Here is a 55,263-nt window from a genome sequence, read left to right as displayed (position 1 = left end):
ACCCCATCACGTTAAGCGCTTGACGCAGCCCACAAAACCCTGCCATGATCACTCGCGGAATACTCAAGACCCCTGCCCGCAAGGCAGGCCCCAATGACGTGGAGCACTATCGTGGAACCAAATCCCCAAGCGAGCCAGCACCGGACGGGTTCAACAGAACCCCGGAAGATCATCCTGGACTGCGACCCCGGCCACGATGACGCCGTGGCCCTGCTGCTGGCACACGGCAACCCCAACATCGAACTGCTGGCCGTCACCACGGTGGTGGGCAACCAGACCCTCGAAAAAGTCACCCGCAACGCCCTGGCCGTCGGCACCATCGCCGGCATTACCGGCGTCCCCTTCGCCGCCGGCTGCCCCCGCCCGCTGGTCCGCAGCATCGAAACCGCACCGGACATCCACGGCGAGTCCGGCATGGACGGCCCCGCGCTCCCTGAGTCCACCATCGGGCTCGACCCGCGCCACGCCGTCGACCTCATCATCGACACCGTCATGGCGCACGAGCCCGGTACCGTCACCCTGGTCCCCACCGCCGGCCTGACCAACATCGCCCTGGCTGCCCGCAAGGAACCGCGCATCGTGGAACGCGTCAAGGAAGTGGTCCTCATGGGCGGCGGCTACCACGTGGGCAACTGGAGCGCCGTGGCCGAGTTCAACATCATCATCGACCCCGAGGCCGCCCACATCGTCTTCAACGAAAAGTGGCCCGTGGTGATGGTGGGCCTGGACCTCACCCACCAGGCGCTGGCCACCCCGGAGGTCGTGGAAAAGATCGCCGCCATCGGTACCGGGCCCGCCAAGTTCGTCACCGAACTGATGGACTTCTTCGCCCACACCTACAAGGACGCGCAGGGCTTCGACCACCCGCCGGTCCACGACCCCTGCGCCGTCGCGTACGTCATCGACCCCAGCATCGTCAGCACCCGCAAGGTTCCCGTGAACATTGAACTCCAGGGCACGCTGACCTTGGGCATGACCGTGGCGGACTTCCGCGCCCCGGCCCCCGCCGACTGCCACACCAGCGTGGCCGTGGACCTGGACCACGCACGGTTCTGGGACCTCGTCACCGACGCGCTGGTCCGCATCGGCGAGCCGGGCGCCAATGCCAAAGCGGACGACGGCGGCAGGCACCAAGGTGCAGACTGCACCCAAGGCAGCACGGCCGACGTCGTACGCCCGGAAAGTGCCCAGCTCACCGCCGGAGGCGTCAAGTAGATGGCCACCGCAACCATGACTGAAACAAAGACCGGCCGCGGCAACATCGCCGCCCTCATGACCGCCCTGCTGGCCGCCTGCGTTGCGTTCCAGCTCAACGCCTCCATGCTCAGCCCCGCCCTGGTGACCATGGGCCAGGAACTCAAGGCGGACCAGGCCCTGATCGGCCTCTCCCAGACCTGGTTCTTCACCGCCGCCGCGCTGTTCTCCCTGTTCCTGCCGCGCCTGAGCGACATCATCGGCCGCAAGAAGGTCCTGGTGGGCATGATGCTGCTCATGGCCGTGGGCTCCGTCATCGCAGCGCTGGCCCCGGACATCACGTGGCTCTTCGTGGGCCGCATCATCCAGGGCGTCAGCGGCCCCACCGTCCCGCTCTGCCTGATCATGCTGCGCTCCGCCGTCAGCAACCCCCGCAAGTACGGCACGCTCATGGGCCTCATCACCGCAGTCAACGGCGGCGTGGCCGGCGTGGACTCCTTCGTGGGCGGCTACTTCGCCGAGCACTTCGGCTTCCGCAGCATCTTCTGGCTGATGGTGGTCCTGGCCCTCGCGGCCACCGCCCTCATCATGTTCCTCGCCACCGAGAGCAAGCCCGGCGCCGGCACCCGGATGGACTGGCGCGGCGTGTTCTTCATCGTGGTGGCCGTGGGCGCCCTGCTCACCGCGCTCAACGAAGCAGCCAAGCTCGTGGCCGGCTTCGACTCCGGCACCCTGCTGCTGAGCCTTGCGCTTGTGCTAGTGTCCGCCGCCGCGTTCTTCGCGTTCTGGCGCACCGAACAGCGCGCCGCCCAGCCCATGGTGGAAACGGTGCACCTGCGCCAGCGCGCCACCTGGGCACCCCTGCTCACCACCACCCTGACCATGACGGGCATCTTCGCGGTGATCAACGGCATCGTGCCCGCCTACGTCCAGGCCGCGGACCCCGGTTTCGGCGTGGGCCCCACCGAGATGTCGCTGATCATCCTCACCCCGTACGCCCTGCTCGGCTGGCTGGTGGGCCCGCTCAGCGGACGCCTCGCCCCGGTGCTCGGGTACACCAGGGTGCTGCGGATCGGACTGCTGGGCAGCATCGCCGCGCTCGCCGTCATCGCCTTCCTGGGCCTGCATAGCCTGCCGATGATGATTGCCGGCACGGTCTTGCTGGGCATCATGTACGCCGGTACGGTCAACATCATGCTCAATGGACTCGGCGTTGTCCTTTCACCCGCCGGCAACCCCGGCTTCCTTCCCGGCATGAACGCCGGCGCCTTCAACCTGGGCGCGGGCCTGAGCTTCCTCATCCTGCCCGCCGTCCTGGTGGCGGCCTCCGCACTTGGCGATGCGACGGCGTCGTACCTGACCGTCGTGGTGGTCGGCCTGGCGCTGACCGTGGCAGCGTTCGCGGCGTCGCTGCTGATCCCCAAGCCGGTTGAGGCCGAGGTAGCCCCATGAGTGCCGCCGCTGCCGCTCCAGGCCGGATCGTCGTCGTCGGCTCCCTGAACGCCGACCTCACCATCTACTGCGAGCGGCTTCCGCAGCCCGGCGAAACGGTCCAGGGCAACGGGTTCGCCGTGAACCCCGGCGGCAAGAGCGCCAACCAGGCCGTGGCCGCGGCCCGGCTGGGCGGGCACGTCAGCCTGGTGGGCGCCGTGGGGGAGGATGCCAACGGCAACATGCTCGAGGCCTCGGTGGCCGGCGCAGGCGTGGACGTCAGCCATGTGCGCACATCAAGCGAACCCACCGGTGTCGCCGTGATCGCCGTGGACGCCCGCGGCGAGAACAACATCATCATCTCGGCCGGCGCCAACGGAACGCTGTCCCCGGCGGACGTGGCCGGCGCCGCGGAGGTCCTGGAGGGGGCCGCCGTGGTAAGCCTCTGCCTGGAAGTCGGCATGGAGACCGTGCTGGCCGCCGCACAGGCAGGGCACGACGCCGGCGCAACAGTTTTGCTGAACCTGTCGCCGTATGCAGAGATCCCGCCAGCCCTGGCTGGGTTGGCAGATGTCCTCCTGGTCAACGCGCACGAGGCCGCGCTGTTCCTGGCTTCTGAAGTTCCGGGGGCGGACGCTGCTGCTGAGGAGTGGGACGCGGTGCGGGAACGGTTTGCCGGCCACGGGATCCATCAGGCCCTGGTGACCCTGGGCTCGCAGGGGTCCGTGGTGCTGGATTCACTCGCAGCGCCCGGCGCCCGGGTGACCCGGATCCGGCCCACCACGGTGGCCGCCGTGGACACCACCGGGGCCGGGGACGCCTTCACCGGTGCCGTGGCGGTGCGGCTGGCCGCGGGCGATGCACTCGCCGATGCCGCCGCATTCGCCTCCGTTGCCGCGGCGCTGGCCACCACCCGCAAAGGGACGCAGGCGGCGTATCCGGAAGCGGCCGACGTCGAACGCCGCCTCAGTACCGCCTAACCCCCGTCGATTGCTCCGTACTTGTCGTTTTCGCGCCCCAAAACGGCGTTTACGGAGCAATCGATTCCGGAAGGGTGAGGCCGGTGTGCTCCGCGAGCCGGGACAGCAGGGCGTCCTGGAACCGCGGATCAATGGCGGCCGGGTGCGGGGCCTGCCGGCGCTGGTGGTACCAGTAGCCGCCGCTGCCCAGCGCTGCCGGATCGTCAGTGGTGGCCAGCCACTCCTGGGTGCGGTGGCCCAGTTCCAGGCTGTCCGGGGCAGACCGCCCGCCCATCCGGGTGGGCACCCAGCCGGGATCCACCGCGTTGCTGGCGACGCCCGGCACCAGCCTGGCCACGGCTGCCGACAGCGCAGTGACGTGCAGCTTGGTGGTGGAGTAGGATGCCGTCGTCGTGCGTCCTGCCCAGTCCAGGCCGTCCAGGCCGTCGTCGCCGCCGCGGTGCATCCCGCTGCTCAGGTAGATGAGCCGGCGGGGGCCGGGAATGAGGGCGGTGAGCACGTACGGGGCCACCACGTTCACCGGAAGCAGCGCCGCGCCGCTGAGGACGCCGGCATTGTGGATGACGGCGTCGATGCCGCCGATTCCGTTGACGTCCTCCGCGATTTTCCGGACGTCCGCCAGGATGGCCAGGTCCCCGACAACACTCTGCGCCCCGCGGTCCAGCAGGTGCTGGACTGCGGGGATCCGCTTCAGGGACCGCGCGTGCACGATCACCTCGTGGCCGTCCCGCAACAGCGTGTCCGCCGCCGCGAGGCCAAGTCCGTCGGTGGATCCGGTGATGAAGATGCGTGCCATGTCCGGCCCTTCTTTCGCTCGTCGTCGCCCTGCCGCTACCGCCTGGTGCTGCCGGATGCCACGCGGACCGCCTCTTCGGAGAAGACCTGGTCTACGGCGCCCGGAGCAAAGATCTTCCGCATGACCAGGGTAGCGAGCCCCGAACAGGCAGCCTGGTCCTCCGGATGCCCTGTTTCCACCACCAGGCCCTCGCCGATGCGGTCCACCACATCGGCGAGAACGCGCTCTCCCACCTGCTCTGCGAAAAAGTCCAGGGAACCCAGGTCACCGCCCAGGACCAGCCGGTCCGGGTTGAGCGTTGTGACGGTGGCGGCCAGGGCGCTGCCCAGCACCTCCGCTGCCGACTCAACGGCGCCGAGCACGGCCGGGTCGCCGGCCCAGGCGGCGGCGCGGATGTCAGCCATATTCCTGAAGCCCCGGCCGCTGAGCTTTTCGCTGAGTGCCCTGCCGGAACTGTAGGCGGCGAGGCAGCCGCGGCGGCCGCACCGGCAGAGCGGGCCGTCCGGGGTCATGCGGATGTGCCCGATGTCCCCCGCCGCACCGTGGGCGCCCCGCAGGATGGAGCCTTCCACCACAATGCCGCAGCCAATGCCGGTGCCCACTTTCACGTACACCACGGTTTCGGCATCGCTCCTGCGCTCGCCCAGGCCGGCCGCCCTGGCATCATTTTCGACGACGAGGGGCAGGTCCCAGGATGCGGTGACCGCTTGCACCACGGAGTCGTCTGCCCAGCCGGGGAGGGTGGTGGGGTGCCGGACGTGCCCGGTGTCAGCCTCCACGGGGGCCGGAAGGCTGACACCGATGCCGAGCAGGGTCTCGTTCTTTCCCTGGGCCAGCAGCTCCTGCCCTTCCCGGATCAACGGACCCAGCACGGACTCGGCGGGAGCGCTGACATCGAGGGTCTTCGTAAAGGAGCGCAGCTGCCGGCCGGTGGTGTCGGCGATGCTCACCGTTCCGTGGGTCTGGCCCAAGGTGATGGCGAGGACCACCCTGCCCCGGTCTTCGAACCGGATCTTCCGCGACGGGCGGCCCCCGGTGGACCCCAGCGGTTCGGCTTCGTAAATGTAGCCCCGCCGCGTCAGGGTATCCAGCCGTTCATACAGGGTGGCACGCGACATCCCGGTGGTGGAAAGGAGCTGCTGCCGCGACAGCCCATCCCCGGCGCGGATCAGCTCCAGCAGGTGTCCGTGCGACGTCGCCCCAACCAGTCCCGCAGGCACTCTTTCAACCGTCACTCCGGCCCCCTTTCCCGGTTTCCCAGCCTACTTCCCCGGACGGTTCTCCTGGGCCGGCCCCACCCACTCAAGCGCCGCAGCCGCTGTCCAGGCCTGGGCGAGGCTTCCCAGGGGCTCCCCGGTGAACGGCTCGTAGTACTCGCCGAACTGCAGGTCGGAAAGCTGTTCAAGGGACGCCGACCTGAGCGCGTCGACCAGGGCGGTCTCGCCGTCGCGGGCACAGGCCCAGCCAAGCAGCAGGTTGAGGAAAGGCCACACCGGTCCGCGCCAGTACGTCCGCGGCCGGAAGGCCTCACTGGCTGGAGAGGTGGAGGGCGGCAGGGCGAACCGAAGGCCCGGGAACCCCATCCACCGCGGTCCCAGCAGGAGCTCCCGCTGGGCTGCGAGAAGGGCGGGGTCGCCGCCGGCGACGAGGGGAGCGAAGCCCGAGACAGTTTCGGTGCCGATCCACTCCCGGGCCAGCACATCGTAATCGCGTGCCAGCCCTGTGGCCGGGTCCACGGTTGAGGCAACGCCCTCCCGGAAGCGGGTGGCCATGCTTCTGAGTTCTTCGGCGTCCTGGTCCCGGCCGATTTCCGCAGCAAGTCCTGCCAGTACCTCACTGGAGGCCGCCATGATGGCGGAAAAGAAGACGTCGCGGACACGGAAATCCACGGTGTCCTGCACGGCGGCGTCATCGAACCTGACCTCCGCCATTTGCTGCACCAGCCACAGGTACTTGGTGTATTCGGCGTCGTCCGGCCGTTCGCTGGCGTCCGCGACGTGCAGGACGTCGCGGCGGGTGAAGGGCGGCACGGTTCCCGGCACGATCCGCGAGTAGGGGCCGTCCCAGCGGGGGGAGTTGTCGAAGCCCGACTCCCAGCCGTGGTGGATTTCAACAAGTCCCACGCCGTCGGGGTCCCGGACGGTGGCCAGCCACCGGTGCCACGCCAGCCAGCCGTCAAAAGATTCGGCCAGGAACGCCTCGGCCACCTCCTGGTCCGCGCCGCCGTTTTCCCGTCCGCGGTCCACGATGTGGCGCAGGGCGATGGCGTGCACCGGCGGTTGGCAGATGCCGCTGCTTTTGATGCCTTCCGGCAGCGCCGCGGCGTCCGCCGTTCCCCACCGGTCGAAGCCCGGGAAGTAGCCGGTGTGGTTGTCACTGAAGACGATGTGCGGAATCATCCCCGTGGACCACTGCGCCTTGAGGAGGCTGCGCAGCTCCGTCACGGCACGCGGAACGCTGGTCCGGGCCAGGCCGATGGCAACGAACGCCGCGTCCCAGCTCCACATATGGGGGTACAGGTTGGGGGCGGCACTGGTCATGGTGCCCAGGTCATTGATCTTCAACACTTCAATGGCGGCTGAGCGCAGTTCTTCCATGGACAGGGAATGGGTCGGGTTCATGAGGCCTCCAGTGCCATTGACGTTTCGCGGTCATAGACGCGCATGGTGTTCGGGGCGAAGCCCAGCCAGATGGTCTGGTGGGGTGCCGTCTTGAAGGTGGGGGGTGCCTGCACCTTGAGGGTGTGTCCGTCGACCTCAACGGTGAGCAGGATGGTGGATCCCATCGGCTCCACCACCAGGACCGTAGCGGCCACATCGCCGGAAGACCGGGTGCTGCTAACCGTCACGTTTTCGGCGCGGACCCCAAGGAGGACGTCCTTGCCCGCGAAGGAACGCAGGATGGACGGGGCCATGAGCCGCTGTTCACCCAGGACCAGCGTGCCGCCGTCGTGGCTGACTGCTGCGTCCAGGAAGTTCATCGGCGGCGAACCGATGAAGCCGCCCACGAACCGGTCGGCGGGTGCGTCGTAGACGTCCAGCGGGTCACCCAGCTGCGCGATCCGGCCCTTCCGCATCACCGCAACCTGGTCTCCGAGGGAAAGTGCCTCGCTTTGGTCGTGCGTGACGTAAACCGTGGTGGTCCCGAGGTCCTGGACGATCTTCTTGAGCTCGGACCGGAAGGTCAGGCGCAGCAGGGCATCGAGGTTGGACAGCGGTTCATCCATCAGCAGGACGTCGGCGTCCATGACGATTGCACGCGCAACGGCGACCCGCTGCCGCTGGCCACCCGAGAGGTTCGCCGGCAGGCGGTCCAGGTAGGGGCCCAGTTGGAGGAGATCTGCTGCCCACTGGACCTTGCGTTCGATCTCGTCGGCAGGAACCTTCGCCATCCGCAGCCCAAATCCGATGTTGTACCGGACCTTCCGGTGCGGGAACACGGCATACGACTGGAACACCATGGACAGGTTGCGTTTGTTGGGCGGCAGGTAGGTGACGTCGCGGCCGCCGATGGAGATGGAGCCGGAGTCCGGCAGTTCAAGTCCGGCGATCATCCGGAGCAGGGTGGTCTTTCCGCAGCCGGAAGGGCCAAGGAGGACGGTGAATTCACCGTCCGGGATGGACAGGGACACGTCATCGGTCGCGCGTTCGGATCCGCCCGGATAGGTCTTGACGAGGTTGGAGATTTGGATGTCAGCCACGATCGGCTCCTTCAAAAGAATGGTGGTGAGCGGGGGAGGGGCCTAGCGGATGGTTGAGCCCCACATGTTGGTGAGGTACCGGCGCATCAGGGCGATGAAGATGATGGACGGGATGACCAGGGCAAAGCCCCCGGCGAACCTGTAGGCCAGCGGTGAGTCTGACAGCGAGCTGAGGACCTGCGCGGGCAGGGTGCGGTGGTCGAGGGTGAGGATTGACGCGCCCAGCACTTCATTCCAGGACATGACGAACGTGAAGATCGACGCCGCGGCGAGGCCCGGCAGTGCCATGGGCAGCACCACCCTGCCGAACGCCCCCAGCGGTGAGCAACCAAACAGGCGGGCAGCTTCCTCAACATCAACGGGGACGCTGAGGAACACGCTGGCCGAGATCAGGATGGTGGTGGGCAGCGCCAACGCCGTGTGGAGCAGGATGACGGCGTAGGTCGTGTCGTAGATGTCCACGGTGAGGAAGAGCCGGGCCAGGGGGACGGACAGCACCACGATGGGCAGGGCGCGGGTGAACAGCAGGAACAGCTGGTAGGGGTCCTTGCCGGGGAAAGTGAACCTGGCCAGCGCGTACCCTGCAGGGACTCCGATCAGTGCCGACAGCAGGAGTGTGCCGGCGCCAACAATCAGTGAGTTGCCCAGGGCTCCGAAGATTCCCGTGGAGCCGAGGAAAGCGTTGAGCGTGTCCACGGAAAGGTTTGTGGGAAGGAGCGACAACGGAAACTCGTTGAACGATTCCCGGGTGGAAAGCGCCGCAAGCGAGATCAGGTAGATGGGAATCAGCATGAAAAGCGAGACGGCGATGCATGCGGTCTGCAGCAGGATCCGGTTCCGCCTTCTCCGGGCGATGGGGGTGGTGTCCACAGTGGTGCTCATCGGAGCCCTCCCTGGTTCTTGTCGCGGAGGGCCCGCAGGTAGAAGATCGATGTCAGCATGGACACGACGAGGATGACGAGTGCCAGCGCCGCAGCGACGTTGGGGTTCTGCAGCCCGGTGTACCAGCGGTAGGTTTCACCCACCACCAGGGGAAAGTTCTGGCCCGTGAGCGCCTGCGCCACCGCGAAGGTCTGGAACGCAAGGATGGTCCGCAGGATCAGTGCCACCTGGAGGCTCGGCTTCAGCAGCGGCAATGTGACGTGCCGCAGGCGCTGCCAGAATGTGGCGCCGAAGACCTGCGCGGCCTCGTCGTAGTCCTTGGGGATGCCCTGCAGCCCCGCCACCACGATGATGAGCACCAGGGAGGTTGCGCGCCAAAGTTCGGCGATCAGGACGCAGATGAACATGCTGGTCTGGTTGTCGTACGCCAGCCAGGAGGTGCCCTGCAGTCCGAACCAGGAAAGGACCGAGTTCAGGTACCCGCGGTCGTTGAAGATTGCGAGCCAGACCAGGCCGGCCGCCAGGTCGCTGAGCGCCAGCGGTATGGCCCAGACAAAGAAGTGGACTTTGTGAAGCCGGGGGTTGCTCCGCAGCATCAGGGCCATGGCGATGGCGAGGGCGAACTGCAGCGGGATCATGACCACGATCAGCAACAGCGTGTTGCGTACCGCCGGCCAGAAGTATGGGTCCTGCACCATGCGGTTGACGAACTCAAAGGTGAAACCCTGGTCATTCCTGAAGGCCTGCAGGACGCCCTGGATGACGGGCCATCCCAGCAGCAGCGCCATGAATATCACCGAGGGGGCTATCAGCAGGACGGCCGGCGGTATCCTGCGCCGGCGTGGCGGCGCAACAGTTGCCGCGGGGGTGGGGGGTGCCTCTACGGCCATTACGCTACCTCGCACTTCGTGGAAACCGGATCGGGCGCCCAGCAGGGAACATTCAAGCCCTTCAGGATGGTGTTCAACTGCGTCGCCTGCGTATCGAGGACCTGCTGGATGGGCCGGGTTTCCAGGCAGATCTGCTGGAAACAGTTCTTGAAAATCTGCGACACTTCGCCCTCTTTGGCGCCGAGGCCCACCGGGGGAAGGGCCAGGAGGGCGCCGGCAGACCGCTGCTGCCGGCGGACTGCGGCAGCTTCGAGCGCAATAGCGCCGGTCAAGTCGGAGGGAAGCTCCGTTTGGACCACCGGGAAGAAGGCGTTGCTGCGCAGGGTCTCGATCTGGGACGCGGGTTCGGTCAGGGCGCGAATGGCCTTTTCGGCGAGGTCGCGGTCCTTGCCATTTTTTGGCAGGGCCATCCCGGCGATGATCAGCATGTAGCCGCGGCCCTTGGGCCCTCGTGGTGCGGGGACCATGAGCCAGTCGTCGGGCTTGTCAGCAGGGGCATGGACCAGGCGGGCCACGTGGTCCCAGGCGACCAGGACCTCGCCCCGCGCCAGGGGTTCCTGCATGTAGTCATAGTTGGTGGATGCCGGTGCCATCGCGGACCACAGCTCCTGCATGTAGTCCCAGCCGGCTGCGGCATCCTGGTTCCGGAACGTGGTGATCTGCCCGCCGGTGAAGCTGGGCAGCAGGAAACCCTGGTAGAAGCGGTGGTGCAGGCCTTTTGGTCCGGCGGGCATCCCGAAGACGGGCCGGCCAGCTCCTTGTTTAGCCGCCTTGGCCCATGCGAGGTAGCCCTCGTAGGTAAGGTCGTTGACGTCCACCCCCGGGGGCAGCCACTCCAGGGCCTTCTTGTTCACTGCCACCACGTAGGTTGCCTGCATCCAGGGGACATACCGCGAGGTGGAACCGCCCACCTTGGTCAGCTCGAGCATCTCCTTCGTGAAGCCGCGCCCTGACAGGTCCCTGAGGAGGCCATCGACATCCTCCAGGGAGTCGGCCAGCGGAGCGAGCTCACCGTGAAGTCCGCCCAGGAGCGAGGTCTTCACGTTGCCCGCGCTCGCCTGGGAGGTCACCGTGGAGGCGAAGACGCCGGGGTCCACGGAGTTGTAGGCGGTGGGGACTTTCGCGAATTTCTTGAGGACTGCCTCGTACCGCTGCTTTTCCTCCACGGGCGTGAACTGGGTGGAGAGGAAGCCCACGGTTCCCTGGCCGGCTGCTGCGCCGCTGGTATCAAAACCTGCACAGGATGCGAGGAAAGGGGCCGACATGGCCGTTCCCAGTCCGGCCAAAAGGAGGCTCCTGCGGGAAACGGGCCCTCGCTGGGGATGAAATTTCGGGTCGTTCATTGAATGCTCCGATCGAGTGTGCGCCACTGCACAAACTTTCGTTTAAGCATTAGACATAAGTCGGAGGGTGTCAACCCTTCGGTTCGAACGCCAATTGACAGAAAGGGTTCACCACGACAGCGGAAAGCGGCCCGGCGTACGCCGGGCCGCCTTCTGTGCGGACTCATCCAAGCCGGCCCCGTACCGGAGCCAAGTGGAGGTCAAAGGAGGGTTCGGCTCAGCCGCGCTTCCGGCCCAGGATCAGCGCCAGCAGGCCCCCGAAGACCAGAAAGAGCAAACCCACCACCAGCAGCCCGGTGTTGATGCCGGTGTCGGCCGGGGGCGTGGACCCGGAGGCGCTGGCCCCTGCCGGCGCGGCGTCCCCGGCGCCCCCGGCGGCTGCGGCCGTGTGGGCGGTGTGGGCGGTGCGGCCGGAGGGATGGACCACGGAAGAAACCGTGCCGCCCAGGAAGGGGGCCGCGGTGTGGGTGGCGGGAATCGTGACCGGCGTTGCCGGCGTGGTGCCGGCGGCATGGGCGGCTACGCCGTTCGAGGCCAGAAGGCCGCCTGCGATCACGGCGCTGAGCAGGCATCCACGGATAGTGCGGTGCATCATTTGGAAGTTCTCCTGAAAGTTGGATCGGGCCTACTGCTTAGCCCGGGACTGGCTTATTCCGCGTTGGGGCGCAGAGGGGCCTCAACTAGTCAGGAAAGGATCCGGGGTAGAAGGACACACCGTCCGGGGCAGTGGGCAGACTGCCCTGGACGGCGGCTGAGCCGGCCGCCGGGATCTGCAGGTTATGGGTGTTCAGCCAGGCGGGCATGGCGGTGCCATTGCCGGACAGGCTGCTTCCGCCGGTGGCACCGGGGACGCCGGGCAGCGGATCAGCCGGCCTGCGGGACGGCGGGCTGTGCGGATCCGTCGCCGTCAGCAGCGGCCTCCCGGCGGACGGCTCCATCCGCGGGTCGCACGGCAGGCTGTTGCTGTGAAACTTCCCATGGGACAGCGGGATCTCGAGGAGGGGCCGGGCGGAAGCCGGCGCTGTGCCGCCTGCCCCAACTTCCAGTTCGGCCGGCCGGGCAGGCGCAGCATCACCCGCCTGCGGAATGTCGGCACCCGCAGGGAGGGGTGCCATGGCCGTGGGCGGGGGTGCAGTGGGTGCCGCCAAAGGAACGGCGCCGATGACCGGCTCAAGGACCGGCGCAAGCGGCTCCAGGGCCGCGCTGGCCACGGGAACAACGGCTCCTACCGTTTCGCCGGCCACGCCGTCCACAGTGCCAACGGCCGGATCCACCACTGCTGCCACGGCCCCTGCCGGTACCACGGTGCTGACCACGGGAACAGCCTGCACCACGTCATCGGCCACGGCGGTGACCTCCTCCATGGCCGGGCGGAGGGGTGGAATTGCGTTAGGTGACGGGGTGTCCGGGGCGCTTGCCGGTCCGGATTCCACTGGTTCCAGGACGTCCCCGGCCCGGTGACTGAGGGTGGCGGCAGCCGATGCCAGCGCGGACGGGCCGGCTCCAGGAAGCGGGTCCCCGGGAGCGGAGGTATCAGCGGATGCCCCCGCGGCGGATAAAGCGATCCACGATGCGGCTGCCGCCACCGCGAGCAGAAGGGGGCGCAGGAACGTCCAGGCAGCCAGTCTTGACTTCACCTAGTACGCCTCCCCCCAGAGTTACCTGCAAACAATGCTGCCCACCATAAGCACAGCCGTGCAGCAGAGTCCAACCACCTGGGGAACGCCACGAACACCAGGCGGTCACATGTTTGCCCTGCTCAGGCCGCGTCGGTCGGGGCGGCCCGGTGGTCAATGTCCGCGGTCAGGGTGTCAATGCGGTCCATGGCTTCACTGAGTTTCTCGACGGCGGCCCACAGGTCCGGCTGCTGCTGGCGGACCTGTTCCAGGGTGGCCCCGGCGGAGCGGAGGGATCCGAGGTCGAAACTGACATTGGTGCGGGCGCCGGCCACCGCCGCACGGAGGGCGCCGAACGCGACCACGACATCTGCGACCAGTGCCCGGTTGCCGTTGGTGGCCAGCCAGGCGAGGTCGTCGATCGCCTGGATGGCCCGTTCGCCAAGGACAGCAGAGGATGCTGCGGCTTCCAGCGACGCGCGGCGGATTGCCTCGTCCCGTTCCGCGCCCGGTTCCAGCCGGAAGGCGGCGCCGAAGGCTTTGGAGGCGGACGCGTCGTCATCAGCCAGCTCCAGGGCTTCCCGGCGCAGCGCCCGGGCCCGCGCCCGTATCCCGGCCGGCTCCCCGCCGTCGTCCTCCCCATTGCCGCTGTAGCCGGCGACCATCGACGTCAGCGATGCCGCCACCGCCAGCATCAGGCCGGTCCCCGCGCCCCCGCCCGGCGAACCCGTGGACTCCGCCAGCGCGCGTGTCCACTCCTCAACAGTCGAATCCTGGGTGGTTACTTCAGCCTCTTCCATGCCAGGAACCGTGCCCACAAGGGCCACCGGCTAAACGGAAACAGCCGCAATGCCTGCGCTGGCCCAGTTATGGCGGCGGGACCCTGGAAAGTCCACGGTCCCGCCGTCGTTAACCACCCCAAAAGTGGGCCAGTGTGACACTCACCCGCCGGCGGGCGCCTGTAGTGTCGGCAAAGTGCAGCGGCATAGATACCAGTACGGCCAGGACCCCAGCCAGTGGGGCGAGCTTTTCCTGCCGGATCTTCCGGCCGCCAGCAAGCACCGGGGCGTGGTGGTGGTGATCCACGGCGGCTACTGGCGCTCCGCCTACGGCGCCGAACTGGGGGAGCCGCTGGCGATGGACCTGGCGGAGCACGGCATGGCCGCCTGGAACCTGGAGTACCGCCGGGCGGGCAACGGCGGGGGCTGGCCGGGCACCTTCCAGGACATCCTTGCGGGCATCGACAAGCTTGCCGCGCTCGCAGGGCCCCACTCGTTGGACCTGGGCAAAGTGGTGGCGCTGGGGCATTCGGCCGGCGGCCACTTGGCGGTGTGGGCGGCGGGCAGGGACCGGCTGGATGGGCTTGGGACGGCGGAGGCCCGCCAGGTAAATAACACGAACGACGGCGTCCGCCTCACCGGGGTGGTCAGCCAGTCCGGGGTGCTGAACCTGGCCGACGCCGAAAGGCTGGGCCTCAGCAACGGCGCCGTGGACAACCTGCTGGGCGGACCGTCGTCGGACTTCCCCGGACGCCACCGCGTGGCCGACCCGATGGCCGTGCTGCCGCTGGACGTTCCGGTCTACGCCGTCCACGCGACGGAAGACAACGACGTTCCTCTGCGCATGTCCACAACGTACGTGGACGCCAGCCGTTCCGCAGCCGTTCCGGCACGGCTGGTCACGGTGCCGGGGGACCACTTCGCGCTCATCGATCCGGCCGCGGAGGCCTATGTGACGTGCCGGGAACTGGTTGGAAAGCTGCTCGGCTGACACGAACTGCTGACGCCGGCCGGTTTCTGGCAGAGTATGACCATGCTCACAGTGATCGGCGAAGGCCTTGTTGACGTTGTCCAGCGCGCTTCCGGAATCGAGGCCCACGTGGGCGGAAGCCCCCTGAATGTCGCCGTGGGCCTGGCCCGGCTGGACCACCCGGTGCAGTTCATTGGCCGTTACGGCCGGGACGCGTACGGCGACTCGGTGGCTGCGCACCTGCGCGCCAGCTCCGTCATGCTGCCGATGCCCCCGGACGAGTTGCCCACCAGCGTGGCCACCGCACTGATTGACGACGACGGCGCCGCGACCTACACCTTCGACCTCGCCTGGGAGCTGCCGCACCTGGCAGACCGGCTTGGCTTCATGCTGCAGGGAACCACCCTGCTGCACACCGGCTCCATTGCCACCATGCTGGCGCCCGGGGCCACAGAAGTGCTGGCCGCCGTCGAATACGCCCACCCGTCCGCCACCATCAGTTTCGATCCCAACTGCCGGCCCAGCATCATCACGGACGTGGACTTTGCCCGGCGCCAGGCCGAAAAGTTCGTCACGTTGTCCGACGTGGTGAAAGCGTCCGACGAGGACCTTGCGTGGCTTTATCCGGGACAGGATGTGCTGGATTCGGCCCGCAAGTGGCTGGCGCTCGGCGGGGAGGAAGGCCCTGCGATGGTGGTGGTTACCCGCGGTGCGGACGGGCCGTGGGGTGTGTGCCGTGCCGGTGAAGCCGCTATTCCTGCGCCCAGGGTGGAAGTGGCGGATACCGTGGGGGCTGGGGATTCCTTCATGGCGGCGCTGCTGTCCGGCCTGGTGGACCGGGAGCTGGACGGCGCCCAGAACCGGCAGGACCTGCGCGACCTTCCCGTCGAGGGACTCTCCGAACTCCTGGCACACGCCGCCCGCGCCGCAGCCGTCACCGTGTCGCGCCCGGGTGCCAACCCGCCGACCCGGGAGGAGCTCCACGGGGCTGAGGCCACGGAGGGTTAGAAGGGCCTAGAGCTGCGGGACGCAGGGACCGCTGCCCAGCAGGGCCAGCCCGGCGAGGTCACCCGCAGCGAAGTTCCTGACGCCCATGTTTTCCGCATACATCAGTTGCGTCGGATCATTCACGTGGTCCAGGCCCAGCACGTGTGCCAGTTCGTGCATGATGATGGCGCGCACCTCCGCCGCGCCGTCCGGGCGGCTGGCGATGATGCCGGCAAGGTCAGGGGCATCAAGGCGCACCTGGCCGGCTTCGAGGACCAGCGGCTGCCCGGCGGCCTCCACGTAACCGCTCCCGCCAAGGCCCGCAACATTTCCGGCAAGGCCCGGCGTTTCCATGGGCGTTGACCAGGCGATGAGTACCGGTACCCACCGCTTTCCGTAGCGGTCCGGCTGGAAAGCAGACCGGTCATCCGACGGCGCTTCCGTGGTGGGTCCGTCATAGACAAACTGCAGCCCGGAGGCCTGGGAGACTGCTGCCACTGCCTCCCGGACCAGGACATTGCCACCCGGCAGCGCGTTATCCGGCCGGACAACGTAATGGACCGGGCGGCACGGATCGTACGCGACCAGCCGCTGGCCCTCTTTCGGCGACTCCTGCAGCACAAAGGCAGCGGAGCCCGTGCTTGCGGGTGGCGTGCCCAGGGGTGCGGAGGCTGCCTCATGCCCCGGCGGCGGCATTTTCGCCCCCGGCAGGTAGGGGGCTGCGGCGGGAAGAACCACGCGGTCGAAGAGCGTCGGCGTGAAGTACAGGCAGACCACCAGGGCGATCCCAAGGACTGTCCGCAACCGGACCGTCCGCGACGGAGCGGTCCGCTTCGACCGGAACCCTTCTCTTCCCGCCCTGCTGCGGAACTTCTTCCGGCGCCGTTGAGGGGCTTCAGCACTGCGCCAGGGCGAAGGAGCCTCCGCCCTTCCGTACGCTTCATCGATGGCCCATTGCGGGATACGTCCACTGGGGGAGCGCCGGACGTTTGGCGGCGCGAACCCGCCGGGCATGTCCTGATGAGACTTATCGTCATTCCCGAAGCCGTGCACCGGCACCCCCTGATTCCTGCCGCCCGCCGGCCAACCCTTCCAGCCTAGGGGCGGGCTGCCCGGCCTTGCCGCGGGAAAGGCGCAGGATTTGAGCAAGAAAGGCGGCCCCGGATGCAGGCCGCTCCGGGGCCGAAGTGGAGGCCCGAGGCCACATCGATTGCTCCGTAGATGCCGTTATGAGGGGTCAAAAGGGCGTTTACGGAGCAATCGATGAGGCTTTACTCCTTGCCGAGCCCTGCGGCCGGGGTCTTTCCGTTCGAGACGCTGTTGAGGGCGCGCAGGTCGAAGATGCCGTTGATGTCGGCCTGCTTGGTGGTGCCTGCGGTCACGCCGTCGGCCAGGAGCTTCTGGTAGGTTCCGGCCAGCGGGTCAACGGTGAAAACGATGTTCTTCAGGGAGCGGTCAATGACATCCGCCTTCAGTTCGGCGCCGGCTGCTTCCTTGAGGGCTGCATTGATGACGGTGGCCTTGTCGCCGGCAGAAGCGCTGTTGAGCCATTCGACCGACTTCGCGTGGCCCTTCAGGAGTGCCTTGACGGTGTCCGGGTGGTCTGCCGCGAACTTCTGGTTCACGATCAGGATGGTGGTGGGGAACTCGCCCGGCTTGCCGGACAGCGAACCGTCCCACAGGTCCTTTTCGTCCACCAGCACCTTCGCGCCGGCATTCAGCACCAGGCGTGACGCCCACGGCTCAGGCAACCACGCACCGTCGAGCTTTCCGTCCTGGAACAGCTTGAGGGTCTGGGCGTTCTCCGTGGGGTTGATGGCCACGTCACCGCTGCCGTCCACCCCGGTCTTGTACCCCTGGGAGGAGAGCCAGGCGCGCAGGGCCACGTCCTGGGTGCCGCCCAGCTGCGGGGAGGCGAGGGTCTTGCCTTTGAGGTCCGCGGCGGAGGTGATGTCCGGCTTGACCACCAGCTGCGCCCCGCCGGCTGCGGCGCCGGCGATGATGTTGATCGACTGGCCCTGGCTCTTCACGAAGGAGTTGATGGCCGGGTTCGGGCCGATGTAGGTGGCGTCGATGGCCCCTGCGTTCAGGGCTTCGATGGCTGCCGGGCCGGCGTTGAACACCTGGGTGCTGAGCCTGGTGCTGCCGAGTTCGTCCTTGATGAAGCCTTTGCTGACGCCCACGAGGGCCGGGGCATGCGTGACGTTTCCAAAGTAGCCGAGCTTCAGTTCGGCCGCGGGGTTGCCTGACGGGGCAGCCTCCTGCGAGGCTGCCGGTGTCCCGCTGTTCACGGCGGACGCGACGGCGGCGCCCCCACCGATGAGGGCCAGGACGGCTGCCGCGATTCCGATCTTCAGGCCGAGCGGGCGTGTGGGCTTGGCGGGCTGCCCGGCGACGATGCGGGTGGAGCCGTGCTGGTCTTCCGGACTCTTGTCCTGCTGGTTTGCCATGGGGAAATCCTTTGCTGGGGTGGGTGGTGAGACGAGATTACGGAGCGCCCAGCGGCCCCACAATCAACCCCGTAGCGGGCGTTCATGCAGCGACGCGAACGCTCAACGCGGCGTAGTGCGGCGTCAAAAATCGTCGTGCGGGGACGCTGTTCGGAGGTCCGGCGGAGGGGGCCTGTCCGCAGTCGGGACGCAACGGCGGCCTTCGATGCCATCAGCAGGTGCGGGCCGTGATTCGCGTGCCGCATTGTGGGTACGTGCACGGCATGGGGATTTTGTAAAACTAATCAAGGAGACTCTCATGTTGCTTTGGATTGCCATCATCATCGCCGTTCTCTGGCTTCTCGGATTGCTCGCGAACATTGGCGGCGGCCTGATCCACATTCTGTTGGTTGTCGCAGTGGTGGTCCTGATCTTCCACTTCGTCCGTGGCAGGTCCCGCGTCTAGCAACCCCGCGTCCCCGCCGCCGGCCCAGCGTCCGGCGGCGGGAACCGTCGGCCCCAGGCCGCCTTGCAGCCCCAGGCCGCCTGACCCCTCACGCCGCCTTGACCAAGGGCAGCTCGTCCCAGTGCGTTGTATAGCGGGGCGAGCGCATGTCACGTTTCATGGTCCAGTCCAGCCCGGACCTGATGCCCGCGTGCCCCAGCCCGATGGTGCCCCGCCCGAAGCGGCGGCTCACATCCTCAAGCAGCGGCCCGATGCCGCGTTCCTCATGCCGGTTCTCGAATGGCTCCAGGGGCGGCTGGTTTCCCGTGGGCCGCAGGTCGGTGAGCATCAGCCCCGCCTTGGCGTATTTGAGCCCGTCCCGGATACTGGGCAGCAGCGCATGCGCCGCCCTGGTGAGCAGCAGCGGATCCGCCGTAGGCATGGGCAGCGGGACGCATACAGACGGGTACGCCTGCTCGTGGTCCCGGAAGGGGGACGTGGCAGCAAACGCCGTCAGGACCTTTGCCTGCAGCCCGTGCTTTGAGAGCCTGGCGCTCGCCTGCTGCCCGTAGATGCTGAGCACCTCCCGAAGCCCGGCGGCGGTGGTCACAGGGGTGGCGAAAGAGCGGGAAAAGATCAGCTGGTCGCGGCCGATGCGCTCTTCTTCCATCGGGATGCAGGGGGTGCCCCGCAGTTCCAGGACCGTGCGCATCAGCACCACCGAGAACTTATTCCTGATCATTACCGGATCCGCCCTGACAAGGTCCTGGACAGTGAAGATGCCCAGCACATTGAGGCGCTTTGTGAGCCGCCCGGCAATGCCCCAGATCTCATTGACAGGAAGCCGGGACATCAAACCCTCCCGCACGTCAGCCGGAACGCATTCCCACAGGCAGACTCCGCCAAAGGCGGGATTGTTCTTGGCCCATTTATTGCAGAGTTTCGCCAGGGTTTTAGTGGGGGCGATGCCAACGCACACGGGAACCCCCACGTGCCGCCGGACTGCCTCTTTCATCCTCCGGCCAAGGGACAGCAGCTCGTCCGGGGTGCCCTTGACGCCCAGGAATGCCTCGTCGATGCTGTAGACCTCCAGCCAGGCCGAGTACCTGCCCAGCAGTTCCATTACGCGGGAGCTGATGTCGCCGTACAGCTCATAGTTGCTGGATTTTGCCACCAGGCCCCACTCCTTGGCCCGCGGCGCGAGTTTGAACCACGGTTCGCCGGTGGCGATGCCCAGTGCCTTCGCTTCCGGGGAACGGGTCACGGCGCAGCCGTCATTGTTGGAGAGCACCACCAGCGGCCGCCCTTCCAGGGAGGGGTCGAAGGCGCGCTCGGCGGAGGCGTAGAAGCAGTTGACGTCCACGTGCGCGATCTGCGGCATCTGCCGCATGTGGACGGGCTTAGCCATGCTGGTCCCCAAGCGCGGGCAGCTCAGACATGGTGCAGGCACCTGGTGGCAACGCCCCAGATGGTCAGCTCGGACAGTGCGGGCACGTGGATGTCCGGGTACTTGGGGTTCTCCGCCTGCAGCACCACGCCAGTGCGGGTGATGCGCAAGCGCTTGACCGTCAGTTCCCCGTCCAGGACGGCGATCACCACGGCCCCGTCCCTGGGCTCGAGGGCACGGTTGACGATCAGTTCGTCCCCGTCGCTGATGCCGGCACCCTCCATGGAATCCCCCGTCACCCGGACCACGAAGGTGCTGGTGATGTCCTTGATCAGGTGCGCGTTCAGGTCGATCCGGCCGTCGAAGTAGTCCTGTGCCGGCGACGGAAAGCCCGCCGCCACCGCGACCGGGGAAATCAGCACCGAGAACAACGAGGCGCCCGCGTCTATCACGCGGGGACCGACAATAACGCCCACAACACACCTTTATTCGAAAATATGTTCGATAGTTTCAGTGTAGCCCCGGGGGCTGACAACGGGCAGTCCCGCTCGGGGGGACTAGACTCAGGCCACTGTCTGCTCTGGGGGAAACGATGCGGTTGGTACGGCTTTGGTGGATTGCGGCGGCGATGACGCCGGGACTGGCGGGGTGCGCGTACAGCGAGGTACCCGAGGGGCAGGCTCCAGTGCCGCCGCCCCCGGCCACCGCTGCCGCCCAGCCCGGCGCCGATCCGCGTGCTTCCGGGGTGGAAGACATGCGCCAGTGGTCCCAAGAGCAACTGCAGCCCAGGTTGCCCGGCGAGTTCGCCGGTTCCACCAGCTCGAACACCACGGTCAGCTTCGGATTCACTGGCGCGGAACCGGGTGGCTATGAGGTGCATTTCACCTGCGAGGGTCCGGTGACGGCAGAGGTTTCGCTTGCCAGCCAGGCCGGCGCCGAAGTCCTTCCCCCGCTGCAGGTCCCCTGTGACGGGAACATCTTCAAAACGCAGGTGGCGCTCGCCGTCCGGGGAGTGGACTTCGTCATGACTCCGGAAGGCGGAGCAGAGGGCCGTTACGCCTTCCGGCTGGTGCCGGCCTCCGCGAAGCCTCCCACCACGGTGCTGCCGGGAACGGATGGGCTGAAGGCCGTGGTCCGCTCCAGCCAGACGCCCGCAACGGGACCCGAGGTGGAGCTCAAGGGCCACATGGACAGGGACGGGGCCGGATGCGTCATCCTGCAGGCTGCCGACGGGAACGATTACACCCTGATCTTCCCCGAAGGAACCAGTTTCGACGCTGAAACGCTGGTAATGCCCGGCGGCCAGCGTCTTGCCGCCGGCGCCCCGGTAGTCCTCAAGGGCACCCGCGCCCCGGCCGATGAAAGCCTAAGCATGTGCGTGAACTACGCCCGGCTCCTGTCCGTGGAATCGGCGCACGGGAGCCAACCGCCCACGTAGACTTGCAGGATGCGGTTGGTAGCAAGCGATATTGACGGAACGATCCTCGGACACGACGGAAAAATCAGTGACCGCACCATCCGTGCCTTCCACGCCTGCCGGGATGCGGGCGTCGAACTGGTGTTTGTGACCGGCCGCCCGCCCCGCTGGCTGCACCCCCTGGAGGAACAGCTGGGCCACACCGGCCGCGTGATCTGCTCCAATGGTGCCGTCGTCTGGGACCTTGAAGCGGACCGCCTGGTCTCCGCCCGCACACTGGCCATCGAGACCGTCCTGGAAGCCCGCCGCATCATCAAGGGGCTCCGCCCGGCTGCGCTGTTCGCCGCGGAAACGCTCACCGGATTCCACCTGGAACAGGGCTTCATCGAAAACGAGTCCAGCGAACTGCTCGCCGAATTCACTCCGGCGCCGCTGAAGCAAACCCTGACGGACGATGATTCCGTGGTGAAGTTCCTCGCCATCGTCCGTGATGGCACTCCGGACGATTTTCTCGCCGAGGTGGCGCCCGCCGTCGAACACCTGGCCGCCACCACCCACTCCTCCCCGGGCGTTGCGATGCTGGAACTGTCGCTGCCCGGCGTGAACAAGGCCGTCACGCTTGCAGAATACGCACGCGCACTGGGCATCGACGCCGCAGACGTGGTGGCCTTCGGCGACATGCCCAACGACATCGAGATGCTCCGCTGGGCCGGTCATGGGTACGCGATGGCCAGCGGCCATCCGGAAGCCATCCGCGCGGCCGGGCAGCAGGCGCCGCATTTTGACGACGACGGCGTGGCCCAGGTTTTGGAGGCCCGGCTCGCTGCCCTGGGCGTCCAGTTTTCCTGACGCCCGGGCTGTCCTGGACCCGGCACCCCCATTTTCACAGCTTGCGCTCACCTGGCGTTTACCTTCCCTGCGTAGCGTGAAGCGTGGAGAGCAGGCACCCTCCCGCCGGCTCGAAGGGGGCAACGATGGCACGAAACGTCAGGCAGCACGCGGCCGATGCGCCGCAGCGCAAAGCAACGCCCGCTCCGCACTGGAAACAGTTGCGCCAGGGTGACCGGGTCCGGGTCCTGTTCGCGCCCGGATTCGAGGCAGGCGGCGTGGTGGACACCGTCACGGCGGACCACACCGCGGTATGGGTCCACCTGGACGCCGGCCGTGGGCGGACCCTGCTGCACTGCGGCGACGGCGTGGACATCCTTCCCTGCGGAGAGACCGCCTGCCTGGACTGACGGTCGGTTTCCACTCATGGTGGGGGCGGTAGGCTCGCAGTGTGAGCCTGCCTTTCTTCAAGCACCCTGACGACGCCGGGCGGCAGCTTCCCATCGCCATGGCGCACCGCGGATTCTCGGCTGAGGGCCTGGAAAACTCCATGGCCGCGTTCCGCGCCGGCGTCGACCTCGGCTTCCGCTACCTCGAAACGGATGTGCACACGACGGCGGACGGCGTGCTGCTGCTCTTCCATGACGAAACCCTGGACCGGGTCACGGACGGCAGGGGCCGGGTGGCGGAACTTCCGGCCGCGGACGTGGCCAGGGCGCGGATCAACGGCCGCGAGCCCATCCCCACGTTCGACGAACTGGTCACCCAGCTGCCCGAAGCGCGGCTGAACCTCGACGTCAAGGACTGGGGCTCGGTCCGCAGCACCGCTGCCGCGATCGAGCGGCACCAGGTGCACCACCGCGTTCTGGTGACCAGCTTTTCGGACCGCCGGCGGCGCGCGGTGCTGAAACTGCTCAGCCAGCCTGTGGCTTCGTCCGCTGGAGTGGCCTCGAGCGCCCTCTTCACCTTGCTGGGGCCTGCGCTTCCACGTCCGGCGTTCCGGTGGCTCATGCGCCGGGTGCTCCGGGACGTGCATGCTCTGCAAGTGCCCGTCCGCTATGGGCGGGTGCCTGTAGTCACCACCGGTTTCATCCGGCGGGCGCATGACCTGGACCTGGTGGTTCATGTGTGGACCATCAACGATGCCGGCGAGATGCACCGGCTCCTCCAGTTGGGGGTGGACGGCATCGTCACCGACCGGGCGGACCTGCTCCGCGACGTGCTGCGCGCCCGAGGCCAGTGGCCGGAGAAGCCCGGGCAGGCTAACCGGGCGCCCGGCCCAGCTGCCTAGCCTCTGGCCTGCTCCCGGCTGCCTAGCCCCCGGCCTGTTCCCGGGCGCCTAGCCCTGGTCTGTTGCGGTGGGCGCCGTGGCGTCCCCGGCCAGGCCGGCGTCGTCCGCTGTGCCGTCCTGCTCCCGCTCGCCGTGCGCCCTGCCGTTGTGCGCCTTGTCGTTGTCGGCGTCGCCGCCCAGCGGGCTGTTGGAGACCGGCCCAGGGGCGGCCCCGGTCTTGAGGCCGGGCGCCTTCTGCTTCTCCGCCTCCATCGCGTTTGAGCCTTCGCTCAGGGACGAGTGGACCTCCACGTCGTCGTTGGGATCTGCCGGGTCCGGCACGTCCGTTTTCTCCGTCGGCTTGGATGTCCCGGCCAGGTCCTCCATGGCGTTTTCTGCTGCCTTGCCAATGCTGTCGCCGATACCCATGTGACTGCTCCTTCCGGCGTTGCGTGCCGGCCGCCCCAGCGGCGTGCCGGCCCTACTCCTCCAGAATTATCAGCATGCTTACAATTAGTCCAGTGCTGGGGAACCGAACCGCAGCCGGAGAGGAAAGGAAAGGCTATGAGCACTTACCATCCGGAAAATGACCCCGCGAACCCCGACCGCCCGGGTAAGGAAGAGGTAGGCGCCGCCCAACCCCATCCGGCGGAGCAGCGCAGCCGGGAGGCGGCCGGCTCGCCGAACCCGGATCCGCTGGAAGGCAATGTCACCGGCCTGGAACCGGGCGGGGGAGTCCCGCCGGGAGAGACGCCGCCGGCGGAGGGCCAGATGAGCAGGGACCAGGGCCACTCCGAATAGGGCCCGGACGTGCAGCGGGGCGGCGCATGCTGCCCGCCGCCCCGCTGACTGCGTCAGGTTCTCAGGACGACTCTGTTCCCCGGGTGGTGGCGCGAGGTTCCCCCGGCCCGGCCAGGTGGCGCTCCAGGCCGTCCATGTCGAGGCGCGTGTTCCAGCTGGCCCAGTCCTTGGGCCGCACCGACGGCCGGCCCAGCAGGTAGCCCTGGCCGGCGCTGATGCCCAGTTCCGTGAGGACCTTGAGTTCGCCCACCGTTTCGATGCCCTCGGCCACCAGGGTGATGCCAACCTGGTCGGTGAAGTCCACCAGGCATGCAGCCAGCGCACGCTGGAGGCCGTCCTTGTCGACGTCGCCGATCACGTTGCGGCCCACCTTGAGGAAGTCGGGCCCCAGGTGGACCATGCGGCTCAGCGCGCCGGCGCCGGTGTGGGTGTCGTCGACGGCAATGCGCAGGCCCTTTTCCCGCAGCGGATTGATCGCCGAAAGGAATTGAAGGTATTCCTCTTCGGGAATGTCCTGGGTCAATTCGAGCACCACCCGGTGGATGGGCAATTCAATGTGGTCGAAGAGCTCCGGCAGCCGCGGGTCCAGGCAGGACGTGGGGGAAATGTTGAGGGACACGTACAGGTCCTCGGGCAGGTCCTTCGCGGCCGCTGCCGCCGATCCCAGCGCGGAGAACTCGAGGTTGGCGCCCAGGCCCACCGCGGCGGCCTCGGCAAACCACAGCTCCGCGGCTGCGCCGTCGTCGCTGACGAACCGGGACAGCGCCTCTGCGCCCACCACGGTTCTTCCTTCCAGCCCGTAGATGGGCTGGAACGCGGTCATCAGCATCTGGTTCTCAAGCAGGGTGCTGATCCGGGACGCGCTGCGGATGGCATCCAGCTGCTCCGCAAACTGCGGCGGGAGCGCGGGCGGCGTGAGCCGCATATCCTTCGCGGCTTCCAATGTGTCCGTCATGGTGGCGTCGCTGCGCCGGGTCTCGAGGAGATACTCCAGCAGGGCCCGTTCCGGCACGCCGGGATTCTCATCGAGGCTGTTGCTCAGCCGCTGCCGCACAGCGGTTCCCGCAGGATCCGTATCCGCCAGCACGGCGGCGATAATTCCCCATGCCTGTACCCGAACCGACATTAGCAACGCCCCCAGTTGACGAAGTAATGACCCGATGGCCCCATAATGTTCAAATTTCCAAACGCCTTATAAAAGAACGGTGCTGCCAACCTGATTTCCGAGGCGGCGAAAAACCAGACACCGCACGCTGATCGTATAACGGCGGCCACGAAAGTGCAGTAGTTTTTGCGTTACTGGTTAGCGCTTTCCTGCTGGTCAGCCAGCAGTTCCGGAATCTGGTCGGGGGGAACAGGCCGGCTGAAGTAGTAGCCCTGGGCGCTGCGGCAACCCAGGCCGCGGAGGATTTCTGCCTGCTCCGCCGTTTCGACGCCCTCCCACACCGCTTCCAGCCCGCACGCCCGCACCAGCTGCAGGACTGCCGCCACCAGCGCGGGCTGGCTGGGGTCGCTCTCCAGCCCGGTGATCAGTGACCGGTCCACTTTGACCCGGTCCACCGGTAGCCGGCGAAGGTAGCTGATGGACGAGTAGCCGGTCCCGAAGTCGTCGATTTCGATGCCCACGCCCAGGCCGCGGAGCCCGCCCAGCGAATACCGGTCCAGCTCATTGCCTTTGACGATCGCCACTTCCGTCAACTCCAGCACAACCTGTTCAGGCCTGACGCCGGTCTCCTTCAGGGTGTTGCGCACGTCCTCGATGAACTGCAGGCTCTGCAGGTCCGTGGCGGAGATATTGATGCGCACGGAGAACCGGCTGTCCACCAGGGCAGCATCAATCCAGGCCCGCAGCTGCTTCACGGCGGTCCTGAGGACCCACAGTCCAAGTTCGGAGATCAGGCCCGCCTCTTCGGCAAGGGGAATGAACTCGTCAGGCATGATGAAGCCGCGGGTGGGGTGGTTCCACCGGACCAGTGCCTCCACGCCTTCGATCCGACCGGTGCCAAGCTCCACCACCGGCTGGTAGTACAGGGTCAGCGCGTCGTCCTTGATGGCGGCCCGCAGGTCATCCACCAGCTGGCTGCGGAGGCGGCGCACCAGCAGCAGGGCGGGCTCGAACCGGTGCAGCTTGTTCTGCCCTTCGGCCTTGGAGGCGTACATGGCGACGTCGGCCTCCATCAGCATGTCCTCAGGGCTTTGGCCCCCGCTGCCCACGCTGAGCCCGATGCTGGCACCACAGCGCACGCTGCGGCCGGGAAGCTCGATGGGTTCGTTGAGGGAGGCCAGGATGCGGTGCGCCACGATCGCCGCCTGGTCCGCCGATGCGGACGGCATGACGATGGCGAATTCATCGCCGCCCAGGCGGGCTACGACGTCGGAGGCGCGCACCGCGGTCCGGAGCCTTTCACCCACGGTTACCAGGACCTGGTCCCCGGCCGTGTGCCCCAGGCTGTCGTTGATGGATTTGAACGCGTCCAGGTCCATCAACAGGATGGCCGGCCCCTCTTCGGATCCCCCGCCGTCCAACGCGGCACGGGCTTCCAGCGCGGAGCGAAGGGCTTCGAGCAGCGCCGACCGGTTGGCCAGCCCGGTCAGCGGGTCCTGCATGGCCATCTTCTGCATCTCAAGGTGGGCCTCGTGAAGGAGCTGGGTCCGGACCTGCACCCGCTGCTCGAGTTCCTCGTAGATGACCTGCAGGTCTTCGGCCAGCAGATTGGTGCCCATGATGATCGCATCGAGCTCGTCCCGGGCCGGGGAGACCTCTATCCGGGAGGTGAGGTCGCCGGAGGCAAGCCGGACAATGCCTTCCAGGAGCTGGGAGAGCCGGGGATCGTCGTTGGCAAACATGGCCAGTCCTCCTTCGGCGCCTAGTTGGCCTGGACGCGGTCAGTGCCGAGGGGAAGGCTGACGGTGACGGTGGTCCCGGTGCCCAGGGTGGAAGCGACATCGATCCGCCCGCCGTGGCGGTCCACAATGTCCTTGGAGATGGCAAGGCCCAGCCCTGTTCCCGGGATGGCGCCGTTCATCGCGTTCGAGGCCCGGTAGAACCTGGTGAACACGTGGTTGATTTCGTCGTCCGAGATGCCGATGCCGGTGTCGGCGATGCGCACGGTGGCCCACTTGGACCCGTCCTCCGCGGCGTGGGATTCGCTGCCCACCTCGATCCGGCCGCCGCTGGGGGTGAACTTGATGGCATTGGACACGAGGTTGGTGAAGACCTGCTGGAGCTGCACCTCATCGGCCAGGATCTCCGGATCCTCCGGCACCGGGTCCACATCGATGGTGACGTTCTGCAGCGTGGCCAGCGGCCGGAGTGCCGCGGCAACCAAATCCAGGGTCCGTCCCAGGCGCACCGGCGCGAGCTGCATGTCCGCGTTGTCCAGCCCGCCGCGGGAGACGCTGAGCATGTCCTCGATGAGGGTCCGGAGCCGTTCGGTGTTGCGGACCACGATGTCCAGCATCTGGTGGACCTCCTTGGACACCGGGTGCTCGGTGCTCTCCTGGATCATGTCCAGGTACGCCATGATCGAGGTCAGCGGCGTGCGCAGCTCGTGGTTCACCGTGGCCAGGAAGTCCGTCTTTGCCTTGTCGAGTTCGCGCAGCTGCTTGACCACCTGCTGCTGGCTGCTGATCAGGTGGCTCTGGATGAGTCCGTAGGCGGCGTTTCCGGCCACGTGCTGGATCAGTCCCAGTTCGGCGCTGGACCACGTCCGTGGCCGGTCCATCATGGCGATCCAGATGATCCCCAGGGAGGAGTTGCCTTCGCCGATGGGCACCGCCAGTGTGGAGGCCGCTCCGGCAACGGCCCTGGCAGGCTTTTCGTCGGCCCTGGGCTCGGATTCGTTTCCGTCCGACGAGAGCGTCTCTGTCCCGGCCCAAAGCGCATCGGCCGCGGCGCGGGCCTCGTCCTCGCCGGGGAGGGCGTCCTTGGGCAGTTCCACCAGGCCCTGCCGGTGCCAGGCCGCCATGATCACCGGGACGCGGTGGTCCTCGAAGGTGGCCAGCACCACGTGGTCGGCCCTGAAGGTCCGGCCGAAACCGGAGACCACGTGGTTGGCGATCTCCTGGGGATCGTTGGTGGCGCGTACCGCGGCTGAGACCTCGCGCAGCTGTTCACGGAGCCCCTCGGCTTCCTGCCGGGCGGCGCGGCGCCGGGACACCTGCTCGATGAGGACGGATGCGCGGTGGACCAGCTCTTTGGGCTCCGGCGGCTTGGTGATGCAGTCGTGGACGCCGGCCGGGTTGGCTGCGGCTACCTCCTGCGGATTGTCCAGGTCCACCATCAGCAGGACGGGGGCTGCGGACTGGGCAGGGGACAGAAGCGCGTCGGCGACGACGACGGAGGGCTGGCCTGCGTCCAGCAACGCGGCGAGGCCGGCGGCGTCCGCCGCTTCCTGGACGCCGTACCCGGCGTCCCGCAGTGCCTGGGCGTTGCGGGCCAGGCGGCCGGCGTCGGGATCGGCGACGACGGCGGTGCGGGTCAGGGGCACGCCACTCGGCACAGCCGTCACAGTGTTCCCTTCCTCCCAGTTGAGTACATTCTAGGGGGACGGGGGCCGCACGGGTCCAGAGCGCCCGCGCCCACCCCGACATTCGTGCCCCGCGGGCAGGGCACGCCGTAATGTGGCCGAAGCTGCGCCGGTTGGCAGGGATGGAACATATATTTGAGCCGTGTCCTCCCCAACGAAGTCGCCGCGGTCCGTCCTGCAGAAGTACCTGATGCTTCCCAAGCTCGTCAGGTTGTCGCGGGGTGCGCCGAAAGACCGGCACCAGGCATGGGATGCCTACTGGGCAGGAATCACGGCCACGGGCCCCGGGGGAGAGGTCCTGTGGGATTCGGGCAGCGACCATGAGTTCCTGGGCTACAAGGACAGCCTCCTGCGCTACCTGGACCCTGCGCTTCCTGTGGTGGATACCGGGTGCGGCCATGGCAGTTTCACCCGGGCGCTCGCAGGCGTCTTCCCCCGGGTGGTTGGCGTTGATGTCTCCCCGCACGCCGTTGACAGGGCCCGGGCGGAGTGCGGGGGAAGCGGCAACGTGACTTTCGAAGCGCGGGACATGACGGCGGAGGGTGCCGGGGCAGCCCTGGCAGAGTCCCTCAACGCAGGCAAGGAAGGGGCCAACGTCTTCATCCGCGGCGTCCTGCACGTCCTTGCCCCGGCGCACCAGATGGCACTGGTCGAAAACCTCCGGCTCCTGGCCGGGCACCGCGGCACCGTCTTCATGGCGGAAACCAACTTCCAGGGCAATCCGGTGGAGTATGTGTCCCACCTCGGGGCAACCACGCGGGGCATTCCGGCGCCGTTGGAGCTGGCCATCCGCGGGCTCCCCATGCCGGGACACTTCGGGCCCGAAGAGCGCGAACGGACGTTCCCGGCGCCGGCCTGGGAACTCCTTGAAGATGGCCATACGGCCATCGAAACCAACCCCGTGACCGGCGTGCCCGGCCAGGACCGGGTGCCCGGGTACTACGCGATCGTCCGCCCCCGCCGTTAGGCCCCGGGACTGGCCATTTGACCGTCCCCGCAGACTTGCCCGGATTCCCGCAGCCAGTCCGCAGGCCGCCGTACTTCCCCTTGACACGGGCCGGATCCCGAGGCTCCATGATAAGTAGACTTACTAGTTAGCCCGAGGTGAAAGGAAGGCCACGCCAGCCGGGGGGATGGTTCTGCACCTTCGACTCCCGGACACACTGAATGTCCTCTACCAGCAACAGCAGCGACGGCATCCACCGAATGTCTTCCGGTTGGAAAATCCCAGCCCGGAAGGCGCCCAAGCCGCACCCGCGCCCCTGCCCGGCTGGTTCCGGATTACCCTCCGGTACCGCCACCGGCAGCAGGCGCAAGACCTACAGGAACCGCCATGAACAACCTCATTCCGTCCGGCGAACTCCGCCGGATGCTGCTGCCCCCCACCTATGGACGGCACGTCACGCCAGCCACCGAATTCACCATTCTGTCCGTGGAGGTGTGGGCCTCCGGGTTGGTGGTGAACATCCACCTTCCCTCGGATGACGCCCCCGAGCCCCGGCTCGTGCTCCAGGACCACTTCGGGACCGAATACACACTGCAGGAATCCGCCACCGTGGGGGCCCGAAACCTGCAGGTCTTCACCCCGTCCGTGCCGCCGGGCACCAGGAGCCTGACCATCAGATCGGCTGACGACGCCGGCAGCAGGCCCGTGGTGACCTTCGCCGTGCCCCTCATGGCCGTGCCCGAAGGCCGGCCAAACCTGGAGGCGGCAGGCCACGGGGCCTCTACTGCCGTCAGTGACGAGTCCTACGAGTCCGAGCTCCGCCGCCCTGCCTGACCTACAGAAAGGCCCGCCATGCCCGACACCAGCAACTTCGCGCCCACTGCCGCCATCGTCACCGCCTCCGACTCGGGAATCGGCAAGGCCACCGCTGTTGCGCTGGCCCGCGCCGGGATGGACGTGGGCGTCACCTGGCACTCGGACAAGGCGGGCGCGGAGGGGACGGCCGACGAGATCCGCAGCCTGGGGCGCAAGGCCGTGGTCCGCCAGCTTGACACCACCGAACTCCGCTCCGCTGCGGGCGTGATCGATGACCTCGCCGAGGAGCTGGGCGGCCTGGACGTCTTCGTCAACAACGCGGGGACGGGAACCAGCACCAAGTTCCTCGATCTGGGCATCGACGACTGGATGAAGATCCTCGACACGAACCTCAACGGCGCCTTTGTCTGCCTGCAGGCGGCGGCGCGGCGCATGGTCAAGGCCGGCAAGGGCGGCCGGCTGGTGGCGGTGTCCAGCGTGCACGAGTTCCAGCCGCGCGTGGGTTCATCCGCCTACGATGCCTCCAAGCATGGCCTGGGCGGCCTCATGAAAACGCTCGCACTGGAGCTGGGCCAGTACGGCATCACGGCCAACACGGTGGCCCCCGGCGAGATTGCCACGCCCATGACGGGGCAGGAGGACCAGGATCCGACGACGACGGCACGGCCCGGGGTGCCGCTCGGACGGCCCGGCCACGCGCGGGAGATCGCCGACGTCATCGCCTTCCTTGCCTCGCCGGCCTCCAGCTATGTGACGGGTGCGGCCTGGGTGGTGGACGGCGGCATGCTCCAGATGGGCCCGCAGGCGGGATCGCACCTCACCGGCAATGAATGGCGCGAGGGCTAGGCTGATCCGTCCGGCTGGGAAGTCACGCAGTCCGCATCGCGGAGATGGCAAGCGCTTTCCGGCGGCGTGCTGGCATGATGGAGCGCATGCGCATTCTTATCGCTCCGGACAAGTTCAAGGGGTCCCTGACGGCAGCTGAGGCCGCCGCCTCCATCGCTGAGGGGGCACTCCGGGTGTACCCGGACGCCGTCGCCACCCAGTTTCCCATCGCCGACGGCGGCGAGGGCACCCTGGAAGCGGCCGTGGCGGCAGGCTACGAGGAGCGGTTGAACGCCGTGGTGGGCCCCATCCTCGCCCCCCTTGGCGCCGCCTGGGCCATCCACAAGGCAGGCGACGGCAAGGTCACGGCGGTGATTGAGACGGCCCAGGCGTCCGGCCTGGCCGACATGGAGCCAATCCCGGCCAACGCCTTGCGCGCCCACAGCTATGGGTGCGGCCAGCTGATCGCCGCAGCCCTCGACGCCGGCGCCACCGAGATCGTCCTGGGGCTGGGCGGGTCCGCCATGACGGACGGAGGCAGCGGCGCCCTGCGCGCCCTCGGCCTGAAACCTTTGGACTCAGCAGGGAACGTGGTGCCCCTGGGGGGAGGTTCGCTGGCCGACGTCACGGCGCTGGACACAAGCGGGCTGGACCCGAGGCTCTCCGCCACCACGTTCCGCATCGCCGTCGACGTCCGCAACCCGCTGTACGGGCCGTCCGGCGCTGCCCACGTCTTCGCCCCGCAGAAAGGTGCGGACCCGGACGCCGTGGAAATGCTCGACGCCGGGCTCCGCAACTGGGCGTCGGTGCTGCGGGAAGCAACGGGCCGGGACGTGAACGTCCCCGGCGCCGGCGCCGCCGGTGGCTTCCCGGCGTCGTTCCTTGCGTTCACCAACGCCACGCTGGAAGGCGGCTTTGCGCTGGTGGCGGGGCTGACCGGACTGGCCACCCAGCTGGACCAGGCGGACCTGGTGATCACCGGCGAAGGATCCATGGACTCCCAGTCGCTCACCGGCAAGGCGCCGATCGCACTCGCGAACGCGGCCCGGGACCGCGGCATACCCGTCATTGTGGTGGCCGGCAGGATCCTGGTGACTTTCGAGGACCTCGCCGGACACGGCGTGGTGGCCGCGGCCCAGCTGCTGGACGTGGCGTCGAGTCCGGAAGATGCCGTGGCAAACGCCGGCAAGTACTTGGCCTGGGCAACAAGCCAGGTACTCGAAGGGGCCTGACCGGCGCGGAACGTCAGGCACCGGTCTCGTAGTGGGGTTCGGCAACAGGCTTCGATTCCGGGGATCCCTTCTCCCGCAGGTATACCGACGCCCCCACCAGGACACCGACGGCCAGGAACTCGCTCTGCCAGTTCTGGAAGGACTCGAACCAGAAGCGGCTGGTGCCCAGGTACTGCAGGAACGTGATGACGGGCTGGCCGTGGCTTTGCTGGTCCTGGTTGTACTCGTCCACCCCGCCGGCGGCATGGAGGAGGAACGAGGCAAGGAACAACACGAAAAACAGGATCGACAGGGAGTGCTCGTAGACCTTGAGTGCCATGCCGCCACGCCGGATCGGCCATGGGGTGGCGCTGCTGATACGCGCTTCCCGGGGGTCCTGGTCCTGAGGGGCCTTCCTGCCCATCGGCTTGGACTCGGATGAGCCCTTCTGGAACAGGAACACCGTGAGGACCACGTACATGGCCATCTGCAGGAACTCCGATTCCCAGTTCTCGAACGTGGCCTCAACGAACGCGCCGGTTCCCAGGAACTGAAGTACGGACACCGCCGGCTCCCCATGGGCCTGCTGGTCTTCGCTGTACGACGCTGCACCGGAGAGGACCATTCCCACGAAAAACGCGAGGAACAGGCCCAGGTTGGCCACCAGCAGCCCATGCTCTTTGGCCCACTTACGCATCCTCACTCCTTATCTTTGGCCGGGAGGATCCTCCCGGTGGCCCGTTTGTTCAGGCGAAGCGGAACGAACACCAGCATCACCACCATGACGCCCAGCAGCGCGCCACCCGCCATGACCCCGGCGGACCGGCCGGCCGCAACATCAAAGACCAGGGCGGCTGTTCCCGCGCTCAACAGGGCGATGCCGCCGAGGGCAATCTTGGTGATGGTGTCCGCGCTGGACACCAGCATTTCCTTCAGCCGTTTCCGGAAGAGCCGCCGGTGCACGCTGACCGGAAGGAGGATGAAGGCGGTGGTCAGGGCGGCAATCACCACATTGGTGAGGTAGAGGCCAACTTCCCAGTCGTCCAGCTTTTCAAAGCGCTGCTGGAACGGCAGGGTCAGCAGGAAGCCGGCCAGGATCTGCACCCCGGTCTGGAGCACCCGCAACTCCTGCAGGAGTTCGGCCCAGTTGCGGTCCAGCTGCTCTTCGCGGGTCTCGTTCCGGCCCGTGCGGCCCGTGTAGTCCTCAACTTCGGACATCGGCGCTCCTTCCTTCCCGGCGGCGGTCCAAGTCTTCTTTCTACTCCTCCCGTACCCAGAAACAAGGCTGGCCGTTGCGCCCGCTACAACATTTGATAAGTTTACTGATTATTACCCGCGGTGGTGGACTTGGTCCGCTGCCCGGGATAGCTTCAAAGGGCCGGAGCACGGCGGAGCCCTTCTCTATCGACACAGGTCAACCGACAGCAGGCAGGCGGACATGAGCGACACGGACAAGCAGACAGACCAGCCGCAGGATCCGCGCGGCGGCTACCACTCGGGCCCCTTTCCCGAGCAGGAACAGAAGCAGCCCGGGCTCACGGCACCCATGGACCCCAAGCCGGACCACGGGGAGCTCAGCTACGAAGGACACGGCAAGCTCGAAGGCAAGGCCGCCCTCATCACCGGCGGCGACTCCGGCATCGGAAAGGCCGCAGCCATCGCGTTCGCCCGCGAAGGGGCCGACGTCGCCATCTCCTACCTGCCCGAAGAGGAAGACGACGCGCAGGACACCGCGGAGTGGATCCGCAAAACCGGGCGCCGGGTCCTCCTTCTTCCGGGCGACGGCCGTGAAGAGGAGTTCAGCACCCGCATCGTGGAGGAAACCGTTTCCGAATTCGGGCGGCTCGACGTCCTGGTGCTGAACGCGGCCTACCAGAAGAACCGGGAGAGCCTGGAGACGCTTCCCACCGAAGAGTTCGACCGGGTCTTCCGCACCAACCTCTATTCACTGCTGTGGTCGGCGCGGGCAGCCGTGCCGCACTTGAAGGCCGGGGCTTCGATCATCACCACGGCCTCCATCCAGGCCTTCAACCCGTCGCCGGAGCTCATCGACTACGCCATGACCAAAGCGGCGCAGGTGGCCTTCACCAAGGCCTTGGCCCAGGAGCTCGGCCCGAAGGGGATCCGGGTCAACGCGGTGGCCCCCGGCCCCATCTGGACACCCTTGATTCCCGCCACCGAGTGGCCGGACAAGCTCCCGTCCTTCGGCCAGGACACGCCGCTGGAGCGCGCGGGCCAACCCGCCGAACTCGCCGCAGCCTACGTACTGCTTGCGTCCGGGGACGGCTCCTACATCTCCGGCGCAGTCCTGCCCGTCACCGGCGGCAAGGGGCTCTAGGGAGCGCCGCGCTCCAGGCAGTACCGGGGTTGTATCGCCCGGGCAGTATCAACAGACCAGCAACATCGGCAACGCACAACAGGAGGAAGCATGACGCAGGAAAACCAGCAGGCTGAACCCGAGTCCGCCCCGGGCGGCTACGGCACCCCCACCGCCGAGCAGGAGGCTGCCGGCACCCAGGGCGGCCAGCAGTCCGGCGGCGCTTCGTCGGCCGGCGCTGACACCAACGAACCGCAGTCCGGGACGGGCCAGAACCCGGTCCCGCACGACATGGACCTCCCCTCCAGCGCGGCGGAGATCGACGAGTCGAATGATGACTCCAAGGGGTCGGCGCCGGTCTCCTCGGAGTCCGGGCAGGAAGCCACGGGCATTCCGGACGGCAGCGGAAACGACCTTCCGCAGGAGAAGTCGCCGAACGACGACGACGAAAGCTTCGACGCCGGATAAGTCACCCTGGCCCGTGGCCCCCGTTTCCCCTGCCCGCAGCGGCAGCGGAAACGGGGGCCTTTGCCGTGCCCGCTGCTCCTCCTGACGGCCCCATTCCGGCGGTCCCCCGCAGTGGCATACATCCCGTCCGGCTGGGTACGGAACACGCGAAACCACATCAGCCGGCAGGCAGCAGAAGGCGTCCCCTCCTGCCCGCCGGCGTCAATTTCGACGCCAGGAAAGTGGACCTGTGGGCAGGAGATCTTCGGAGCAGTGGGCGCGGCAGCCGGACCGGCCGGACAAAGTGGCGGTGGATGTCCTGGTGCCCACGTGCAACCGGCCGGCGGAGCTGGCCGTCACCCTTGCGGGACTGGCAGCGCAGCAGGAACCCGCGTTCGCCGTCGTCATCAGCGACCAGTCAGCGGGGCAGCCCGCGTGGGAACATCCGGCACCCGCAGCGATGGTGCGGGTGCTGGAGGCGCAGGGCCGGACCGTGACGCTGCTGCGCCACCTTCCACGGCGGGGACTGGCCGAACACCGGCAGTTCCTGCTGGACCAGTCCACCGCGGAGCAGTGCCTGTTCCTGGACGACGACGTTTGGCTGGAACCCGGCGCCCTGGAACGGCTGAGCCAGGCCCTCGCCGAGCTGCAATGCGGGTTTGTGGGCATGGCCCCGCAGGGGTTGTCCTTCCTGGACGATCCCCGGCCTGAACAAACAGCGGCCTTCTCAGCCTGGGAGGGCCCGGTGGCGCCGGAGCGCATCCGCCCGGGCAGCCCGGAATTCGAGCGCTGGCCGCTGCACAACGCCGCGAACCTCAGCCATCTCAGTGCCGAACTGGCCCTGCAGCCTGGCGACTGGGTGCCCTACCGCGTGGCGTGGCTGGGCGGCTGCGTGCTGTACCGCAGGGAGGCGTTGAACGACGCCGGCGGGTTCCGTTTTTGGACCAGCCTTCCGGCAGACCATGCCGGCGAGGACGTCGTGGCCCAGTGGCAGGTGATGGAACGGTACGGCGGGGCCGGAATCCTGCCGTCCGGCGCGGTCCACCTTGAAGCGCCCACCACCGTGACGGACCGGCGGGTGGAGGCGCACGACGTCGTCCTCAGGCAGGACTCCGCCGGGGCGCCCTAGTAGGCGTAAGGGCCTCAGGCTCCGCTCCCGGCTGCTCCCCACAGGGGGTACGCCACATACGCGAAACGGTCTGAAGCCGGCGACCAGCTGTTGACGTTCAGGGTGCCTTGGCCGCCGAAGACCGGCCAGGTGTGGAGCGGGGTGGTCCAGTCCGTGGTGGAGACGAGGACGACGTCGACCGGCAGGTCTGCCGGGTGGCCTTGCGTTCCGGCGGGGAAGCGGATGTAGCCGGCCAGGCGGCCGTCCGGGGAGAGGTGCGGGAACCAGTCCACGGAGGCGCTGTCCACCAGCCGCTCGAACTGGCTTCCGTCGGTCCGGACGCGGGCGAGTTGGGCATGGCCGGGGAGGGTGGTGAAGGATTCCGTATTGAGGTACAGCCAGTCGCCGCCGGGCGAGTACTCGGGCCCGTCGCAGTGCCCGGGCCCGACGTCGACCCTGGCGGCAGCACCGCCGTCGGACTTTATGGTCATCAGGCGCCCCGGCCGTGTGAAGTCGCCGCCCTCAATCCCTACATATGCGAGCTCCGTGCCGTCGGGACTGACGCCATGCAGGAAATGGAAGGACCCGTCGTCGTCCGTGATCCTGGTGGCCTGTCCGCCCGCCAGGGGCGCCCGGTAGATGTGTCCGTCCTCCCCGGACAGGAAGATGGTGTCGCCGTCCGGGGCCAGGACATGGTCGTTATTGAGCGCCGGGAGGCCCGTCAGCCGGATCCCGGCAAGGGATCCGTCCGCCAGGTCCAGTTTCCACAGGAGGCCGTCGCCGTTCAGGATCAGTGCGCGGCCATCGAGCGTCCAGTTAGGTGCCTCCAGGAGCATATTCCCGGTGGCGTATGCCAGTTCGAGCCCGCCGCCGGCCGAGGCAATCCAGACCTCGCACTGCTGGCCCGGCTGCAGGGCACGCATGGCGTGGATCAGTCCTTGCTGCTGAAGGCGGCGTCGAAGCTGGTTTGGGAGGCTGGGAAATCGTACTTCTTGAGCGCTGCCAGTGCTTCGGGGGCCCCGTGGAGGCGGTCCATGCCGGCGTCTTCCCATTCGATGCTGATGGGGCCGGTGTAGCCAATGGCGGCGAGGGCGCGGAACGAGGCTTCCCAGGGGACGTCGCCGCGGCCGGCGGAGACGAAGTCCCAGCCACGGCGGGGGTCGCCCCAGGGCAGGTGGGAACCCAGGACGGTGTTGCGGCCGGTTTGGCGGATCTTGGTGTCCTTGCAGTCCACGTGGTAGACCCGGTCCTTGAAATCCCAGATGAAGGAGACGGGGTCAATGCCCTGCCACATCATGTGGGAGGGGTCCCAGTTCAGGCCGAACGCTTCGCGGTGGCCGATGGCTTCAAGGGTGCGGACGGTGGTCCAGTAGTCGTAGGCGATTTCGGAGGGGTGGACTTCGTGGGCGAACCGGACCCCGCATTCGTCAAAGACGTCCAGGATGGGGTTCCAGCGGTCGGCGAAGTCCTGGTAGCCGGCGTCGATGACTTTTTCCGGGACGGGCGGGAACATGGCGACGTACTGCCAGATGGAGGAGCCGGTGAACCCGACGACGGTGTCCACGCCGAGGGCTTTGGCGAGCCGGGCGGTGTGCTTCATTTCCTCGGCGGCGCGCTGGCGGACGCCTTCGGGGTCGCCGTCGCCCCAGACCTTGGACCCGACGATGGCCTGGTGGCGGAAGTCGATGGGGTCATCGCAGACGGCCTGGCCCTTGAGGTGGTTGGAGATGGCCCAGACCTTGAGGTTGTACTTGTCCAGGATTGCCAGTTTGGACTCGACGTAGCCCGGTTCATCCCAGCGCCAGGCGTCCAGGTGGTCTCCGGAGACGGCGATTTCCAGGCCGTCGTAGCCCCAGCCGGAAGCAAGCTTCGCGACTTCTTCGAAGGGCAGGTCGGCCCACTGGCCGGTGAACAGGGTGAACGGGCGGGGCATTCGGGGCTCCTTGGCTTAAAGCTGGACTGGCGGGCGCTGCCGGGTCAGGCGTTAGTGGCGGACGACGGTGAGGGTGCTTTTGTTGGCGGCGGATTCCTCCACAGCGTTCAGGATGTGCTGGACGTTCAGTCCTTCTTCGAACGACGGCGAGGGCTGGGTTCCGTCCTTGATGGCGGTGAGGAAGTCGCGGATTTGGTGGGTGAAGGTGTGTTCCCAGCCGATGATGTGGCCCTGCGGCCACCAGGCTTCCAGGTAGGGGTGGCTGGGTTCGTTGACCAGGATTCGGCGGAAGCCCTGTTCCCGAACCGGGGCGGTGGCGTCCAGGAAGCCGAGTTCGTTGAGGTTTTCCAGGTCGAACAGGAGGCTGCCCTTGTCCCCATAGATCTCGATCTGGAGGCTGTTTTTCCGTCCCGTGGCCACCCGGGAGACCTCCACTGAGGCGATGGCCCCGGAGGTGAGGGACAGCGTGGCCCAGGCGGCGTCGTCGACCGTGACGTCCTCGGTGCCGTTCTTGCCGGGGCGCTGGTCCACGAAAGTGTTGAGCCGCCCGGACACCTCGGTGACCTGGTCGCCGAGGAGGAACAGGACCTGGTCGATTGCGTGGGAGGCGATGTCGCCCAGGGCACCGGACCCGGCGGTTTCCTTCCGCAGCCGCCAGGTCATGGGTGCCTGGGCGTCCGCGAGCCAGTCCTGCAGGTACGCGGCCCGGACGTGCCGGACGGTGCCCAGCCGGCCTTCGGCGATCAGTTCCTTCGCGAGGGCCAGGGCCGGGACGCGGCGGTAGTTGAACCCGATCATCGACTGCACGCCCCGGGCCCTGGCTTTGGCTGCGGCGGCGGTCATGAGTTCGGCTTCGGCCAGGGTGTTGGCCAGGGGTTTTTCCACCAGGACGTGCTTGCCTGCCTCCAGCGCGGCGATGGCGATCTCCGCGTGCATCCAGCCCGGGGCGCAGATGTCCACGACGTCGATGTCATCCCGGGTGATCACCGTCCGCCAGTCCGTTGCCGATTCGGCCCAGCCATACCTTTCCGCGGCCTCCGCGACCGCGGTAGCGTCCCGGCCCACGAGGACTTTCTGCTCGAAGGCCGGGACGTCGAAGAAGCTGGCCACATTCCGCCACGCATTCGAGTGGGCCTTGCCCATGAAGGCATAACCGATGGCTGCCACGCCCAGCGGGCGCGAAGCCGGTCGGGAGGCCGGGGGTTCGGAGGGGTGTGCGGGTGCGGTCATGGTGCGTTCCTGCGTGCTTCCTGCTGGCTGGACTACGTGCTGGATTACTTGCTGGATCAGAGCGTGGCGGTTTCCGGCGCCCAGTCCTCGGGGAGGGCGGGGGATGCCGGGGCTGAACTTTCAACGTTCACGAACGTGCCGGAATCGACGGACTCCGAGATCGAGACCATCGTGTCCAGGACGTGGTACGCCAGTTCACCCGTGGCACGGTGCTTCACACCGGCGCGGAGAGAGCGGGCCATGTCCAGGACGCCCATGCCGCGGCCGTTGGCGGGCCCGGTGGCGGGAACCGTGGTCCAGTCCTCGTCGCCGGCACGCCAGAGCTTGATGTCTCCGGTGAAGTAGTTGGGGTCCGGCAGCGAAATGGTGGCTTCCGTTCCGGTGATCTCCACGAAACCCATCCGGGTCCGGGGGGATTCGAAGGAGAAGACGCTGTGCGAGGAGGCGCCGGATTCGAACTGCGCCATGGCGGAGACGTGGGTGGGCACCTCGACGGTGAACTCCTCGCCCGCCTTGGGTCCCGAACCGATCACGCGCACGTCCTTGGCCTTGGAACCGACGGCGGCCACCTTGCGGATGGAGCCGAAGGCCTGGACCAGGGCGGTCAGATAGTAGGGGCCCATGTCGAACAGCGGGCCGGCGCCGTGCTGGAAGAGGAAGGCCGGGTTCGGATGCCACGACTCCGGGCCGGGGGTCTGGAACGTGGTCATTGCGGTCAGCGGCGTGCCGATGTCGCCGCGCTGGATCAGGCGCAGCGCCGTTTGGATACCGGCGCCGAGGAAGGTGTCCGGCGCGCAGCCCAGCCTGATGCCGGCGGAGTCGGCGGTCTTGAGCAGGCCAAGGCCGGATTCGCGGTCCAGGGAGAACGGCTTCTCCGTCCAGACGTGCTTGCCCGCGTTGACGGCTGCGGTGGCCACCTCCACGTGGGCTGCGGGGATGGTGAGGTTGACGATGATTTCGACGTCGGGGTGGTTCAGGGCCTTGTCCACGCCTCCCCACTCAGGGATGCCGTACTCCTTGGCGCGGGCTTCGGCGGCGTCCTCGAAGAGGTCGGCGATGACATGGACCTTGAGGTCCGGGAACGCCGTGAGGTTGTCCAGGTATTGCTTGCTGATCACACCGGCGCCGATGACGCCGACTCCCACCGGGCCGCTGCGGGCCGGCGTGCCTGCGGGGGTGCTCATGCGTTGGCTCCTTCGGCTGCGGTGTTGCTCTCCAGGAAGGCAAGGCTCTGGGCGATGCCCTCGAAGATGTCGCCGTCGTAGTCGTCAAACTCCACCACGCCTACCTCGAGGGACTGCGCGGCGGCGATGACGTCCATGACCGGGACCTTGCCCTGGCCGGCCGGACGCTGGGCCTTGTTGTCCTTGTTCAGCGGGCCATCCTTGATGTGGATGAACTTCACGCGGCCACCGAGCTTGGTGAGGATGTCGATCGGGTCCTGGCCGCCGACGGCCACCCAGTAGGTGTCCACTTCGAGGACCAGTTCCGGGTCCAGCAGGGACTCGAAGTACTCCAGGGCGGTGCGGCCCTCGATGGTGGACTCCAGCTCCCAGGCGTGGTTGTGGTAGCCAACCCGGATGCCGTACCCGGCGCCCTTCTTCGCCGCGGCGTTGAGCTTGGCGGCGGTCGCCTGGATGTCCTCCGCCTTCTGCCAGTGCTCGGCGGGCAGGAACGGATCGATGACCGTGGTGATGCCCAGTTCCTTCGCGGCGGCGAAGATTTCGTCCTGGTCCTGGCTCATCAGGGGCGCGTGGCCGGACGGCGCGGTGAGGCCGTTTTCCTTCAGGGCGGCGCCGAGTTCCTTGGCAGTGGCCACGAAGTTGTAGGGCTCAACCTGGGTGTAGCCGATTTCGGCGACTTTCCGGATAGTGCCCGGGAGGTCCTCCGCGATCGCGTTGCGCAGGGTGTAGAGCTGAAGTGAGTAGGACATGGGTTTCCTTAGCGTTCTGTTGTGAATCGAAGTGGACTGGGGTCAGCGGCCGGCGAGCGAGCCGCCGATGCCGCCGACGCTGAAGTATTTGTTCAGCGTGGCGAAGACGATGACGGGCGGGAGCATCATGACCACGGCCAGGGCCATGACGGATGTCCAGTCCGTGGCGTTCTGCTGGAAGAAGGACTGCACGCCCATGGGAAGGGTGAAGATTTCGTTCGAGCGCAGGAACACAATGGCTACGAGGTAGTCGTTCCAGGCCAGGAGGAAGGCGAAGATCGCGGTGGAGAGAACGCCGGGAAGGGAGTTCCGGAGGACCACCTTGGTGAACGAGCCGAACACGGAGCACCCGTCGATCCAGGATGCTTCCTCGAGGCTGATGGGGATGGAGTCGAAGTAGGCGGCCATCATCCAGGTGGCCACGGTCATGGTGGAACCGACGTAGATGATGGTCAGGCCCAGGAGGTTGTCCACCAGGCCCATGCCGGCGAACAGGATGAACAGCGGCACCACGGAAGTGATGATGGGCAGCGACTGCATGACGAACAGCAGCAGCGAGTACCCGGACACCGCCTTGCTGCGGCCGCGGGAGAGGACGTAGCCGGCAGGGGCGGCAACAGCCACGGAGACCACCACGGTGGACAGGGTGGTGACCAGGCTGTTCTTCAGCCAGGTGGCGGCCAGGGTCTTGGAGAAGACGTTGCCGAGGTTCTCGAACGTCAGGCCGGTCGCAGTGCTGTTGGGTCCGGGTGTGAAGGCCAGCAGCACGGTGACCATGATGGGCACCAGCACGATCCCCGTGATGATGAGGATTGCGGCGAAGCGCCACCAGCGGCCGCGCTGGCCCGCTTCGGAGAGGACCCTGCGCCGCTTGCCGGCGTCGATGCCGAGCGCGGGGCCGGATTCGGGATGGGCGTGGAGGACTGCGCTCATTATTCGACGCTCGACTTTCGGATCTGGCGGTACAGGATGACCGAGATGACCACCAGGGTCATCGTCATGAGGAAGGCGATGGCCACGCCGGGGCCGGTGGCGAAGTCCTGGAACACGGTCCGGTAGGCCAGGACCACCAGGGAGGTGGTGGCGTTGACCGGTCCGCCGCCGGTGAGCAGGTAGATGGTGGGAAAGTCGTTGACGCAGAAGATGGTCATCAGGATCCAGCTGATGTACGTGGAGCGGGCGATCAACGGCAGGGTGATCTGGGTGAACTGCTGCCAGCGGCTGGCGCCATCCATGCTGGCTGCCTCATAAACGGTGGTGTCCACCGAAGCCAGGGCGGCCGAGATCATCATCATCATGAACGGGAAGCTGACCCAGACCTTGAACACCATCACGGTGATGGAGGCCAGGGTGGGATCGGCCAGAAAGAGTGGCGTGCCCATGCCCAGGTTCCGGAACAGCGACGGGATCAGGCTGTCCGGGGTGGCCACCAGCCAGTTCCAGGCAGTGGAGGACACCACGATGGGCACCACCCAGGGCAGGAGCAGCAGGACCTTGAAAGTGCCGCCGCCGGGGATCTTGGTGCGCAGGAGCAGGGCCAGGCCCAGCCCCACCAGCCAGGACCCGAAGACGCCCACGATGGTGAACCACAGCGTGAACTGGGCAGCTTTCCAGAACGCCGGCGAGGTCAGGACGGTGGCGAAGTTCTGGCCCGCCACGAAGTTGCCGGTCTGGAGCAGGTCTCCGTCGTGCGTCGCCTGGATGGCGGCGTAGATCAGCGGGTAGCCGTGGATCAGGACAAGGAGGACCACGGAGGGGAGCAGGAGCCAGAAGAACGTCCTGGTGGCCTGCGCGGAGAGCTTGCTCTTGCGTTTTCCGGGGACGGCCCCGGACCCGCCGGGGGCAAGCCCGCGGCGGGCCCGGCTTAGGCCGGACTGGGTGGTGGTGCTGGACATGGGCGCTCGGTCCTACTTCTTCAGGACCGACTCGAGGCCGGACTGGAAGGTCTGCAGGGCAGTCTTGGCGTCGGCCTTGCCGGTGATGATGGTCTGGCTGAACTGGTTCAGTGCCTGGCCGCCGTCAAGGGCCGCCAGGTTCGCATTGAGCCGGCTGCCCTGGGCGGCGAAGGTCTTGGCAATAGGCTGCCAGTCCTTGACGATCTTGACGTTGTTGGGGTCGTTGGCGAACTCGGGGATCTCCGTGATCGACTTGAAGACCGGCAGGGCGGACATCAGCTTCTTCTGCCACAGCTGCTTGAGCTGGCCCAGATAGTACACCAGGAACTCCTCCGAGGCTTCCTGCGACGGGGTGTTGGTGTACATCATGATGTTGTTCGGGAAGACGATGGTGGCCTTGTCCCCGTGCGGGCCCTTGATGGGGTCAGCCACCAGCAGGTCGCCGGAGGTGTCGCCCACGCGCTGCGGGACGTTCACCTGGAACAGGCCGTAGCCGGCCTTGCCGTCTTTCCACTGGGCGGACATATTGTCCGTGGTGTAGCTGACCGCGGCCGGGTCGACGATGCCGTTGGAGACGAGCTCCAGGACGAATTCCATGGCCTCGACGTTGCGGTCATTCATCAGGTCCAGCTCGCCGTCCTTGTTCCAGACGCCGCCGCCGTTGTTGACCATCATCATGATCATGGAGTGGTTGGCGTAGTTGTTCCCTGCGCCTGCGCCGGTGGTGAAGCCGAACGCGCCCACCTTCTTCAGTGCCTTGCCTGCTTCCAGCAGAGACGGCCAGTCCGTGGGCAGCGCAACGTTGGCTTTCTCGAACAGGGACTTGCGGTACCAGAAGACGCGCATGTCCAGCTGCCACGGGACCGCCACGTAGCCCTTGTCCGACTTGAAGGGGTCCAGCACGCCGGGCAGGAAGTCATCGAACTGGCCGTTGGCCTTCAGCTTCTCGATCACCTTGTCCGCGTAGGCGATCTGGCCCTGCTGCTCGAACTGGAACGCCTGGAAGCCGCCGCCCGTGGACACAGCCGGGCCCGTCTTGGAGGCAATCGCGGAGGAGAAGGTCTGGTAGAAGTTGTTCCACTGGATGATCTGGTAGCTCGCCTTGGCGCCATTGGCACCGGAGAAACCTTCCGCGATGCCCTTGGCGGCATCGTTGTAGGCCGGTGTTGCCCAGGGCATGTCCCAGAACTTCACGGTGCCGCCGGCCCCGCCCCCGCCGCCTCCCTGCGATGCCGAGCCGCCGCCGCAGGCGGCGAGCAGGGGTACGGAGGCTGCGGCAGCCGTCAGGCCCAGGAAGCCGCGCCGGGAAAAGGAACGGCGCTGTTCGGGAGTTGCGTTCATGATGTGTCCTTTCGGGACCGTCTTGCGCTGTGCGCCGTTGGTGCGGTCCTGCTCATCGTTGAGAGTGGAGGTGGGACTGGACTGCTGGTTCGGTTGCGTATCGGTGGGCTGGTTACGTGGCAGCGAGGGTTGCGTAGAGGTCGGTCAGCCGGGCAAACCCGGCCAGGTCGTCCGGCAGCGTGCCGGCGCTGAGATGGGTCTTCAGCCGCCGCCACGCCGCCCGGTGGGCGGATTCGTACAGGGTGGGAAGCAAAAGTTGGCCGTGGGCCCCGGTGACCCTGACTTCGGCGGGCCACGCGGCGTCCGGATCCGGGACCTGGACGTCCACGCCGCCGTCGGCCGTGTAGAGGTGGATCCCGACGCCGGCCGGGCGGGCTGCGGTGAGTACGCCCTGGGCGGTGAACGGTGCGCCGTTGGCCAGCAGGCCGGTGGCGGTGTACCCGGTGGTGCCGCTGCGGAGGACCCTGACGCCGTGGAGCTGTCCGCTGACGGCGAGCACGGCGGCGAGGTGCCGGGCCAGGAGCCGCTGCACGTCCGTGCCCGGGGCTGCCGTGGCAATACTGTCCAGCAACGATGCCGTGCCCGCGGCGCTGCGAACAGCGTCGCGGGCGTCAGGGTCGCCGCTTCCGCTAACCAACGCGGGGTTGGAAGCCCAGTGGAGATCGAGGACGACGGCGGCACCGGCTGCCCGGGCAGCGTCCGCCAACTGCGTGGTTTCCTCGGGGACGGGATCCACCACCAGGATGCCGCGCGGCCCGGCGTCGATGGCCCGGGCGGCTTCCGTGGTCCAGCCCGCTTCGCCGGCGATCACCGCAACGTCAGCCGCCCGGTCCTCCGTCGCGGGGCCGAAGGTCGCCGGCAGGGAGGCAACTGCGAGGGCTACCGCGCCTGCTTCTTCGGCCTGCGGCGTTGCTGTCACTGTGTATGCGCTCATGCGGTGGCTCCTGCCGTTTCCGTGGCGGCCGCGTGTCCTGTTGCAACGTCCTGCACCGTGGCCGCGGAGATGGCCAGGGCGAAGGTGAGGTCGTCGATCAGGGCCTGGGCGGAGGGGGCCGGGCGCGTGCCGCGGGCCAGTTCAGCCAGTTCACGCCACTCGCCTTCGTAGCCGTTGTGGCCGTACGGACCGAAGGTGCTGGTTTCGCTGACCCGGGAGAACGTGGCGACGGCGGAGCCGGCCTGGACGTAGGACGGCGTGAAGTCGATCCGCAGCGCGGAGTCGTCACCGATGGCCTCGAAGGTCCACTCGGGCTTCCAGGTGCTGTTCATGACGGCACGCAGTTCGATGACGCGGGTGGGGGTCCTGAGTGAGACGGCGTAACCGAACGGCCGGACGTGCCGCGCCTGGAGCACCTCGATCTCATCGAAGTCCGGGGTGAAGCGCCGCACCAGGGGCAGGTCGTGGATGGCCAGGCCCATGATGCCGCCCTGCATCATGGCCTTGATGACCTCGACGTCCGAATAATCGGGCGTGCCGGTGGTGGGGCGGGTAATGATCTCGGTGGCGAAGTCTTCGAATCGGGCGTTCGGCGGGAGGACGATGGATGAACGGATGGTGTGCGCCTGTGCGGGAAGATCGCCCCAGTTCTGTTCCGCCGCGAGCCAGCCGGGGTCGAATGTATGCATGGCCCCCACCACGATCGGGACCCCCGTCGCGGCGCTGACTTCGGCGATCCTGGCTGCCTCGTCACCGTTCATGGCGAAGGGCTTCTCGCAGAGCACGGCTTTCTTGCCGGCCCGGCACGCGGCAATGACCTGGTCCGCGTGGAACTGGTGGGGGCTGCAGATCGCCACGATCTCCACGCCTGGATCACCCAGCAGGGCCTCCAGGCTGGTGCTGGATGCAGCCCCGACCCGGGCCGCCACCGAAGAGGCCACGGCCGGGTCCACGTCCATGATGTGCCGTACTTCCAGGGTGTCCCGGAGCCGTGCCAGTGCCGGGAGGTGGATGGCCTGGGTGACGGGCCCGGCGCCGAGGATGCCGACGCCCAGGGGCCGGTCTGCTGGCGCTGCGATGTGGGACAAGTTCAACTACCTCTTTGTAAGCGGACTCTGGAGTACCGGAGGGATCAGTGCGGCGGATGGTTGCCATCGGAACCGCAAATGTGCCTTGAGTCACAACGTAGAACTACTTTTGACGCGCGTCAAGCAAAAGTTGTTTGTTGCGCGTCATTCTTCTGGCGTGGTGACAGCAGTAAGTAACAGTGTTATGACTTAGACATGACTTCACCGACGGGCAGGCAGGCCGGAAAAGACTCCGATGTCGGCAGCCTGTCGCGTGCCGGGGACCTGTTCCAGCTGCTCCGCGACGGCAGGGCCCGCACCCGCGCCGAACTTGCCCTGAGCACGGGGCTGGCCCGCTCCACGGTGGCCTCCCGGATCGATGCGCTCATGCTGTCCGGCCTGGTGGGCCCGGCAGGGGAAGCCCTCTCCAGCGGCGGCAGGCCGCCGTCGCGCTTTGCCTTTAACCCCGCAGCGCGCCTGGTGCTGGCCGTGGACGTGGGGGCCACTCACGTCATCGTCGCGGTCACCGACCTCGGCGGGAAGATCCTAGCCGAACACCGGCTCGAGCAGCAGGTGGCCGACGGTCCGGAGGCCGTGCTGGACCAGGTGGTGGCCCAGGGCAAGGAGCTCCTCGCTTCGGCGGGACGCAGCGTCGCAGAACTTGCTGGAATCGGCATCGGACTGCCCGGCCCCGTGGAACATGACACCGGCAAACCGGTGAAGCCGCCCATCATGCCGGGCTGGGACGGGTTCGACGTGGTCAGCTACGTCCAGCGGTCCCTGCCCGTCCACGTGCTGGTGGACAACGACGTGAACATCATGGCCTTGGGGGAGCAGTCCGCACACTGGCCGGAGCACAACAACTTTTTCTTCGTCAAGGTGGCCACCGGCATCGGCTCCGGCATCATCAGCAACGGCGAGCTGCAACGCGGTGCCAACGGCACGGCGGGCGACCTGGGGCACGTGCAGGTGGCCCGGGGCGCGGATGTCCTCTGCGCCTGTGGAAACTACGGGTGCCTGGAGGCACTCGCGTCAGGTCCCGCCGTCGCGCGTTCCTTGCGGGAGCACGGACTGGACGTCGGGAGGGGCGCGGACGTGATCCGGCTCGCCGCAGACGGCAACCTGCAGGCCATCCAGGCGCTGCGCCAGGCAGGCCGGGACATCGGTGAGGTCCTGGCCACCGTGGTCAACCTGCTCAATCCGTCCGTGATTGTGGTGGGCGGCAGCTTTGGTGAGACGGGGGAGCACGTGGTGGCCGGCATCCGCGAAGTGGTGTACCGGCGCTCGCCCCCGCTGGCCACCTCACACCTGCGCATCAGCGTCTCCCGCGCCGGAAGCCAGGCTGGCGTGCTGGGGGCAAGCCAGCTGGTCACCCAGTACGTGCTCTCGCCCGCCATCATCGAAGCCACCCTGGCCGGCGCCGTCGCCGGGTGACGCCGGAGGATCCCCGGCGCCACCTGGCGGTCAGCCTTACGCCTCCGCTTCGGGCTCCGGGGCCTCAGTCAGGAGCAGCGCGGTTCCGCCATAGGCGGGCAGCTCCAGGAAGAAGCTGTGCAGGTCATCCACCTGCCCCACGGTTTCGCCGCTGAACAGGTCCTGGACATTGGCGCCGGACGGCAGTTCGTTGGACTGGATGCTGCCGGCGATGTCCTGCCCGGAGAAGTTCAGCGCGGTGACCTGCAGGGCCCCGTCCTTCAGCCGGTTGACCAGCACCAGCGCGGCGCGGTTGGAGACCTCGGGGACGTCCAGCAGGGTGCCCGTGGCGATGCCGTTTTCTTCCCGGACGGCGAGGATCCGCTGGAGGCGGCGGGCGAAGGAGTCCTGGTCCTGCAACTGGTCCGGCAGGGATCCGTACAGGCTGCGGGCCCGCGGCATCCCGGCCGAGGAGTTGGTGGCGTCCGGGCTGGTCCCCATGAGGTCGTGCGCGCCCCGGTTGATCCAGCGCGTATCGCCCTGCGACGTGAGTTCGCGGACGCTGCTGCGGTCCAGGGCCATGATGCCGGTCAGGTCCCAGCCGGAAAGGGCAAAGACGCCGGGCTGGAGCGCGTTGTACATGGCCAGCAGCAGGTGGACGTCCCGGATCTGCGCCTCCTGCTCCGCGGTTACTGTGGCCGGGTCCTTGATTCCCAGGGCCGCCATGATGAAGCTGACGGTAGTGCAGGCAATGCCGTTGGTGGTGAACACGGCGTTGTACGGCGCATTCTCCCCGGTGAGCTGGTCCCGCAGGGTCTGCTGCACATTCTCGGCCAGCTGGGCGCCGGTGAGTTCCTCACCGTTGAGCTCGAACATCTCGTCCCGGTGTCCGGCAGCGAAGTGCAGCAGCTCGTAGGTGAGTTCGTCATGGTTCTGGAGTGCGTGCACCAGTGAGGCCTGGTCCACCCCGATTTCCATGGACAGCCGGAGGGTCAGCCGCAGGAACTCGGTATCGGCCGTGACCAGGGCGTAGTGGTACGCCGGCCGGGTGATGAAGTCGTAGGAAAGGTCCGGGCCGGACTCCGACGTTGCCTTGATGTCGTCAATGGTCAGGTTCAGCTCCTGGAAGGAGAACCCGCCCACCTTGCGGATCATGGAGCCGATGAGCTGGTTGGCGGCCTCGGACAGCGGATGCCCCTCGGACCAGCCGGGCTGCTCCTCGGCGCTCTTCTCGACGCCCAGGAAGCCGTTGGCATCAAGGCGGAGCGCCCCCGTGCCCAGGTCCACCAGCGAGTGCAGGGCATCGCCCACCACCAGGCGCATGCCGGCGAACGTGGGGTCAAGCCAGTTGATGGAGGGCTGGCCGGCCTTGAAGTAGTGCAGGTAGACCCAGCGGCGGGTCTTTCCGGTGGTGTCCACGATGGGCCGCGTAGCGCTCCAGTTGGTCTCCTTGACTCCGGGCTCGTAGAAGATGACCCGCTGCAGGCGGCCGATGATGTAGCCGGCTTTCTGCAGGGCCTGCTCGGAGTCGGGGCTGAGGTTGACCGAGTCCGCCCCCTCCGGGACGTCCGGGAGCAGGTTCCAGTCCTCTTCCGGGATGTCCACCATGTGGTAGATCCCCGGGTAGTCCCGGAAGTTCATCTCGGCCAGGCGGAAGTCCGCGCCCTTGCCGGTGTGGCCGGGGACGATGTCATCGATCACCGTGCCCTCGTGCTCAGCCGCGACCTCGCACATGCTGCGGAACTCTTCTTCGGTGCCGAAGACCGGATCGATCGCCATGCTGATGCGGTCAAAGTGGCCGTCAACGCTGGGCGTGTGGGACCAGCCGCTGATGCCGCCGGCGAGCTTCACCGGTCCGGTGTGGATCCCGCGGATTCCGATTTCGCGGAAAGCCTTCCACATTTCGGGGTCGCCCAGGGCGGAGAGGAAGGACTGCCCGGTCCGGGTGATGAAGGACAGCGGGTAGGCGGTGAACCATACGGAGGCGCGTTCGACGGCGGCCCGCGGGTTGGGATGGGCATACGAGTTCTGCCACATGCTGGCCTGGCCGGACAGCTGCCGTGCCAGCGTATTCGCATCCCCGAGCATGGCCTGGTTGCGCAGCCACTCCACATACGCGGCGTTCCGTCCGTCGAATTCGAAGGACGGCCTGCTGCCCACGAACTGCCGCCGGCGCGCGATGGGCCGCAGCGCCTTGGGCCGGGCAGCGAAGAACTGCTCGTCGAAAGTAACCTCCAGGTCCGGTGACGGCTCCGCAGCGCCCTCTTCCACTTCCGCATTGCCCGCGGCGGCTGCATCCGCTTCTGAAGTACGCTCGCTGGTGCCCGGCTCCCGCATAAGCTCCTCTTTCCGTTGCTCGTTTCAGTGCTGGCATGGATGCCCCAAGACCCCTTGCCCAAGGTCAGGTACCCAAGCGAGCAGGGAGTATTCGGTGTTCCCCCTCCCGATGCTACTGCGCAGCCGAGCCTGCGGAAGGGACACCGGCGCGCCGCTCCTCCCTAAACCCGCGAAACCCCCTGTTTTACCCGTTTCCCCCACCAACGCCTCAAAGGGGTCGTATTCTTAGAGCAAAGGTTTTGCAGTGGGCCGAAGCGCTGATAGCAGGGCTGGAGCATGGCCGCTGATCCCACGGGGCAGGTTGGCTGGGGACCGCTTCCAGTTACCCCGGAGCCGGTATTCGACAGCAAAGACGTCGAAGACTACCTCTGGGAAGTCACCCGCGACTTCATGACGGGTATCAAAGGTGAGCGCCGCGGCCTCGGCTGGGCGGCCACCCTCTTTCGCCTGGGCAAAGCACGTACCCTCGCGGCCAGCACGGAGCAGGCGCGCGAGGCCGACCGCGAACAATGCTCGTTTGCCGACGGGCCGGTCATGGAAGCCGTGCGCACCGGGGAATTCGTCCTGCTGTCCGACCTGGGCCGGGACCGGCGCTGGCCCGGTTATTCCAGCGCCGCCGCCGGCCATGGCGTGCAGTCCCTGCTTTCCGTCCCCATCCTTACCGAAGGCGCCACGAGCGCTGCCATCACCCTGTACGCAGCGGCCCCGCATTCCTTCACCAGCGATGACCTGGTGCAGAGCCAAAGCTATGCACACCAGGTTTCGCGGGCCCTGCGCGTCGTCGTCCGCACGGCGGAGCGGGCGGAGGCAACGGCCGGTCTCGCCGTCGTCCAAAGCTCCCTGATCCTGGTGGACCTGGCGGTGCGCAGCCTCATGAACGAATACGGACTCACCCGCGAGGGTGCACTGCGGTTCCTGCAGACGCAGGCGGTGCACCACGAAGTGGACTTGCGGGACGCGGCACTGAACGTTGTGGCCCCCGGCGGCGTGGACCGCGGGGGCGGGCAGGTTCCAGCGCGGCGGCAGGAAACGTACGACGGCGTGGCGGAGCTTCCGCGCCCGTCGGCGGCGGGGCGGGACTTTCCAACCGGAAAGTCGCCCCGGAAGGAAGCTGCGGCGGGGAAGGAACCCCCGCCGGCGGCGGAAGGGAGGACGGCATGACCATCGAGAAGCAGGAGCTGCGCTCCGTCGCCGAAGGACCGGACAGACATCCCTGGCACCGGTTCGTTGCCCTGGGGGACTCCTACACCGAAGGAATTGGCGATCCCGAGCCGAACAGCCTGGGCGGCCTCCGTGGTTGGGCTGACCGGGTGGCCGAGGAACTCGCCGACAGCCAGCCGGACTTCGCCTACGCCAACCTGGCGATCCGGGGCTTCCTTCTGCAGCAGATCCTCGACGTGCAGCTGGAGCCGGCCCTGGCACTGAAACCCGACCTGATCGCCATGTCCGGCGGCGGTAACGACATCGTGTTCCGCCACGGCGATCCGGACAAGCTGGCGGAAAAGATCGACGAAGCTGTCGGTATCCTGTCAGGCACCGATGCCACGGTGCTGCTCTACGCAGGTCCGGACTGGGGCGACACTCCTGTCTTCGGCAAGATCCGCGGACGCGTGGCGATATATAACGAGCACCTGCACAGGATCGGCGCGCGGCACCACGCCATCATGGTGGACCTGTGGTGCCTGCCGGAGCTTCAGCACGCACTGATGTGGGACCCGGACCGGCTGCACCTGTCCCCGCTGGGCCATCACTCCGTGGCCGTGGCCACCCTCAATGCCCTGGGGGTAGCGCACGCCCTCAAGCCGCTCCAGCCGCGGCCGCTTCCGGCCCATGGGTGGACACAGGCCCGGGCCGAGGACCTGGTGTGGGCGCGGCAGTACTTTGTGCCGTGGGTGCTCAAACGGCTGCTTCCCCACCACGACGGCGACGACCTGGCGGCGAAGCGGCCCCAGCCGGCGCCCGTCTTTGGCCTGGGCCGCCCGGGACCATTCCCGCCCGGGCACCCGGTGGCAGGCCGGAATCCTGGAATGGCGGGCGGCCCCGCACCGGAGGGGCAGGCAGCGTAGCCCTCTGTCCGGCGCGCCGTGTGGAACTCCTGCCCGGCGCCGGCAGGCAGTGCCGGCGTCAGGTCCTGCTGGCGTCCCTGGCCAACGCGATGAGTGCGGGGACCCCTGCCACGATGGCTGGGGCAGCCAGCAGCAACCCGTACGCGGGCTGGGTTGCTGACATTACTGCGGCAATGACAGACGCAGCGAGGGTGCCGATGAGCGCCACGGACCACGGCCTCCGGCGGTCCCTGGCGTTGAAGAACAGGAAACCCCCGAGGCCGGCTGTGGCCACGCCAAGGGCGATGACGATGCCGGAAACAATGGCCGGCCCGGGGCCCGCAGCGTCCTTGAGCTGGTCAATGAGCGCCACGGGTACTGCAAGCATCCAGCTGCCCAAAAGGAATGCGATGACGCAGGCCGCCAGGCGGCCTTTGGGCACCGGGTCCAGGGTGTGGATCTGCTCCGGCGGCAGGTCGGACTGCTGGACGTGGCGGTGGTTTGCCGCTGTATTCAGCCTCAACGCTTCCGCGGGCCCCGCTTCGCTGCCGCGTTCAGCGCCGACTTCACGGCGGGAGGCAGGACGCCCTGTTCCGTTTCGGGCTCCGCCACCGTTCCACGCGCCTTCGCGATGGCCTTCATGCCGTGGTAGATCACCAGTGCGGCAGCGGATCCCAGGGCAATGCCGGTGAACTTCAGGTCCCCGATGGTCCAGGTGTAGTCGGCGATGCCGATGATCAGGGCGACGGCGGCGGTGGTCAGGTTGACGGGGTTGGAGAAGTTCACCTTGCTCTGCACCCAGATCTTTACGCCGAGGATGCCGATCATGCCGTACAGCATGGTGGCCGCGCCGCCCAGCACGCCGGCCGGAACGGTGGCAATCAGTTCGCCGAACTTCGGCGAGAAGCTGAGGAGGATGGCGAACATGCCCGCAACCCAGTAGGCCGCCGTCGAATACACCTTGGTGGCAGCCATGACACCGATGTTCTCCGCGTAGGTGGTGGTGCCCGAGCCGCCGCCGAAGCCGGCCAGGACGGTGGCGGCGCCGTCCGCCATCAGTGCCCGTCCGGAGACGCCGTCGAGGTTCTGGCCCGTCATGGCGGCGACCGACTTCACGTGGCCGATGTTCTCCGCCACCAGCACCAAAACCACGGGGACGAACAGGCCCAGCACGCCGATATGGAACTCGGGGGTCTGGAAGTGCGGCAGGCCGATCCAGGCTGCGGCGTCCATCTTGTCGTACTTCACTTCGCCGCGGAGCATGGCCACCAGGTAGCCCACCACCACGCCTACCAGGATGCTGAGCCGGCCCAGGATTCCGCGGAACAGGACGCTGACCAGGATGATGGTGACGAGCGTGACCAGGGCGGTGATGGGGGCGGCGTCGAAGTTTTGCTTCGCGGCGGGGGCCAGGTTCAGCCCGATCAGCGCCACAATGGCGCCGGTGACGATGGGCGGCATTAGCCGGTTGATCCAGCCGGCGCCGAACTTCTGCACCACCGCACCCACCAGGGCCAGCGTGGCGCCGGCGAGGACCACGCCGCCCAGGGCTCCGGGGATCCCGAACTGCGCCTGCGAGGCGGTAATGGGAGCGATGAACGCAAAGCTTGAGCCCAGGTAGCTGGGCACCCGGCCCTTGGTGATCACCAGGAACAGCAGCGTCCCGATGCCGGAGAAGAACAGGGTGGTGGCAGGCGGCATCCCGGTGATGATGGGGACCAGGAAGGTGGCGCCGAACATGGCCACCACGTGCTGCATGCCCACGCCGATGGTCAGGGGCCACGCCAGCCGCTCATCCGGGGCCACCACCTGGCCGGGCTTGATGGTTTTGCCGGTGCCGTGCAGCTTCCATTTGATTCCGAGCATGCTCATGGGAAGGAATGCCTTTCAAGGGGGTGCCGCGAAGGGGCGAAGATCAACTCGGTCCAGAATACCGCCAAGTATTTCCCGGGGCCTGCTGTGGCCAAGGTCACCAGGCGTCACGGGAAGAGGAGGAAAGCACTTGAAGTTGCAACTATGGACAGCAACAGAGGCCACCCCGGCAGGCGGGCGGCGCAGCGAAAGGTAAGCCAATGACCATTGCCCACGAAGAAGCGGTTATCGATTCGGCAGCCGTCGACGCCATCTTTGCCCAGGCCCGCACCGCCAACTCGTTCACCGGTGAGGTGACCGAGGAGCAGGCCCAGGCCATCTACGAGCTCACCAAGTTCGGCCCCACCGCGTTCAACTCCCAGCCGCTGCGCGTCACCTACGTCCGCTCGGCCGAGGCCCGCGCCACCCTGGTGGATGCCCTGTCCCGCGGCAACCAGGCCAAGACGGCCTCCGCCCCGCTCGTGGCCATCCTCAGCTACGACACCGACTGGGCAGGAAAGTGGGACAACTTCCTCCCCGGCTACAACGCCCCCAAGGCCATGTACGACGCCGATCCGGCCCTGGCCGCCGCCACGGGCAACAACAACGCCCACCTGCAGGCCGGTTACTTCATCCTGGCCGTCCGCTCGCTCGGCTTCGCCGCCGGCCCCATGACGGGCGCAGACTTCGCCGCGATCGACGCCGCCTTTTTCCCGGCCGGCGACCAGAAGAGCTTCCTGGTGGTCAACATCGGCCAGCCCGGTGAGGAAGCCTGGGGCGAGGCAAAGCCCAAGTTCTCCTACGGCGAGGCCGTCCGCACCGTCTAACCCTCCCCGACGCGCCATCACGTCCTGCCCCCCTTTTCCCCAACGCCCCATCACCTACTGATGGGGCGTTGGGGGTTTAAGGGCGGGAGATGATGGGGCGTTTGGGTTTTAAG

Annotated in this window: 55 protein-coding genes; 22 read left to right on the top strand and 33 right to left on the bottom strand. The window is 67.4% G+C overall.

Annotation, left to right across the window (positions count from 1 at the left end):
• Positions 1-93: 93 nt before the first annotated feature.
• The 3 genes from uriH to BACI349Y_RS19290 are packed head-to-tail and all read left to right on the top strand — an operon-like array spanning position 94 to position 3,605.
• Positions 94-1,215, top strand: a complete 1,122-nt coding sequence (uriH, locus tag BACI349Y_RS19300; protein ID WP_159634723.1) for a uridine-preferring nucleoside hydrolase UriH — start codon at positions 94-96, stop codon at positions 1,213-1,215.
• 15 nt (positions 1,216-1,230) lie between these two features.
• A complete protein-coding gene (uriT, locus tag BACI349Y_RS19295) occupies positions 1,231-2,646 on the top strand; it encodes a uridine transporter UriT (RefSeq protein ID WP_201302482.1) in 1,416 nt (471 codons plus the stop codon).
• Positions 2,643-3,605, top strand: a complete 963-nt coding sequence (locus BACI349Y_RS19290; protein WP_159634717.1) for a ribokinase — start codon at positions 2,643-2,645, stop codon at positions 3,603-3,605. The genes uriT and BACI349Y_RS19290 overlap by 4 nt, the downstream gene beginning before the upstream one ends.
• 49 nt (positions 3,606-3,654) lie before the next feature.
• On the opposite strand, the gene BACI349Y_RS19285 is transcribed toward BACI349Y_RS19290, so the two are convergent.
• From BACI349Y_RS19285 to BACI349Y_RS19240, 10 genes are all read right to left on the bottom strand, one after another.
• Positions 3,655-4,401 (bottom strand): SDR family NAD(P)-dependent oxidoreductase, encoded by a 747-nt coding sequence (locus tag BACI349Y_RS19285; protein ID WP_159634714.1) that lies wholly within the window; start codon positions 4,399-4,401, stop codon positions 3,655-3,657.
• Positions 4,402-4,436: 35 nt separating this feature from the next.
• Positions 4,437-5,636: an ROK family transcriptional regulator gene (locus BACI349Y_RS19280; RefSeq protein WP_159634711.1), complete on the bottom strand. Its 1,200-nt coding sequence runs from the start codon at positions 5,634-5,636 to the stop codon at positions 4,437-4,439.
• Positions 5,637-5,663: 27 nt separating this feature from the next.
• Positions 5,664-7,022 (bottom strand): glucosylglycerate hydrolase, encoded by a 1,359-nt coding sequence (ggh, locus tag BACI349Y_RS19275; RefSeq protein WP_159634708.1) that lies wholly within the window; start codon positions 7,020-7,022, stop codon positions 5,664-5,666.
• Positions 7,019-8,101 carry an ABC transporter ATP-binding protein gene (locus tag BACI349Y_RS19270; protein ID WP_159634705.1) on the bottom strand — a complete coding sequence of 361 codons (1,083 nt, stop codon included), beginning with the start codon at positions 8,099-8,101 and terminating at the stop codon, positions 7,019-7,021. The genes ggh and BACI349Y_RS19270 overlap by 4 nt, the downstream gene beginning before the upstream one ends.
• Positions 8,102-8,143: 42 nt before the next feature.
• Complete coding sequence (locus BACI349Y_RS19265) at positions 8,144-8,983, bottom strand: carbohydrate ABC transporter permease (RefSeq protein WP_159634702.1); 840 nt, start codon at positions 8,981-8,983, stop codon at positions 8,144-8,146.
• A complete protein-coding gene (locus tag BACI349Y_RS19260) occupies positions 8,980-9,873 on the bottom strand; it encodes a carbohydrate ABC transporter permease (RefSeq protein ID WP_159634699.1) in 894 nt (297 codons plus the stop codon). The genes BACI349Y_RS19265 and BACI349Y_RS19260 overlap by 4 nt, the downstream gene beginning before the upstream one ends.
• Positions 9,873-11,138 carry an ABC transporter substrate-binding protein gene (locus BACI349Y_RS19255; RefSeq protein WP_224024125.1) on the bottom strand — a complete coding sequence of 422 codons (1,266 nt, stop codon included), beginning with the start codon at positions 11,136-11,138 and terminating at the stop codon, positions 9,873-9,875. The genes BACI349Y_RS19260 and BACI349Y_RS19255 overlap by 1 nt, the downstream gene beginning before the upstream one ends.
• A 295-nt stretch (positions 11,139-11,433) precedes the next feature.
• The gene (locus BACI349Y_RS19250; RefSeq protein ID WP_159634693.1) at positions 11,434-11,811 is read right to left on the bottom strand and encodes a hypothetical protein; all 378 of its coding nucleotides are present in this window, start codon (positions 11,809-11,811) and stop codon (positions 11,434-11,436) included.
• 85 nt (positions 11,812-11,896) lie between these two features.
• A complete protein-coding gene (locus BACI349Y_RS19245; RefSeq protein WP_159634690.1) occupies positions 11,897-12,853 on the bottom strand; it encodes a hypothetical protein in 957 nt (318 codons plus the stop codon).
• 122 nt (positions 12,854-12,975) lie between these two features.
• A complete protein-coding gene (locus BACI349Y_RS19240) occupies positions 12,976-13,632 on the bottom strand; it encodes a cyclodeaminase/cyclohydrolase family protein (RefSeq protein ID WP_159634687.1) in 657 nt (218 codons plus the stop codon).
• A gap of 175 nt (positions 13,633-13,807) precedes the next feature.
• Here BACI349Y_RS19240 and BACI349Y_RS19235 point away from each other — a divergent pair, with 175 nt between their 5' ends.
• Together BACI349Y_RS19235 and BACI349Y_RS19230 are read left to right on the top strand one after the other, a co-directional pair.
• A complete protein-coding gene (locus BACI349Y_RS19235; RefSeq protein ID WP_159634683.1) occupies positions 13,808-14,602 on the top strand; it encodes an alpha/beta hydrolase in 795 nt (264 codons plus the stop codon).
• A 42-nt stretch (positions 14,603-14,644) separates the two neighbouring features.
• Complete coding sequence (locus tag BACI349Y_RS19230) at positions 14,645-15,589, top strand: carbohydrate kinase family protein (RefSeq protein WP_159634680.1); 945 nt, start codon at positions 14,645-14,647, stop codon at positions 15,587-15,589.
• A 6-nt stretch (positions 15,590-15,595) separates the two neighbouring features.
• Here the strand turns inward: BACI349Y_RS19230 and BACI349Y_RS19225 are convergent, their stop codons facing one another.
• Both BACI349Y_RS19225 and BACI349Y_RS19220 read right to left on the bottom strand, forming a co-directional pair.
• Entirely contained in the window at positions 15,596-16,372 is a 777-nt protein-coding gene (locus BACI349Y_RS19225) for a matrixin family metalloprotease (RefSeq protein WP_236560941.1), read from the bottom strand.
• Positions 16,373-16,839: 467 nt separating this feature from the next.
• Entirely contained in the window at positions 16,840-18,018 is a 1,179-nt protein-coding gene (locus BACI349Y_RS19220; RefSeq protein ID WP_159634674.1) for an ABC transporter substrate-binding protein, read from the bottom strand.
• 298 nt (positions 18,019-18,316) lie between these two features.
• Here BACI349Y_RS19220 and BACI349Y_RS19215 point away from each other — a divergent pair, with 298 nt between their 5' ends.
• Positions 18,317-18,463, top strand: a complete 147-nt coding sequence (locus BACI349Y_RS19215) for a lmo0937 family membrane protein (RefSeq protein ID WP_159634671.1) — start codon at positions 18,317-18,319, stop codon at positions 18,461-18,463.
• An 88-nt stretch (positions 18,464-18,551) separates the two neighbouring features.
• Here BACI349Y_RS19215 and BACI349Y_RS19210 read toward each other — a convergent pair whose 3' ends face one another.
• A complete protein-coding gene (locus tag BACI349Y_RS19210) occupies positions 18,552-19,850 on the bottom strand; it encodes a Y-family DNA polymerase (protein WP_201302481.1) in 1,299 nt (432 codons plus the stop codon).
• Positions 19,851-19,873: 23 nt separating this feature from the next.
• Positions 19,874-20,305 (bottom strand): LexA family protein, encoded by a 432-nt coding sequence (locus BACI349Y_RS19205; protein ID WP_159634668.1) that lies wholly within the window; start codon positions 20,303-20,305, stop codon positions 19,874-19,876.
• A gap of 152 nt (positions 20,306-20,457) precedes the next feature.
• Between BACI349Y_RS19205 and BACI349Y_RS19200 the strand changes: the two genes are divergently transcribed.
• The 4 genes from BACI349Y_RS19200 (at position 20,458) to BACI349Y_RS19185 (ending at position 23,365) form a co-directional block, all read left to right on the top strand.
• Complete coding sequence (locus BACI349Y_RS19200; RefSeq protein WP_159634664.1) at positions 20,458-21,267, top strand: hypothetical protein; 810 nt, start codon at positions 20,458-20,460, stop codon at positions 21,265-21,267.
• 9 nt (positions 21,268-21,276) lie between these two features.
• Positions 21,277-22,095, top strand: coding sequence for an HAD family hydrolase (locus tag BACI349Y_RS19195; protein WP_159634661.1), 819 nt, complete (start codon positions 21,277-21,279; stop codon positions 22,093-22,095).
• 125 nt (positions 22,096-22,220) lie between these two features.
• The gene (locus BACI349Y_RS19190; RefSeq protein WP_159634626.1) at positions 22,221-22,484 is read left to right on the top strand and encodes a hypothetical protein; all 264 of its coding nucleotides are present in this window, start codon (positions 22,221-22,223) and stop codon (positions 22,482-22,484) included.
• A gap of 41 nt (positions 22,485-22,525) precedes the next feature.
• Entirely contained in the window at positions 22,526-23,365 is an 840-nt protein-coding gene (locus BACI349Y_RS19185; protein WP_442858420.1) for a glycerophosphodiester phosphodiesterase family protein, read from the top strand.
• Between the two features lie 48 nt (positions 23,366-23,413).
• Here BACI349Y_RS19185 and BACI349Y_RS19180 read toward each other — a convergent pair whose 3' ends face one another.
• Entirely contained in the window at positions 23,414-23,773 is a 360-nt protein-coding gene (locus BACI349Y_RS19180; protein ID WP_159634623.1) for a hypothetical protein, read from the bottom strand.
• Positions 23,774-23,908: 135 nt separating this feature from the next.
• On the opposite strand from BACI349Y_RS19180, the gene BACI349Y_RS19175 reads away from it, so the two are divergent.
• Entirely contained in the window at positions 23,909-24,145 is a 237-nt protein-coding gene (locus BACI349Y_RS19175) for a DUF6480 family protein (RefSeq protein WP_159634620.1), read from the top strand.
• A gap of 61 nt (positions 24,146-24,206) precedes the next feature.
• Here BACI349Y_RS19175 and BACI349Y_RS19170 read toward each other — a convergent pair whose 3' ends face one another.
• The 3 genes from BACI349Y_RS19170 to BACI349Y_RS19160 form a co-directional block, all read right to left on the bottom strand.
• Positions 24,207-25,271, bottom strand: coding sequence for an EAL domain-containing protein (locus BACI349Y_RS19170; RefSeq protein WP_236560939.1), 1,065 nt, complete (start codon positions 25,269-25,271; stop codon positions 24,207-24,209).
• Between the two features lie 170 nt (positions 25,272-25,441).
• Positions 25,442-26,992 (bottom strand): putative bifunctional diguanylate cyclase/phosphodiesterase, encoded by a 1,551-nt coding sequence (locus tag BACI349Y_RS19165; RefSeq protein ID WP_159634617.1) that lies wholly within the window; start codon positions 26,990-26,992, stop codon positions 25,442-25,444.
• Positions 26,993-27,012: 20 nt separating this feature from the next.
• Complete coding sequence (locus tag BACI349Y_RS19160) at positions 27,013-28,656, bottom strand: ATP-binding protein (protein WP_159634614.1); 1,644 nt, start codon at positions 28,654-28,656, stop codon at positions 27,013-27,015.
• 208 nt (positions 28,657-28,864) lie between these two features.
• Here BACI349Y_RS19160 and BACI349Y_RS19155 point away from each other — a divergent pair, with 208 nt between their 5' ends.
• The 4 genes from BACI349Y_RS19155 to BACI349Y_RS19140 all read left to right on the top strand — a co-directional run bounded on the left by BACI349Y_RS19155 (position 28,865) and on the right by BACI349Y_RS19140 (position 32,493).
• The gene (locus BACI349Y_RS19155) at positions 28,865-29,641 is read left to right on the top strand and encodes a class I SAM-dependent methyltransferase (RefSeq protein WP_159635952.1); all 777 of its coding nucleotides are present in this window, start codon (positions 28,865-28,867) and stop codon (positions 29,639-29,641) included.
• Between the two features lie 366 nt (positions 29,642-30,007).
• Positions 30,008-30,454, top strand: coding sequence for a hypothetical protein (locus BACI349Y_RS19150; protein WP_159634611.1), 447 nt, complete (start codon positions 30,008-30,010; stop codon positions 30,452-30,454).
• 18 nt (positions 30,455-30,472) lie between these two features.
• Positions 30,473-31,282: an SDR family oxidoreductase gene (locus BACI349Y_RS19145; RefSeq protein ID WP_159634608.1), complete on the top strand. Its 810-nt coding sequence runs from the start codon at positions 30,473-30,475 to the stop codon at positions 31,280-31,282.
• Positions 31,283-31,368: 86 nt separating this feature from the next.
• On the top strand, positions 31,369-32,493 hold the full coding sequence (locus tag BACI349Y_RS19140; RefSeq protein ID WP_159634605.1) for a glycerate kinase: 1,125 nt from the start codon (positions 31,369-31,371) through the stop codon (positions 32,491-32,493).
• A gap of 13 nt (positions 32,494-32,506) precedes the next feature.
• On the opposite strand, the gene BACI349Y_RS19135 is transcribed toward BACI349Y_RS19140, so the two are convergent.
• Positions 32,507-33,169 carry a DUF6766 family protein gene (locus tag BACI349Y_RS19135; RefSeq protein ID WP_159634602.1) on the bottom strand — a complete coding sequence of 221 codons (663 nt, stop codon included), beginning with the start codon at positions 33,167-33,169 and terminating at the stop codon, positions 32,507-32,509.
• A 2-nt stretch (positions 33,170-33,171) separates the two neighbouring features.
• Complete coding sequence (locus BACI349Y_RS19130; protein WP_159634599.1) at positions 33,172-33,690, bottom strand: DUF6328 family protein; 519 nt, start codon at positions 33,688-33,690, stop codon at positions 33,172-33,174.
• Positions 33,691-33,910: 220 nt separating this feature from the next.
• On the opposite strand from BACI349Y_RS19130, the gene BACI349Y_RS19125 reads away from it, so the two are divergent.
• The 3 genes from BACI349Y_RS19125 (at position 33,911) to BACI349Y_RS19115 (ending at position 36,365) form a co-directional block, all read left to right on the top strand.
• Entirely contained in the window at positions 33,911-34,810 is a 900-nt protein-coding gene (locus tag BACI349Y_RS19125; RefSeq protein ID WP_159634595.1) for an SDR family oxidoreductase, read from the top strand.
• 90 nt (positions 34,811-34,900) lie between these two features.
• Positions 34,901-35,257, top strand: a complete 357-nt coding sequence (locus tag BACI349Y_RS19120; RefSeq protein WP_159634592.1) for a hypothetical protein — start codon at positions 34,901-34,903, stop codon at positions 35,255-35,257.
• 229 nt (positions 35,258-35,486) lie between these two features.
• The gene (locus BACI349Y_RS19115) at positions 35,487-36,365 is read left to right on the top strand and encodes a glycosyltransferase (RefSeq protein WP_159634589.1); all 879 of its coding nucleotides are present in this window, start codon (positions 35,487-35,489) and stop codon (positions 36,363-36,365) included.
• Between the two features lie 14 nt (positions 36,366-36,379).
• Here BACI349Y_RS19115 and BACI349Y_RS19110 read toward each other — a convergent pair whose 3' ends face one another.
• From BACI349Y_RS19110 to BACI349Y_RS19065, 10 genes are all read right to left on the bottom strand, one after another.
• On the bottom strand, positions 36,380-37,267 hold the full coding sequence (locus tag BACI349Y_RS19110; RefSeq protein ID WP_159634586.1) for a TolB family protein: 888 nt from the start codon (positions 37,265-37,267) through the stop codon (positions 36,380-36,382).
• 8 nt (positions 37,268-37,275) lie between these two features.
• Positions 37,276-38,277 carry a sugar phosphate isomerase/epimerase family protein gene (locus tag BACI349Y_RS19105; RefSeq protein ID WP_159634583.1) on the bottom strand — a complete coding sequence of 334 codons (1,002 nt, stop codon included), beginning with the start codon at positions 38,275-38,277 and terminating at the stop codon, positions 37,276-37,278.
• Between the two features lie 51 nt (positions 38,278-38,328).
• Positions 38,329-39,507, bottom strand: a complete 1,179-nt coding sequence (locus tag BACI349Y_RS19100; protein ID WP_159634580.1) for a Gfo/Idh/MocA family protein — start codon at positions 39,505-39,507, stop codon at positions 38,329-38,331.
• Between the two features lie 56 nt (positions 39,508-39,563).
• The gene (locus BACI349Y_RS19095) at positions 39,564-40,691 is read right to left on the bottom strand and encodes a Gfo/Idh/MocA family protein (RefSeq protein ID WP_159634577.1); all 1,128 of its coding nucleotides are present in this window, start codon (positions 40,689-40,691) and stop codon (positions 39,564-39,566) included.
• On the bottom strand, positions 40,688-41,440 hold the full coding sequence (locus tag BACI349Y_RS19090; protein WP_159634574.1) for a sugar phosphate isomerase/epimerase family protein: 753 nt from the start codon (positions 41,438-41,440) through the stop codon (positions 40,688-40,690). Before BACI349Y_RS19090 ends, BACI349Y_RS19095 begins: the two co-directional genes overlap by 4 nt.
• A 42-nt stretch (positions 41,441-41,482) precedes the next feature.
• Complete coding sequence (locus BACI349Y_RS19085; RefSeq protein ID WP_159634571.1) at positions 41,483-42,373, bottom strand: carbohydrate ABC transporter permease; 891 nt, start codon at positions 42,371-42,373, stop codon at positions 41,483-41,485.
• Entirely contained in the window at positions 42,373-43,335 is a 963-nt protein-coding gene (locus tag BACI349Y_RS19080; protein WP_159634568.1) for a carbohydrate ABC transporter permease, read from the bottom strand. Before BACI349Y_RS19080 ends, BACI349Y_RS19085 begins: the two co-directional genes overlap by 1 nt.
• A 12-nt stretch (positions 43,336-43,347) precedes the next feature.
• Positions 43,348-44,676: an ABC transporter substrate-binding protein gene (locus BACI349Y_RS19075; RefSeq protein WP_159634565.1), complete on the bottom strand. Its 1,329-nt coding sequence runs from the start codon at positions 44,674-44,676 to the stop codon at positions 43,348-43,350.
• A gap of 112 nt (positions 44,677-44,788) precedes the next feature.
• On the bottom strand, positions 44,789-45,610 hold the full coding sequence (locus BACI349Y_RS19070) for a hypothetical protein (RefSeq protein ID WP_159634562.1): 822 nt from the start codon (positions 45,608-45,610) through the stop codon (positions 44,789-44,791).
• Positions 45,607-46,698 carry a Gfo/Idh/MocA family protein gene (locus BACI349Y_RS19065; RefSeq protein ID WP_442858429.1) on the bottom strand — a complete coding sequence of 364 codons (1,092 nt, stop codon included), beginning with the start codon at positions 46,696-46,698 and terminating at the stop codon, positions 45,607-45,609. Before BACI349Y_RS19065 ends, BACI349Y_RS19070 begins: the two co-directional genes overlap by 4 nt.
• Positions 46,699-46,893: 195 nt before the next feature.
• Here BACI349Y_RS19065 and BACI349Y_RS19060 point away from each other — a divergent pair, with 195 nt between their 5' ends.
• Positions 46,894-48,111 (top strand): ROK family transcriptional regulator, encoded by a 1,218-nt coding sequence (locus BACI349Y_RS19060; RefSeq protein ID WP_159634559.1) that lies wholly within the window; start codon positions 46,894-46,896, stop codon positions 48,109-48,111.
• 36 nt (positions 48,112-48,147) lie between these two features.
• Here the strand turns inward: BACI349Y_RS19060 and treS are convergent, their stop codons facing one another.
• Positions 48,148-50,427, bottom strand: a complete 2,280-nt coding sequence (gene treS, locus BACI349Y_RS19055) for a maltose alpha-D-glucosyltransferase (protein ID WP_159634556.1) — start codon at positions 50,425-50,427, stop codon at positions 48,148-48,150.
• 276 nt (positions 50,428-50,703) lie between these two features.
• Here treS and BACI349Y_RS19050 point away from each other — a divergent pair, with 276 nt between their 5' ends.
• Positions 50,704-51,588, top strand: a complete 885-nt coding sequence (locus BACI349Y_RS19050; protein WP_159634553.1) for a GAF domain-containing protein — start codon at positions 50,704-50,706, stop codon at positions 51,586-51,588.
• Positions 51,585-52,493 (top strand): SGNH/GDSL hydrolase family protein, encoded by a 909-nt coding sequence (locus BACI349Y_RS19045; protein WP_159634550.1) that lies wholly within the window; start codon positions 51,585-51,587, stop codon positions 52,491-52,493. Before BACI349Y_RS19050 ends, BACI349Y_RS19045 begins: the two co-directional genes overlap by 4 nt.
• A 58-nt stretch (positions 52,494-52,551) precedes the next feature.
• Here BACI349Y_RS19045 and BACI349Y_RS19040 read toward each other — a convergent pair whose 3' ends face one another.
• Both BACI349Y_RS19040 and BACI349Y_RS19035 read right to left on the bottom strand, forming a co-directional pair.
• A complete protein-coding gene (locus BACI349Y_RS19040; protein WP_159634547.1) occupies positions 52,552-52,995 on the bottom strand; it encodes a hypothetical protein in 444 nt (147 codons plus the stop codon).
• The gene (locus BACI349Y_RS19035; RefSeq protein ID WP_159634544.1) at positions 52,992-54,344 is read right to left on the bottom strand and encodes a uracil-xanthine permease family protein; all 1,353 of its coding nucleotides are present in this window, start codon (positions 54,342-54,344) and stop codon (positions 52,992-52,994) included. Before BACI349Y_RS19035 ends, BACI349Y_RS19040 begins: the two co-directional genes overlap by 4 nt.
• Positions 54,345-54,544: 200 nt before the next feature.
• Here BACI349Y_RS19035 and BACI349Y_RS19030 point away from each other — a divergent pair, with 200 nt between their 5' ends.
• Positions 54,545-55,150 (top strand): malonic semialdehyde reductase, encoded by a 606-nt coding sequence (locus BACI349Y_RS19030; RefSeq protein WP_159634540.1) that lies wholly within the window; start codon positions 54,545-54,547, stop codon positions 55,148-55,150.
• Positions 55,151-55,263: the final 113 nt, after the last annotated feature.

This window comes from Arthrobacter sp. 8AJ (genome assembly GCF_902506025.1).
Taxonomy (GTDB): domain Bacteria; phylum Actinomycetota; class Actinomycetes; order Actinomycetales; family Micrococcaceae; genus Arthrobacter.
This window is presented reverse-complemented; position numbering and strand designations above follow the sequence as displayed.

Coding starts and splice junctions, on each gene's coding strand:
- uriH (WP_159634723.1), top strand. CDS start 94: ATGACGTGGAGCACTATCGTGGAACCAAATCCCCAAGCGAGCCAGCAC.
- uriT (WP_201302482.1), top strand. CDS start 1,231: ATGACTGAAACAAAGACCGGCCGCGGCAACATCGCCGCCCTCATGACC.
- BACI349Y_RS19290 (WP_159634717.1), top strand. CDS start 2,643: ATGAGTGCCGCCGCTGCCGCTCCAGGCCGGATCGTCGTCGTCGGCTCC.
- BACI349Y_RS19285 (WP_159634714.1), bottom strand. CDS start 4,401: ATGGCACGCATCTTCATCACCGGATCCACCGACGGACTTGGCCTCGCG.
- ggh (WP_159634708.1), bottom strand. CDS start 7,022: ATGAACCCGACCCATTCCCTGTCCATGGAAGAACTGCGCTCAGCCGCC.
- BACI349Y_RS19265 (WP_159634702.1), bottom strand. CDS start 8,983: ATGAGCACCACTGTGGACACCACCCCCATCGCCCGGAGAAGGCGGAAC.
- BACI349Y_RS19260 (WP_159634699.1), bottom strand. CDS start 9,873: ATGGCCGTAGAGGCACCCCCCACCCCCGCGGCAACTGTTGCGCCGCCA.
- BACI349Y_RS19255 (WP_224024125.1), bottom strand. CDS start 11,138: ATGTCGGCCCCTTTCCTCGCATCCTGTGCAGGTTTTGATACCAGCGGC.
- BACI349Y_RS19250 (WP_159634693.1), bottom strand. CDS start 11,811: ATGATGCACCGCACTATCCGTGGATGCCTGCTCAGCGCCGTGATCGCA.
- BACI349Y_RS19240 (WP_159634687.1), bottom strand. CDS start 13,632: ATGGAAGAGGCTGAAGTAACCACCCAGGATTCGACTGTTGAGGAGTGG.
- BACI349Y_RS19230 (WP_159634680.1), top strand. CDS start 14,645: ATGCTCACAGTGATCGGCGAAGGCCTTGTTGACGTTGTCCAGCGCGCT.
- BACI349Y_RS19220 (WP_159634674.1), bottom strand. CDS start 18,018: ATGGCAAACCAGCAGGACAAGAGTCCGGAAGACCAGCACGGCTCCACC.
- BACI349Y_RS19215 (WP_159634671.1), top strand. CDS start 18,317: ATGTTGCTTTGGATTGCCATCATCATCGCCGTTCTCTGGCTTCTCGGA.
- BACI349Y_RS19210 (WP_201302481.1), bottom strand. CDS start 19,850: ATGGCTAAGCCCGTCCACATGCGGCAGATGCCGCAGATCGCGCACGTG.
- BACI349Y_RS19200 (WP_159634664.1), top strand. CDS start 20,458: ATGACGCCGGGACTGGCGGGGTGCGCGTACAGCGAGGTACCCGAGGGG.
- BACI349Y_RS19195 (WP_159634661.1), top strand. CDS start 21,277: ATGCGGTTGGTAGCAAGCGATATTGACGGAACGATCCTCGGACACGAC.
- BACI349Y_RS19190 (WP_159634626.1), top strand. CDS start 22,221: ATGGCACGAAACGTCAGGCAGCACGCGGCCGATGCGCCGCAGCGCAAA.
- BACI349Y_RS19180 (WP_159634623.1), bottom strand. CDS start 23,773: ATGGGTATCGGCGACAGCATTGGCAAGGCAGCAGAAAACGCCATGGAG.
- BACI349Y_RS19175 (WP_159634620.1), top strand. CDS start 23,909: ATGAGCACTTACCATCCGGAAAATGACCCCGCGAACCCCGACCGCCCG.
- BACI349Y_RS19170 (WP_236560939.1), bottom strand. CDS start 25,271: ATGTCGGTTCGGGTACAGGCATGGGGAATTATCGCCGCCGTGCTGGCG.
- BACI349Y_RS19165 (WP_159634617.1), bottom strand. CDS start 26,992: ATGTTTGCCAACGACGATCCCCGGCTCTCCCAGCTCCTGGAAGGCATT.
- BACI349Y_RS19155 (WP_159635952.1), top strand. CDS start 28,865: ATGCTTCCCAAGCTCGTCAGGTTGTCGCGGGGTGCGCCGAAAGACCGG.
- BACI349Y_RS19150 (WP_159634611.1), top strand. CDS start 30,008: ATGAACAACCTCATTCCGTCCGGCGAACTCCGCCGGATGCTGCTGCCC.
- BACI349Y_RS19145 (WP_159634608.1), top strand. CDS start 30,473: ATGCCCGACACCAGCAACTTCGCGCCCACTGCCGCCATCGTCACCGCC.
- BACI349Y_RS19140 (WP_159634605.1), top strand. CDS start 31,369: ATGCGCATTCTTATCGCTCCGGACAAGTTCAAGGGGTCCCTGACGGCA.
- BACI349Y_RS19135 (WP_159634602.1), bottom strand. CDS start 33,169: ATGCGTAAGTGGGCCAAAGAGCATGGGCTGCTGGTGGCCAACCTGGGC.
- BACI349Y_RS19130 (WP_159634599.1), bottom strand. CDS start 33,690: ATGTCCGAAGTTGAGGACTACACGGGCCGCACGGGCCGGAACGAGACC.
- BACI349Y_RS19125 (WP_159634595.1), top strand. CDS start 33,911: ATGAGCGACACGGACAAGCAGACAGACCAGCCGCAGGATCCGCGCGGC.
- BACI349Y_RS19120 (WP_159634592.1), top strand. CDS start 34,901: ATGACGCAGGAAAACCAGCAGGCTGAACCCGAGTCCGCCCCGGGCGGC.
- BACI349Y_RS19110 (WP_159634586.1), bottom strand. CDS start 37,267: ATGCGTGCCCTGCAGCCGGGCCAGCAGTGCGAGGTCTGGATTGCCTCG.
- BACI349Y_RS19105 (WP_159634583.1), bottom strand. CDS start 38,277: ATGCCCCGCCCGTTCACCCTGTTCACCGGCCAGTGGGCCGACCTGCCC.
- BACI349Y_RS19100 (WP_159634580.1), bottom strand. CDS start 39,507: ATGACCGCACCCGCACACCCCTCCGAACCCCCGGCCTCCCGACCGGCT.
- BACI349Y_RS19095 (WP_159634577.1), bottom strand. CDS start 40,691: ATGAGCACCCCCGCAGGCACGCCGGCCCGCAGCGGCCCGGTGGGAGTC.
- BACI349Y_RS19090 (WP_159634574.1), bottom strand. CDS start 41,440: ATGTCCTACTCACTTCAGCTCTACACCCTGCGCAACGCGATCGCGGAG.
- BACI349Y_RS19085 (WP_159634571.1), bottom strand. CDS start 42,373: ATGAGCGCAGTCCTCCACGCCCATCCCGAATCCGGCCCCGCGCTCGGC.
- BACI349Y_RS19080 (WP_159634568.1), bottom strand. CDS start 43,335: ATGTCCAGCACCACCACCCAGTCCGGCCTAAGCCGGGCCCGCCGCGGG.
- BACI349Y_RS19075 (WP_159634565.1), bottom strand. CDS start 44,676: ATGAACGCAACTCCCGAACAGCGCCGTTCCTTTTCCCGGCGCGGCTTC.
- BACI349Y_RS19070 (WP_159634562.1), bottom strand. CDS start 45,610: ATGAGCGCATACACAGTGACAGCAACGCCGCAGGCCGAAGAAGCAGGC.
- BACI349Y_RS19060 (WP_159634559.1), top strand. CDS start 46,894: ATGACTTCACCGACGGGCAGGCAGGCCGGAAAAGACTCCGATGTCGGC.
- treS (WP_159634556.1), bottom strand. CDS start 50,427: ATGCGGGAGCCGGGCACCAGCGAGCGTACTTCAGAAGCGGATGCAGCC.
- BACI349Y_RS19050 (WP_159634553.1), top strand. CDS start 50,704: ATGGCCGCTGATCCCACGGGGCAGGTTGGCTGGGGACCGCTTCCAGTT.
- BACI349Y_RS19045 (WP_159634550.1), top strand. CDS start 51,585: ATGACCATCGAGAAGCAGGAGCTGCGCTCCGTCGCCGAAGGACCGGAC.
- BACI349Y_RS19035 (WP_159634544.1), bottom strand. CDS start 54,344: ATGAGCATGCTCGGAATCAAATGGAAGCTGCACGGCACCGGCAAAACC.
- BACI349Y_RS19030 (WP_159634540.1), top strand. CDS start 54,545: ATGACCATTGCCCACGAAGAAGCGGTTATCGATTCGGCAGCCGTCGAC.